Annotated in this window: 30 protein-coding genes and 1 pseudogene; 17 read left to right on the top strand and 14 right to left on the bottom strand. The window is 70.1% G+C overall.

Going from position 1 to position 47,988, the window contains the following annotated elements:
- The 8 genes from A5691_RS06130 to A5691_RS06095 form a co-directional block, all read left to right on the top strand.
- A partial coding sequence (locus A5691_RS06130) for a beta-ketoacyl reductase (RefSeq protein WP_156734768.1) occupies positions 1 to 757 on the top strand: 757 nt, incomplete at its 5' end.
- A complete protein-coding gene (locus A5691_RS06125; protein WP_068266477.1) occupies positions 754 to 7,230 on the top strand; it encodes a type I polyketide synthase in 6,477 nt (2,158 codons plus the stop codon). The genes A5691_RS06130 and A5691_RS06125, both read left to right, overlap by 4 nt.
- On the top strand, positions 7,230 to 12,599 hold the full coding sequence (locus A5691_RS06120; protein WP_068017376.1) for a type I polyketide synthase: 5,370 nt from the start codon (positions 7,230 to 7,232) through the stop codon (positions 12,597 to 12,599). Before A5691_RS06125 ends, A5691_RS06120 begins: the two co-directional genes overlap by 1 nt.
- Complete coding sequence (locus A5691_RS06115) at positions 12,596 to 16,999, top strand: type I polyketide synthase (RefSeq protein ID WP_068017374.1); 4,404 nt, start codon at positions 12,596 to 12,598, stop codon at positions 16,997 to 16,999. The genes A5691_RS06120 and A5691_RS06115 overlap by 4 nt, the downstream gene beginning before the upstream one ends.
- A 9-nt stretch (positions 17,000 to 17,008) precedes the next feature.
- The gene (locus tag A5691_RS06110) at positions 17,009 to 18,010 is read left to right on the top strand and encodes a daunorubicin/doxorubicin resistance ABC transporter ATP-binding protein DrrA (RefSeq protein WP_068017371.1); all 1,002 of its coding nucleotides are present in this window, start codon (positions 17,009 to 17,011) and stop codon (positions 18,008 to 18,010) included.
- Complete coding sequence (locus A5691_RS06105) at positions 18,007 to 18,822, top strand: ABC transporter permease (protein WP_067749897.1); 816 nt, start codon at positions 18,007 to 18,009, stop codon at positions 18,820 to 18,822. Before A5691_RS06110 ends, A5691_RS06105 begins: the two co-directional genes overlap by 4 nt.
- Positions 18,819 to 19,646, top strand: a complete 828-nt coding sequence (locus A5691_RS06100) for an ABC transporter permease (RefSeq protein ID WP_068017368.1) — start codon at positions 18,819 to 18,821, stop codon at positions 19,644 to 19,646. The genes A5691_RS06105 and A5691_RS06100 overlap by 4 nt, the downstream gene beginning before the upstream one ends.
- A gap of 18 nt (positions 19,647 to 19,664) precedes the next feature.
- Entirely contained in the window at positions 19,665 to 20,918 is a 1,254-nt protein-coding gene (locus A5691_RS06095; RefSeq protein ID WP_068017363.1) for an acyltransferase, read from the top strand.
- A gap of 10 nt (positions 20,919 to 20,928) precedes the next feature.
- Here the strand turns inward: A5691_RS06095 and pks2 are convergent, their stop codons facing one another.
- Positions 20,929 to 27,210 (bottom strand): type I polyketide synthase, encoded by a 6,282-nt coding sequence (gene pks2 / locus A5691_RS06090; protein WP_068017360.1) that lies wholly within the window; start codon positions 27,208 to 27,210, stop codon positions 20,929 to 20,931.
- A 284-nt stretch (positions 27,211 to 27,494) separates the two neighbouring features.
- Here pks2 and A5691_RS06085 point away from each other — a divergent pair, with 284 nt between their 5' ends.
- The gene (locus tag A5691_RS06085; protein WP_067749888.1) at positions 27,495 to 28,724 is read left to right on the top strand and encodes a permease; all 1,230 of its coding nucleotides are present in this window, start codon (positions 27,495 to 27,497) and stop codon (positions 28,722 to 28,724) included.
- A gap of 78 nt (positions 28,725 to 28,802) precedes the next feature.
- Positions 28,803 to 29,492 (top strand): flavodoxin, encoded by a 690-nt coding sequence (locus tag A5691_RS06080; RefSeq protein ID WP_067749886.1) that lies wholly within the window; start codon positions 28,803 to 28,805, stop codon positions 29,490 to 29,492.
- 1 nt (position 29,493) lies between these two features.
- Here the strand turns inward: A5691_RS06080 and A5691_RS06075 are convergent, their stop codons facing one another.
- From A5691_RS06075 to A5691_RS06050, 6 genes are all read right to left on the bottom strand, one after another.
- Positions 29,494 to 30,747, bottom strand: a complete 1,254-nt coding sequence (locus A5691_RS06075; RefSeq protein WP_067749884.1) for a trans-acting enoyl reductase family protein — start codon at positions 30,745 to 30,747, stop codon at positions 29,494 to 29,496.
- A 180-nt stretch (positions 30,748 to 30,927) separates the two neighbouring features.
- Positions 30,928 to 31,410, bottom strand: coding sequence for a pantetheine-phosphate adenylyltransferase (coaD, locus tag A5691_RS06070; protein ID WP_067749883.1), 483 nt, complete (start codon positions 31,408 to 31,410; stop codon positions 30,928 to 30,930).
- Between the two features lie 77 nt (positions 31,411 to 31,487).
- Positions 31,488 to 32,042, bottom strand: a complete 555-nt coding sequence (rsmD, locus tag A5691_RS06065) for a 16S rRNA (guanine(966)-N(2))-methyltransferase RsmD (RefSeq protein ID WP_067890721.1) — start codon at positions 32,040 to 32,042, stop codon at positions 31,488 to 31,490.
- A 10-nt stretch (positions 32,043 to 32,052) separates the two neighbouring features.
- Positions 32,053 to 32,676 (bottom strand): vitamin K epoxide reductase family protein, encoded by a 624-nt coding sequence (locus A5691_RS06060; RefSeq protein ID WP_067749879.1) that lies wholly within the window; start codon positions 32,674 to 32,676, stop codon positions 32,053 to 32,055.
- Between the two features lie 7 nt (positions 32,677 to 32,683).
- Complete coding sequence (locus tag A5691_RS06055; RefSeq protein WP_067749877.1) at positions 32,684 to 33,442, bottom strand: DsbA family protein; 759 nt, start codon at positions 33,440 to 33,442, stop codon at positions 32,684 to 32,686.
- 75 nt (positions 33,443 to 33,517) lie between these two features.
- Entirely contained in the window at positions 33,518 to 34,633 is a 1,116-nt protein-coding gene (locus A5691_RS06050) for an alpha/beta hydrolase (protein WP_068017357.1), read from the bottom strand.
- 257 nt (positions 34,634 to 34,890) lie between these two features.
- Here A5691_RS06050 and A5691_RS28280 point away from each other — a divergent pair.
- Together A5691_RS28280 and A5691_RS06045 are read left to right on the top strand one after the other, a co-directional pair.
- Positions 34,891 to 35,066, top strand: a pseudogene (locus tag A5691_RS28280) (oxidoreductase); the annotation flags it as partial.
- Between the two features lie 6 nt (positions 35,067 to 35,072).
- A complete protein-coding gene (locus A5691_RS06045; protein WP_156669945.1) occupies positions 35,073 to 35,918 on the top strand; it encodes an aldo/keto reductase in 846 nt (281 codons plus the stop codon).
- 1 nt (position 35,919) lies between these two features.
- On the opposite strand, the gene A5691_RS06040 is transcribed toward A5691_RS06045, so the two are convergent.
- Genes A5691_RS06040 through A5691_RS06030 form a run of 3 tightly spaced genes read right to left on the bottom strand, consistent with a single transcriptional unit; the run spans position 35,920 to position 40,590 of the window.
- The gene (locus tag A5691_RS06040) at positions 35,920 to 36,633 is read right to left on the bottom strand and encodes an HNH endonuclease family protein (protein ID WP_067749872.1); all 714 of its coding nucleotides are present in this window, start codon (positions 36,631 to 36,633) and stop codon (positions 35,920 to 35,922) included.
- Between the two features lie 46 nt (positions 36,634 to 36,679).
- Positions 36,680 to 38,899, bottom strand: coding sequence for an ATP-dependent DNA helicase RecG (recG, locus tag A5691_RS06035; RefSeq protein ID WP_068017354.1), 2,220 nt, complete (start codon positions 38,897 to 38,899; stop codon positions 36,680 to 36,682).
- A 2-nt stretch (positions 38,900 to 38,901) separates the two neighbouring features.
- Positions 38,902 to 40,590, bottom strand: a complete 1,689-nt coding sequence (locus A5691_RS06030; protein ID WP_068017386.1) for a DAK2 domain-containing protein — start codon at positions 40,588 to 40,590, stop codon at positions 38,902 to 38,904.
- Between the two features lie 261 nt (positions 40,591 to 40,851).
- Between A5691_RS06030 and rpmB the strand changes: the two genes are divergently transcribed.
- Complete coding sequence (rpmB, locus tag A5691_RS06025) at positions 40,852 to 41,046, top strand: 50S ribosomal protein L28 (protein ID WP_067749870.1); 195 nt, start codon at positions 40,852 to 40,854, stop codon at positions 41,044 to 41,046.
- Positions 41,047 to 41,057: 11 nt separating this feature from the next.
- Here the strand turns inward: rpmB and A5691_RS06020 are convergent, their stop codons facing one another.
- On the bottom strand, positions 41,058 to 41,879 hold the full coding sequence (locus A5691_RS06020) for a mycofactocin-coupled SDR family oxidoreductase (RefSeq protein ID WP_068266474.1): 822 nt from the start codon (positions 41,877 to 41,879) through the stop codon (positions 41,058 to 41,060).
- Between the two features lie 2 nt (positions 41,880 to 41,881).
- Entirely contained in the window at positions 41,882 to 42,778 is an 897-nt protein-coding gene (locus A5691_RS06015; protein ID WP_068017383.1) for an SDR family NAD(P)-dependent oxidoreductase, read from the bottom strand.
- A 96-nt stretch (positions 42,779 to 42,874) separates the two neighbouring features.
- Here A5691_RS06015 and A5691_RS06010 point away from each other — a divergent pair, with 96 nt between their 5' ends.
- Genes A5691_RS06010 through A5691_RS05995 form a run of 4 tightly spaced genes read left to right on the top strand, consistent with a single transcriptional unit; the run spans position 42,875 to position 46,585 of the window.
- Entirely contained in the window at positions 42,875 to 43,318 is a 444-nt protein-coding gene (locus A5691_RS06010; RefSeq protein ID WP_067749867.1) for a nuclear transport factor 2 family protein, read from the top strand.
- 46 nt (positions 43,319 to 43,364) lie between these two features.
- The gene (locus A5691_RS06005; RefSeq protein ID WP_068017380.1) at positions 43,365 to 44,519 is read left to right on the top strand and encodes a sulfotransferase; all 1,155 of its coding nucleotides are present in this window, start codon (positions 43,365 to 43,367) and stop codon (positions 44,517 to 44,519) included.
- Positions 44,512 to 45,756, top strand: coding sequence for a hypothetical protein (locus tag A5691_RS06000; protein WP_068017349.1), 1,245 nt, complete (start codon positions 44,512 to 44,514; stop codon positions 45,754 to 45,756). Before A5691_RS06005 ends, A5691_RS06000 begins: the two co-directional genes overlap by 8 nt.
- A 1-nt stretch (position 45,757) precedes the next feature.
- Positions 45,758 to 46,585, top strand: a complete 828-nt coding sequence (locus A5691_RS05995) for an oxidoreductase (RefSeq protein WP_068017346.1) — start codon at positions 45,758 to 45,760, stop codon at positions 46,583 to 46,585.
- A 28-nt stretch (positions 46,586 to 46,613) separates the two neighbouring features.
- On the opposite strand, the gene A5691_RS05990 is transcribed toward A5691_RS05995, so the two are convergent.
- Together A5691_RS05990 and A5691_RS05985 are read right to left on the bottom strand one after the other, a co-directional pair.
- Positions 46,614 to 47,264, bottom strand: coding sequence for a nitroreductase (locus A5691_RS05990; RefSeq protein ID WP_067780133.1), 651 nt, complete (start codon positions 47,262 to 47,264; stop codon positions 46,614 to 46,616).
- Between the two features lie 233 nt (positions 47,265 to 47,497).
- A partial coding sequence (locus A5691_RS05985) for an HNH endonuclease signature motif containing protein (RefSeq protein WP_156675643.1) occupies positions 47,498 to 47,988 on the bottom strand: 491 nt, incomplete at its 5' end.

The following is a 47,988-nucleotide window of genomic DNA, read 5'->3' as shown; positions in this document are numbered from 1 at the left end:
CGCCTCCATCTCCGGCCTCACCGGTTCGCGGTGGCTGGCCCACTACACCGCCACCAGCGGCTACCTGGACGCCCTGGCGTACGCGCGGCACGTGATGGGATTGTCGGCGACGACGGTCAACTGGGGACTGTGGAAATCCCTGTCCGACGCCGAGCACCAATTCGGCCAGGTCAGCATGGGTTCGGGGCTGGTGCCCATGAACGACGAGGTCGCCATCGGCGCTCTGCCGCGGGCCATGAGCCCCGCCGCAGGCGTGCATTCCATTGTGGTAGAAGCGGATTGGCCACTGCTCGCGGCCGCCTACCGCACCCGCGGCGCGCTGCACATCGTCGACGACCTGCTTCCGGTGCCCGGCGAAACCGCCATGCCCGCAAGCGAATTGCGCGTCGGCCTGAGTAAGTGCCCGCCCGAACGCCGCCACGACATGCTGCTGGACCACGTCGGGTTGCTGGCGGCCGGGGTGATGGGGCTACCACCCAGCGAGTCGCTGGATCCCTCGATCGGCTTCTTCCAGCTCGGAATGGACTCCCTGATGAGCGTCACGCTGCAGCGCGCGTTGTCGGACAGTCTCGGTGAATTCCTGCCGGCTTCGGTGATCTTCGACTACCCGACCGTGTACAGCCTCACCGACTACTTGGCGACGATGCTGCCCGAACTCGCCGAACCGGATGCCGAACCCGCCTCCGACGTCTACGACGAACTCACCGAAGCCGAGTTGTTGGAACACCTTTCGGAACGACTCAGAGGAACGCGATGACCACCTCGACACCGGACCGCCGGGCGATCATCACCGAGGCGCTGCACAAGATCGACGATCTGAGCGCCCGGCTGGAGATCGCCGAGAAGGCCGGCACCGAGCCGATCGCGGTGATCGGGATGGGCTGCCGGTTGCCCGGCGGGGTGGACAACCCGGACCAATTCTGGGAATTGCTGCGCGACGGGCGAAGCGGCATCGTGCCGGTGCCGCCCGAGCGCTGGGACGCGGACGCCCTGTACACCGACGACCACACCGTGCCGGGAACCATCTGCAACCGCGAAGGCGGCTTCCTTTCCACTTGGCAGCCGGACGAATTCGACGCCGAGTTTTTCTCCATCACCCCACGCGAGGCGGCGGCGATGGATCCACAACAGCGGCTGTTCCTCGAGGTGGCCTGGGAGGCGCTGGAAGACGCGGGGATTCCGCCGCATACCATCCGCGGCACCCAGACCTCGGTGTACGTCGGTGTGACGGCCTACGACTACATGCTCACGCTCTCCGAGGCGATGCGACCCGAGGAGCTCGACGCCTACGTCCTGACGGGCAACTCCGCCAACTTCGCCGCGGGCCGGATGGCGTATCTGCTCGGCGCACGCGGCCCGGCGATGGTCCTCGACACGGCGTGCTCGTCGTCGCTGGTGGCGATTCACCTGGCCTGCCAGAGCCTGCGCTGGAACGAAAGTGACACGGCCTTGGTCGGCGGCACCAACCTGCTGCTGAGCCCCGGCACCAGCATCGCCTGCTCACGGTGGGGCATGTTGTCGCCCGCGGGGCAGTGCAAGACCTTCGACGCCGACGCCGACGGCTACGTGCGCAGCGAGGGCTGCGGGGTGGTCGTGCTCAAGCGGCTGTCCGACGCGCAACGCGACGGCAATCGCATCCTCGCCGTGGTTCGCGGTTCGGCCGTCAACCAGGACGGCGCCAGCAGCGGCGTCACCGTTCCCAACGGCCCCGCGCAGCAGGCGCTGCTTCGGCAGGCGCTGACCTCGGCCAAGTTGACCCCGGCCGAGATCGACTACATCGAGGCGCACGGGACGGGCACGCCGCTCGGCGACCCGATCGAACTCGATTCCCTGAGCAAGGTTTTCGCCGACCGCGAGGGCCGCGCGCCGCTGGTGCTGGGGGCGGTCAAGACCAATCTCGGTCACCTGGAGGCGGCGGCCGGCATCACCGGGTTCATGAAGACGGTGCTGGCCGTCCGCAACGGTCGCATCCCGCGCAACCTGAACTTCCGCGAGCTCACGCCCCACGCCAGCGAGGACGTGTCGCGGCTGACGATCACCACCGAAGACATGGAGTGGCCGGAGAGCGGGCAGCCCCGCCGGGCCGGCGTGTCGTCGTTCGGCGTGAGCGGGACTAACGCGCATGTCGTGATCGAGCAAGCGCCGGAAGTCATTCCGGACCGCCGTGGCTCAGAGCCGGCGGTGTCGACGTTGGTGGTGTCGGGCAGGACTCCGCAGCGGGTGGCCGCGACGGCCTCGGTGCTGGCCGACTGGCTGGACGGTCCGGGCGCCACGCTGCCGCTGGCCGGCGTGGCGCACACCCTCAACCATCACCGGGCCCGGCACGCCGCGTTCGCCACGGTGGCCGCCGTCGATCGGGACCAGGCGGTCGCGGGGTTGCGCGCGCTGGCGGCCGGTGAGCCGGCCACCGGCCTGGTGGGTTGCCGCGAGGGCGCGGTCGGGCCGGGCACGGTGTTCGTCTACTCCGGGCGCGGGTCGCAATGGGCCGGCATGGGCCGCCGGCTGCTCGCCGACGAGCCGGCCTTCGCCGCGGCGGTCGACGAGTTGGAGCCCGATTTCGTTGCCCAGGCCGGGTTTTCGCTGCGCGAGGTGATCGCCACCGGCAGCGAACTGGTCGGCATCGAACAGATCCAGCTGGGCCTGATCGGCATGCAGCTGGCGCTGACCGCGCTGTGGCGCGCCCACGGCATCACCCCCGACCTGGTCATCGGCCACTCCATGGGCGAAGTCGCCGCCGCCGTGGTGGCCGGTGCGCTCACGCCCGCCCAGGGATTGCGGGTGACCGCGACACGATCGCGGTTGATGGCCCCGCTGTCCGGGCAGGGCACCATGGCCGCGCTCGAGCTCGACGCCGCCGCGACCGAGGCGCTGATCGCCGACCACCCGCAGGTGACGTTGGCGATCTACGGCTCGCCGCGCCAGACCGTCATCGCCGGACCGACCCAGGCGATCGACGACCTCATCAACACGGTCCGCGCGCAGAACCACTTCGCCGGCCGGGTCAATATCGAAGTGGCGCCGCACAACCCGGCGATGGACCCGCTGCAGCCACTGATGCGCGCGCAACTCGCCGATCTGTCCCCGCGCCCACCGACCATCCCGATCATCTCCACCACCTACGCGGACCTGAACAGCCGGCCGGCCTTCGACGCCGACCACTGGGCCACCAACATGCGCAACCCGGTCCGCTTCCAGCAGGCGATCGAAGCCGCGGCGGCCGAGCACCACACCTTCATCGAAGTCAGCGCGCACCCCTTGCTGACCCACGCCATCAGCGAAACCCTCGCCGACCGCGACGGCTACCTGAGCATCGGCACCCTGCAGCGCGATGCCCACGACACCCTGACCTTCCACACCAACCTCAACACCGCCCACGTCACGCGCCCGCCCCATACGCCGCATCCCCCGGGACCGCACCCCCCGCTACCGAAAACGCCGTGGCAGCACACCCGGCACTGGATCTCCCCCACCACCGCCGGCCACCACGCCCCGAACACCCACCCGCTGCTCGGGGCCGGCGTGACCGACCCCACTACCGGCACCCGGATCTGGGAATGCGAGCTCGGCCCCGACCTGCTGTGGCTCGGTGATCACGTCATCGACGATCTCTGCGTCCTGCCGGGTTCGGCCTACGCCGACATCGCGCTGGCCGCGGCGACGGACGCCTTCGGCGGCCCCGAGCACGAACCCTGGATGATCCGCGACCTCAGCCTGGACCACCTGCTGCACGTGGGCGACGGCACCGCGCTGGTGACGACGCTCGCCGGCGACGAGCAGACCTGTCGCGTCGAAATGCGCACGCACAACGCCGCTTCGGGATGGGTCAAACACGCCACCGCCACCCTCACCCGCGAAACCGAACGCGCGCTGCCGTCGCTGCCGGCCGACGAACCCGGCGTGACGGAGCTCGACCCCGACGAGCTGTATGAGCGGCTGCGCGGCGCCGGACAACAGCACGGCCCGGCCTTCCGCGGGATCGTGGGCCTCACCGTCACCCCGTCGGGAGCGGCCCGCGCGGACGTGCGCCTGCCCGCGTCGGCCAGGACCGGATCGCGCAACGTCGTGTTGCATCCGGTCATGATGGACATCGCCGTCCAGGCGCTCGGGGCCACCCGGGCCGCGATCGACCTGGCCGGCGGGCAGAACGCCCGCGAAATCATCGTGTTGCCAGCGCGTTTCGCGGGTGTCCACGTCTACGGCAACGTGGCAGACGGCGTGCGCTCGTTCGGCTCGCTGACCACCACCGGCGACCCCGACCGGCTGGTGGGCCACGTCGTCCTGACGGATCGGGACGGACGACCGCTGCTCGTCGTCGACGAGGTGGAGATGGCGGTGCTTCGATCGGGCCGGGGCACAACGGAACTCGGGAACCGGCTGTTCGCGCTGGAGTGGGAGCTCACCCCACTGGACAAACCGGCCGGCACGCTCGCCGGCGTCCTGCTGATCGGAGACGAGGACGACGCAGACCCGCTGCTCCCCGCGCTGCGGTCGGCGCTGAGCGACGGTGCGGCCGAGGTCGACATGGTTTCCCCGGCCGACCCTGCGGGGCTGCGCGCGGCGATCACCCGAACCCCGTGGGATGCCATCGCCGTGGTCTGTCCGGCACGGGCCGTCGACGAGTCGCTCGCGGACCGCGCCCAACTCGCCCTGGCGCAGGCGCGCACGCTGCTGGTCGCCGGCATCGCGAAGACGGTGACCAGGATGGGCGCCCGGAACAGCCCGCGGCTGTACATCGTCACCCGCGGCGCCCAACAGCTCGGTCCCGCCGATCGGGTCACATTGGCGCAGACGCAACTTCGCGGCATCACCAGGGTGCTGACCTTCGAGCACCCGGAACTCAAGCCGACCCTGATCGACACCGACGCCGACGGCATCGCCTCGGTCGCCGACCTGGCCGCGGAGCTGCTCGCCGGGTCCGACCACGACGAGATCGCGCTGCGCGACTCGCACCGATACGTCAACCGGGTGGTGCCCGCGCCCACCACGGCGACCGGTGACCTCGCCCCCCAGCCGCGCCGCACCGTCGTGGACCTGGACCGCGGGGAAGCTGTCCGGCTGCAGACCGATCAACCCGGACGGCTGGACGCCCTGAACCTCCACGCCGTTAAGCGGATTCCACCCGGGTGCGGCCAGGTGGAAGTCCGCGTCGTCGCCGCGGGCCTCAACTTCAGCGACGTGCTCAAGGCGATGGGCGTCTACCCCGGGCTCGACGGGGCGCCGCCCGTCGTCGGTGGCGAGTGCGTCGGCCTGGTCACCGCCGTCGGCCCCGACGTCGACTCCGTCGAAATCGGCCAGCGCGTGATCGCTTTCGGCCCCGGCACTTTCGCTTCCCACGTGACCACCCTGGCCGACCTCGTCGCGCCCGTCCCCGACGCGCTGCCCGACGGCGAGGCGGCCGCGTTCGGCATCGCCTACCTGACCGCCTGGCATTCCCTGTGCGAGGTCGGGCGGCTGGCCCCCGGCGAACGCGTGCTCATCCACTCCGCCACCGGCGGCGTAGGACTGGCCGCCGTTTCGATCGCCCGGATGCTCGGCGCCCGGATCTACACGACGGCCGGCTCGGACGCCAAACGCGAAATGCTGCGGAGCCTTGGGGTCGAGTACGCCGGCGATTCCCGCAGCGTCGATTTCGCCGACGAGATCCGCGACCTCACCGACGGCTACGGGGTGGACGTCATCCTCAATTCCCTTTCGGGCGAAGCGATTCACCGCGGTGTCAAGCTGCTCGCCCCGGGCGGCCGGTTCATCGAGCTGGGCAAGAAGGACGTGCACGCCGACGCCGGGCTGGGGCTGGCGGCCCTGGCGAAGAGCGCGTCGTTCGCCGTGGTCGACCTGGACCTGAACCTCAAACTGCAACCGGCACGCTACCGTCGCATGCTCGCGGACATCCTGCGGCATGTGGCGGAGGGCCGCCTGCAGGTGCTCCCGGTCACCGAGTTCGGCCTGCAGGACGCCGGCGACGCCTTCGCGCTGATGGCCTCCGGGCGGCACACCGGCAAGATCGTCGTCTCGATCCCGGCCGGCGGCCGCCTCGCCGCGATCGCCGCACCGCCACCGCAACCCCTGGTCAGCCCGGACGGCGGCTACATCATCGTCGGCGGCATGGGTGGCCTCGGCTTCGTCGTCGCGCGCTGGCTGGTCGAGCGCGGCGCGGGACTGGTTGTGCTGAACGGACGTTCGGGCCCCACCGGCGAGGTGGCCGCCACCATCACGGAGCTCAACGCCGCGGGCGGCCGCATCGAGGTGGTTACCGGCGACATCGCCGAGCCGGGCACGGCCGAGCGGCTGGTGCGCGCGGTCGAGGACGCCGGCTTCCGGCCGGCCGGGGTCCTGCACAGCGCCATGGTCCTCGACGACGAGATCGTGTTGAACATGTCGGAGTCGGCCGCCCGGCGCGTATTCACCCCGAAGGTCGCGGGCGGCTGGTTGCTGCATCAGGCCACCGCCCACCTGGACCTCGACTGGTGGCTGGCGTTCTCGTCGGTGGCCTCGCTGCTGGGCGCGCCGGGCCAGGGCTCCTACGCCGCCGCCAACTCGTGGGTCGACGGCCTGGTCGCCCACCGGCGCGCGGCCGGACTGCCCGCGGTCGGAATCAACTGGGGCCCATGGTCGGAGGTGGGCCGCGCCCAATTCTTCGCCGACCTCGGCGTCGCGATGATCACGGTCGAGCAGGGGCTCGAGGCCATGCAGCTGGCGTTGTCGGCCGACCGGGTCCGCACCGGCGTGTTCAGTCTCGACGCCCGGCAGTGGTTCCAATCCTTCCCCGCCGCGGCCGGGTCGTCGTTGTTCGCCAACCTGCAAGACGCGACGGGCGAGCGGCGCGGCGGCGGCGCCATCCGCACCGAACTGGACGCCTTGGACGCCGCCGGGCGCCCCGCCCGCCTCGCCACCGCGATCGCCAACGAGATCCGGGCAGTGCTGCGCTCGACCGAGCCGATCGACCCGGGCCGCCCCATGCAGTCGCTCGGCCTCGACTCGCTGATGGCCCTCGAACTGCGCAACCGGCTCGAATCCAGCCTGGGCACAACGCTGCCGGCCGCCCTTGTGTGGGCGTACCCGACGATCACCGACCTTGCCGGCGCGCTGTGTGAGCGGCTGGGTTACGCGCCGCTCACCGACGGCGACGAACCGTCCGACGGGGACACCGCCCTGTCGGACGAGGAGATGGAATTGCTGTCCGATCTGGTGGCGGCAAGCGAGTTGGAAACCGCAACGGGGGGCAGTGAGTAATGACGAGCATTGCCGAACGCGCAGCGCAGATGTCACCGAAGGCGCGCGAGGTCCTGGCACGTGAGCTTGTCCGCGCGGGAACGGCGTTCCCGACCGACATCGCCGAACCGGTGGCGGTGGTGGGCATCGGTTGCCGGTTGCCCGGCGCCGTCGCCGGGCCGGAGAGCTTCTGGCAACTCCTAGTCGACGGCCGCGACGCCGTCGGCGAGGTACCGGCGGACCGGTGGGACGCCGACGAGTTCTACGACCCCGACCCCCAGGCGCCGGGCCGGATGACGACGAAATGGGGCGGCTTCGTCGACGACGTCTCCGGATTCGACGCCGACTTCTTCGGCATCACCCCCCGCGAAGCGGTCGCGATGGACCCCCAGCAGCGCATGCTCCTCGAGGTAGCCTGGGAAGCGCTCGAACACGCCGGCCTGCCCCCGGATTCGTTGAGCGGCAGCCGAACCGCCGCGCTGATGGGCATCTCGGCATGGGACTACACGATCCTCAACCTCGAGCGGCGCGCCGAGATCGACGCATACATGAGCACCGGGAACCCGCACAGCGCGGCGGTGGGCCGCATCTCCTACCTGTTGGGGCTGCGCGGCCCGGCGGTCGCCGTCGACACGGCGTGTTCGTCGTCGTTGGTGGCGATCCACCTGGCCTGCCAAAGCCTGCGGCTGCGCGAGAGCGACGTCGCCCTCGCGGGCGGGGTGCACCTCTCCCTGTCGCCGTTCACCAGCATCGCGCTGTCAAAATGGTCCGCTTTGTCACCGACGGGCCGCTGCAAGACCTTCGACGCCCTGGCCGACGGGTTCGTGCGCAGCGAGGGCTGCGGGGTGGTGGTGCTCAAGCGGCTGTCCGACGCCACCCGCGACGGCGATCGTGTGCTCGCCGTGGTGCGCGGGTCGGCCATCAACTCCGACGGCCGGTCCAACGGCATGACGGCGCCCAATGCGGCGGCCCAGCGCGACGTGATCACCACCGCGCTGCGGCAGGCCGACGCCACGCCGGACAGCGTCAACTACGTCGAAACCCACGGAACCGGAACGATACTGGGTGACCCCATCGAGTTCGAGGCGCTGGCGGCCACCTACGGACGCGGCGAGGGCGGCTGCGCGCTGGGATCGGTCAAGACCAACCTCGGGCACCTGGAGGCGGCCGCGGGCGTCACCGGATTCATCAAGGCGATCCTGGCGGTGAACCGGGGGCTCATCCCGCCCAACCTGCACTTCACCCGGTGGAACCCGGCGATCGACGCCTCCTCAACGCGGCTGTTCGTGCCGACCGGGCGCACGCCGTGGCCCACGGCGGGCCCGCGCCGGGCGGCGGTGTCGTCGTTCGGCCTGAGCGGAACCAACGCGCATGTGGTGATCGAGCAGGCGCCCGATCAAGCACCGGCGCAGCCGCATCCCGCGCCCGCGTTGTCCACCCTGGTGGTGACGGGGAAGACGCCGCAGCGGCTGGCGTCGATGGCCGCGACGCTGGCCGACTGGCTGGGCGGTCCCGGCGCGGCGACGCCGCTGGCCGATGTCGCGCACACGTTGAGTCATCATCGCGCCCAGCACAACTGGCGCGGAGCCGTCGTCGCCCGCGACACCGCCGCCGCGGTGGCCGGGCTGCGCGACCTGGCCGCCGGCGCGCCGGCGCCGGGCGTGCTCGCTCCCGTCGAGGCCGCCCGGCGCACCGGCACGGTCTTCGTCTACTCCGGCCAGGGCGCGCAGTGGGCCGGCATGGGCCGCCGCCTGCTGGCCGACGAGCCCGCCTTCGCGGCCGCGATCGCCGAACTCGAACCCGACTTCGTTGCCCAGACCGGGTTTTCGCTGCAGCGGACCCTGGCCGACGGTCAGCCGGTGGTCGGCATCCAGAACATTCAGCCCGTGCTGGTGGCCATTCAGCTCGCGCTCACCGCGCTGTGGCGCCACTACGGGATCGAGCCCGACGCGGTGATCGGGCACTCGATGGGCGAGGTCTCGGCCGCCGTGGTGTCCGGCGCGCTCACGCCGGCCGAAGGGCTGCGGGTGATCGCCACCCGGTCGGCGCTGATGGCCCGGTTGTCGGGCCAGGGCGCGATGGCGCTGCTCGAACTGGACGCCGAGGCGACCGGAGCACTGATCACCGACTACCCCCAGGTGACGCTCGCCGTGCACGCCTCACCGCGCCAATCGGTCATCGCCGGGCCGCCCGAACAGGTGGACGCGGTCATCGCGGCCGTCGTCGCCCGAAACCTGCTCGCGCGGCGGATCGAAGTCGACGTCGCCTCGCACCACCCGATCGTCGACCCGATCCTGCCCGAACTACGTTCTGCGCTCGCCGATTTGGAACCTAAGGCGCCGGCCATCCCAATGCTCAGCACGACCACGGAAGGGCCCACGCCGCTGCCCGACGCCGATTACTGGGCCGCCAACCTGCGCAACCCGGTGCGCTTCCACCAGGCCGTCAGCCGGGCCGGCTCCGACCGGCACACCTTCGTCGAGATCAGCCCCCACCCGCTGCTCACCCACGCCATCGCCGACACGCTGGGGGCCGAAGCCCGCCACGTCATCGGCACGCTGCACCGCGACACCGACGACACCACCAGCTTCCACACCCAGCTGGCCGCCGTCGCGCAAACCCCGCCCGGCGCCGACCACGGCCGTCTGGCCGACATCCCGGTGACGCCCTGGCGGCACACCCAATTCTGGGTCGCCGACCGGTCCGCGATGTCGGAGTCGGTCTCCGCCCACCCACTGCTGGGCGCGCACATCGAGGTTCCGTCCAGCCGCGACCACGTGTGGCGGGCCGACACCGGCACCGCGGTCTCCCCCTGGCTCGCCGACCACAAGGTGTTCGGTCAGGCCGTCATGCCCGGCGCGGCGTTCGCCGAAATCGCCTTGGCCGCAGCCAGTGAAGCGCTGGGCGTGCCGGTTGCGGGCATCTCGATCAACCAGCTCGAGGTCGAGCAGATGCTCACCCTCGGCGACCACACCCAGCTCACCACCCAGCTGACCCGCGGAGCAGACGACAAGACCCGCATCGAGATCTACTCGCGATCGTCCGGCGGCTGGGTCAGACACGCCACCGCCAGGGCCGAGCTGCGGACGTCGGACGCCCGCCCCGACCGGCCCGCGCCCCCCGGGCACGGCGACACCGAGATCAAACCGGCCGACCTGTACGGCGTGCTGCGCCACGCCGGCCAGTACCACGGCCCCGCCTTCGCTGCGCTCGCCACCATCCACCGGATGCCCGGCGGGTTCGTCGAATCGGAAATCATCCTCCCGGACGAGGCGCCGCGGCATCCCGCGTTCCGGCTGCACCCCGTCATGCTGGACGCCGCGCTGCAGAGCCTGGCCGCCGCGATGCCGGACGACGAACTCGCCGGGTCCGCCGAAGCCAGTTACCTGCCGGTGTCCTTCGACGCCATCCGGGTCTCGGGCGACCCCGGCCGGCGCGCCCGCTGCCGGGTCCAGCTGACCAACCTCGACGAGGGCGGCGTGGGCAAGCTGGGCAGAATCGTGTTGACCGACGACGCCGGAACGGTCACCGCGGAGATCAACGACATCTACCTGCGCCGCGTCGAGCGGCGCAGCGTGCCACTTCCCCTGTCGCAGAAGGTATTCGACACCACCTGGGTGTCCCGGCCGATCGCGGCCGCCGGCTCCGAAGCCCCCGGCAGCTGGCTGGTGCTCGCCGCCGCCGAAACCCGCGAGGGCGCGGCGGCGTTCGCCACGGGCTGGCGCTCACCGGCGCGCCGGGTGGTCACCGCCGACCTGTCCGACGAGTCCGCCATCCTGTCCGCATTCGCCGACGCGGCCGGCGATCCCGAGCGCCCACCCGTCGGCGTGGTCGTGTTCGTGGCCCCCAACCCCGGCGTCGGCGACGACGGCATAAGCCGGGCGCGGGAAACGGTCTGGGCGGTGTCGACCGTCATCCGCGCGATCGTCGGCGGCTGGCACGGTCGATCGCCGCGGCTCTGGCTGGTCACCCAGGGCGGCCTGGCGGTGCACGAGGAGGCAGGCCAGCCCGGGGTCGGCGCGCTCAAGGGACTGGTGCGGGTGCTGGCCTACGAGCACCCCGAGCTGCGGACCACGCTGGTCGACCTCGACGGCGATCCCGCGACAGCGCTCAACGCCGAACTGTCCGAGGCGGTTTCGGGGCAGGTCGACGACGTGGTCGCGTGGCGCGGCGGGCAGCGCTACACGGAACGCCTCACCCGGGCGGCCATCGGCGAACGCACCACAGGGGACGTCGTCCGGCGGGGAGCGTCCTACATCGTCACCGGTGGACTCGGTGGCCTCGGCCTCGTCATGGCGCGATGGCTGGTGGACAGCGGCGCCGCGCGACTCGTCCTCAACGGGCGCAGCGAACCGTCGGAGCAGCAGCGCGCGGTCCTGGCCGAACTGGAGCGCACCGCCGAGATCGTCGTGGTGACCGGCGACATCGCGACCGAAGGCGTCGCCCAGAAACTGGTGACCGCCGCCGGCGAATCTAACCTGCGCGGCGTCCTGCACGCGGCCGCCGTGCTCGACGACAGCCTGGTGTTCTCGATGACCAGGGAGAGCGTCGAACGGGTGTGGGCGCCCAAAGTCACCGGGGCGCTGCGACTGCATCAGGCCAGCGCCAGTTGCGACTTGGACTGGTGGCTCGGGTTTTCGTCCACCGCCTCGATGCTGGGCGGCCCGGGGCAGGCCTCGTACGCGTGCGCGAGTGCCTGGCTGGACGCCCTGGTCGACTGGCGGCGGGCGGCGGGCCTGCCCGCCGCGGTGATCAACTGGGGCCCGTGGGCAGAGGTCGGGCTCGCCCGCACGCTCGCCGGCGGCGCGCTCGATCCCATCACTCCCGCCGAGGGCGCCGCGGCGATGGAGCCGCTGCTGGCCAGCGGCAGATGCCACACCGGCGTCGGCCGGCTGCGGCCCGACCGGGCGCTCATCGCCTTCCCCGAAATCCGCGAACTCGGCTACTTCACCAACGTGGTCGCCGAACTGGAGGCCGCGGGCGACGGCGGCGACTGGGCGGGCCCCGAGGCGCTGGACGGGCTGGAATCCGGTGCGGCGCAAGCGCTGATGACCGATCGGCTGCGGGCACGCATCGCCGCGGTCATGGGCTACGCGGATCGATCGGCCGTCGACCCGAATGTTCCCCTCATCGAGCTCGGGATGGATTCCCTGATGGCGGTGCGCATCCGGAATTCGGCACGCGCGGACTTCGGGGTCGAGCCGCCGGTGGCACTCCTGTTGCAAGGGGCGTCGCTGCACGACCTCACGGCCGACCTGGTCCGCCAGCTCGGCCTGGCCGGCGATGCACAGGCACTCGAGCAGGAAGACGCGGTTCGCGACCGGGCGCAGCAGCGCGCGGCCGCGCGCCAACAAGCCGCACTGCGGCGGAAGCGAGGACACCAAGCATGAGCACGACCTCGACGGAGTTGCCGCCCAACGCGATCGCGGTGGTCGGCATGGCCGGACGATTCCCCGGCGCCAACGACGTGTCGGCGTTCTGGGACAACCTGCGCCACGGCAAGGAGTCCATCACCACGCTGTCCGAGCAGGAGCTCAAAGCCGCCGGGGTCGGCGACGACGTGCTGGCGAACCCGGCGTATGTGCGGCGCGCACCGATTGTCGACGGGGTCGACGAATTCGACGCCGAATTCTTCGGCTTTCCGCCCCAGCTCGCCCGGATGCTGGACCCGCAGCACCGGTTGTTCCTGCAGTGCGCGTGGCACGCGTTCGAGGACGCCGGCTGCGACCCCGCCCGGTTCGACGGTTCGATCGGCGTGTACGGGACCAGCTCGCCCAGTGGCTATCTCCTGCACAATCTTTCGTCACATCGCGCCCAGGACGCCTTCATGGGGACGGGTCTGAACTTCGAGCAGTTCAACCTGTTCCTGCAGAACGACAAGGACTTTCTCGCCACCCGGGTGTCCCATCAGTTCGATCTGCGCGGCCCGAGCATCACGGTCCAGACCGCGTGCTCGTCCTCGTTGGTCGCGGTCCATCTCGCGTGCCAGAGCCTGCTCAGCGGGGAATGCGACCTGGCCCTCGCGGGTGGGGTGTCGCTGTCGGTCCCCCACCATGTGGGGTACTGGAATTCGCCGGGCTCCATGGTGTCCGCGGTCGGCCATTGCCGGCCCTTCGACGTGCGGGCCGACGGCACCGTCTTCGGCAGCGGCGTGGCCATCGTGGCCCTCAAGCCCCTGCAGGCCGCCCTCGACGCCGGTGACCGCATTCACGCCGTCATCCGCGGATCGGCGATCAACAACGACGGATCGATGAAAATGGGCTACGCGGCACCGAATCCGGCCGCCCAGGCCGACGTGATCGCGGAAGCCCACGCGGTGGCCGGCGTCGACGCGTCGACCGTGAGCTATGTCGAGACACACGGGACCGGCACGCCGCTCGGCGATCCCATCGAGGTCCAGGGTCTGCGCTCCGCGTTCGCCGTGTCGCAGGCGCCCCGGCCCGGCCCCTGCGTGCTCGGGTCGGTCAAGTCGAACATCGGCCACCTGGAGGTGGCGGCCGGCGTGGTGGGCCTGATCAAAACCATTCTGTGCCTGAAGAACAAGGCGATCCCCGGGACGCTGCACTTCACCAGCCCGAACCCGGAGCTGCACCTCGACGAGACCCCGTTCACGGTGCGCAGCACCTACGGGGCGTGGGATTCCGAAGGTGCGCGGCGGGCCGGCGTCAGTTCGTTCGGGGTGGGCGGCACCAACGTCCACGTCGTGGTCGAGGAGGCGCCCCACGTTCCGGACCGCGCCGCGCCACCCGGTCCCCAGGTGCTGCTGCTGTCGGCGCAAACCACGGCGGCGCTTGAGCAGTCGCGCGCCGCACTGGCCGACGCGTTGGCCGGCCCGGACGGTCCCGAGCCGGCCGACGTCGCCCACACCCTCGCCGGACGCCGCAAGCACCGCCTCACCATGGCGGCCGTGGTGCACGACCGCGATCATGCGGCCACCGTGCTGCGGGCCGCCGAACACGACAACGTCTTCGTCGGCGAATCCCTCGCCGGCGGCGAAAACCCCGCGGGGCGGGTGGTGTTCATGTTCCCGGGGCAGGGCGCCCAGCACGTCGGCATGGCCAGGGGCCTCTACGACACGGAGCCCGCGTTCGCCGAACACTTCGACGCCTGCGTCGCGGGATTCGGCGATGAGATGGGCATCGACCTGAAGGCGTTGATATTCGGTGACGCCGCAACCGACCTGGAGCGCATCGACCGCTCCCAGCCCGCCCTGTTCACGGTGGAATACGCGCTGGCGCGGTTGGCCGAACACTACGGGCTGCGTGCCGGGGCGTACATCGGTTACAGCACGGGTGAGTACATCGCGGCCACGCTGGCCGGGGTGTTCGGCCTCGAGACGGCGATCACGCTGGTGGCCTTGCGCGCCCGCCTGATGCACGAGTCCCCGCCCGGTTCGATGGTCGCCGTCGCGCTGGGCCCCGACGACATCGCTCCCTACCTCACCCCGGGCGTCGAGCTTTCCGCGGTCAACGATCCCGGCAACTGCGTCGTCGCCGGGGCAGGCGACGAGATCCGCGCGTTCACCCAGCGGCTCCGCGAGGCGGGCATCACCGCCCGGCGCGTGCGGGCGACACACGCATTCCATTCCAGCGCAATGGATTCGATGGCGGCCGAATTTCAGCAGTTCCTGTCCGGCGTCGAGCTGCGCCGCCCCGACACGCCGCTGCTCAGCAACCTCACCGGGACCTGGATGTCGGACGAGCAGATCACCGACCCGGCCGGCTGGGCCCGCCAGATCAGTTCCACGATCCGGTTCGCCGACGAGCTCGACGTGCTCTTGAGCGATCCGGGCCGCGTGCTCGTCGAGGTCGGTCCCGGCGGCAGCCTGACGGGCTCGGCTTTGCGGCACCCGAAGTGGTCGAGTGGCCACCGCGCGGTTCGCCTGATGCGACATCCGATTCAGAACGTCGACGACCGGGACACCTTCCTGCTCGGGCTCGGCCAACTGTGGGCGGCCGGTGTGCCCGTCGATTGGGAACCGCTGACCGGGCCGACGCCCAGGCTGGTCTCCCTGCCCGGTTACGCCTTTGCCCGCGAACGGCATTGGGTCGACGCGAAACCCCTCGCCTGGCTCGACCGGTCCACCGAGACTCCCGAAGCCCCGGGCGCTGCCGCCAACGGCGCCGATGCGTCCACGAACGGGCATCAATCGCACACCGAGGCGACGCTGCGGCAGATCTGGATGCAATGCCTGGGCCTGAACTCGATCGGCCGCAACGACAACTTCTTCGACCTCGGCGGCGACTCCCTGATCTCGATCGGCATCGCGACCAACGCCGGCAACGCCGGGCTGGATGTCACGCCCCAGGATCTCTACGGCAACCCGACATTGGCCACCCTGGCGGCCCACGTCGACGCCAAATACGCGGCGGGCTCGCTGGCGAAAGCGCCCGACGCCGCGTCCCGTCCGGCCGTTCCTCCGAACGTCGCGCAGTTCCTCGAGAGCGGCGTGCGGCGGGCGGGGCGCTGGCGCGTGCCGTTGATCCTGCGCCTCGATCCGACGGTCAGCCTCGACGACGTCCGGGCGGTGCTGACCGCCGTGACCAACCACCACGACGCGTTGCGGCTACAGCTCGTCGAGCACGCCGGGACCTGGGTCCAGTGCGTCACGGAGGCAGCCGAATTCGATCATCTGTCGTCGCGGACGCTGCCCGGCACCGATGCCGACACGCAGCGGGCGGCGGTGCTCGACGTCGTGGCCGAGCTCACGGCACAGGACGACCTCGCCGCGCCGTTGACCGCCAGCCTCCTCTCTGGCCCCGGCGACGCGCGCTACCTGACGTTGTCGCTGCACGAGGCCGTCGCCGACACCGCCTCCCGCGAGATCCTGGTCGCCGACATCTTCACCGCATTCACGCAACGGCTGGTGGGAGAGGACATCTCGCTGCCGCCGACCACCACCTCGTGGCGGGACTGGTCGCTGCGCGTCGCCGGCCTCGCCACCCACCCCGCGGTCCTCGGTACGAGCGACTTCTGGCTGGAGAGCTCGGGCCGCGCGACGCTGCGGCCGGCGGACCCGGAAGTCACCGACCGGCCCCTGGGCGACGACCTGGCCAAGGTGCCGTCGGCGCTCACCGTCGAGCAGACCTCCGAGGTCGACGATGTGCGGCGCGCGCTCGGCTGGTCGATCGACGAGATCCTGCTCGCGGCGCTCGGCAGGACCATCGCCGAGACGATCGGCACCGGCGTCCTCGCCGTCGACCTGGAGGGGGCGGGCCGTTCGGTGTTGCGGCCGGACGTGGACCTGCGCAGGACCGTCGGCCGGTTCACCACGATCTATCCGGTGCCGCTTCGCTGCGCGACGAGCGACGACACCGGCGCGAGCGAACTGCTGACCGACGTGCGCGACACCCTCAAATCCGTTCCGCACCATGGGATCGGATACGGGCTGCTGCGGCACCTCTACGCGCCCACCGCACGCGCACTCTCGGCCGTGCCGCCCGCCGACGTCCACTTCCGGTACGTCGGCATGATCCCCGAATTGCCGCCCATCGACGCGCCGGTGCAATTCGACTCGGACGCGGCCATGCCGGTGCGCGACACGATCCCGGGCCTGGGCCATGCCATCGAGCTTCGGGTGTACCGCCACTCCGGCGTGCTGCACCTCGACTGGTGGTACGACACCCGCCGGGTGCAGGGCGCGCGCGCCGAAGCGCTGGCGCGGCGCTTCCCATTGGCGCTGCGGGAGCTGATCGGGGACGCCATGTCCGCCGCTTCCGGCGACGGCGACCTCGGCTCGCAGCAGGTGGAGTTGGCATTGGTGGACTTGTCGGCCCTGGATGCGAGCTGAGGGGGGCCGGTGAATCACGCACGCAGAGCGACGGACAAGGCGGTCGTCGTCGACAAGGTCCGCAAGACCTTCGGCGATTTCGTGGCCTTGCACGAGGTCAGCTTCGAAGTCGGCCGGGGCGAGGTGCTCGGTCTGCTCGGCCCGAACGGCGCGGGCAAGACGACGCTCGTCGACATCCTGTCGACCCTGAGCCGGCCGGACAGCGGCCGCGCCGTGGTCGCCGGCTACGACGTCGTCCGGGAACCGGCCGGTGTCCGCCAGGCCATCATGCTCACCGGGCAGCAAGTCGCGATCGACGACATGCTCACCGGCGGCGAGAATCTGGTGATGTTCGGTCGGCTGTTCGGCTTGAGCAAGTCGGCGGCCCGCGCCCGCGCCAAGCAACTCATCGACGAATTCGATCTGGCATACGCCGCCGACCGCCGGGTGAAGACCTACTCCGGCGGCATGCGCCGCCGGATCGACATCGCCTGTGGCCTGGTGGTCCGGCCCCAGGTGGTGTTCCTCGACGAGCCCACCACCGGCCTGGATCCGCGTAGCAGGCAGAGCATTTGGGACCTGGTCGGCAAGTTCAAGGACATGGGCGTCGCCACGCTGTTGACGACGCAGTATCTCGAGGAGGCGGACGCGCTGGCCGACCGGATCGTCGTCATCGACCACGGACGGGTGATCGCCGAGGGGACGGCCGACGAGCTCAAGGAGCGCACCGGCGGCAGCTATTGCGAAATCGTGCCGCGGCGCCTCGCGGATCTGCCGGTGATCGCCGACGTGCTCGGCCCGTTGCTGCCGGAGAAGATCAGGGCCACCCTGACGCCCGATTCGGATCGAATCGCGATCCCCGCCCCGGACGGCGCCAACACGCTCGTCGAGGCCGTCGGGCGATTGGCCGCCGCCAACATCGAGGTGGCTGACGTGGCCCTGCGGCGACCGTCGCTCGACGACGTATTCCTCGCGCTGACAGACGAATCCCCCGCCGCGCGCACCCCCGTCGCTACCCGGGCCGTCGGGTGACCGCCACCGCGACCACCGAGCGGCACCTGTCCACGCTGACGCAGTGGTGGGTCCTCACCGTCCGCTTCATCGCACCGACGCTGCGCAACGGAGAGCTGCTCGTGACCGTCGCGTCGTCGGTCGTTTTCACCGCCGGCTTCTACATCCCGCTGCATCAGATCATGGGCACCGCGACCAAGGGACTGTCCAGCAGCTACGCGCAATACGTGATGCCGCTGATCGCGCTGCAGGCGATCACCTTCGCCGCGATGTCGACGGCGTTTCGTGCCGCGACCGATTCGGTGCAGGGCATCAACCGCCGGTTCCGGTCCATGCCGATGGCCCCGTTCGCCCCGGTGGGAGCCCGCGTCTCGGCCGCGGTGTACCGGTGCACGGTTTCGGTGGCGGTGGCGGTGGTCTGTGGCTACGTGATCGGATTCCGGTTCCACCGGTCGGCGATCTACGTCGTCGCCTTCTGCCTGTTGGTGGTGGCCATCGGGTCGATGCTGTCCTTCGCGGCGGACCTGGTGGGCACCGGGACGCGCAACCCGGAGGCCATGACACCGCTGCTCATCCTGCCGCCGCTGATCTTCGGACTGCTGTCCACCGGAGTCCAACCGGCGCAGCAGTTTCCGCACTGGATCCAGCCGATCGTCCGCAACCAGCCGGTGTCCCAGTTCGTGATCGCCCTGCGCGCCCTGGCCGGGGACGCCGCCCCGTACGGAGGGTCGGTGACGTGGCCGGTGCTGGCGCCGACGCTGGCGTGGTTGTCCGGGTTGACGGCGCTGCTGATACCGGCATCGGCGATCGTTCTGGCCAGGCGGGCGCGATGACCCTGGTCCACGAAGCCACCGATCCGTTCGTCGAACGGCGCCGTCACCACGAGGACTCGCCGCGGGCGCTGGCGACCCAGACGTGGGTCCAGACGCGGCGGATCCTGCTGCGCTGGGCGCGCGACCTGACGGCGGTGATCGAGGCGCTGGTGTTGCCCGTCCTATTCCTGCTGACGCTGAACATCATTCTGGGCAACGTCATTTCGCAGGTCACCGGTCACAGCGCGCTGTACGGCACGGTTCCGCTGAACGCGCTCGCCGCCACGATCAACGGCGCGGCGATCGGGGCGATCGGCCTCATCGGGGAACGCTCCGACGGGCTGCTGCGCCGGCTATGGGTGGTGCCCGTGCACCGCGCGTCCGGTGTGCTCTCGCGCATCGCCGCCGAAATGATTCGGATCATGATCACCACGCTGGTCGTGCTGGGCGTCGGAATGCTGCTGGGTTTCCGCTTCCGGCAGGGTTTCCTCGCCAGCCTGACCTGGTTCGTCGTCCCGCTGATATTCGGGCTGGCGTTCGCGACCCTGATCACGATGGCGGCGTTGTACACCGCGAACAACTTTCTGCTCGAGACGGTCACTCTCCTGCACGTTCTGGCCGTCGTCTTCTCGACCGGCTTCCTGCCGGTGGACCAATTCCCGAAGTGGATACAGCCGGTGGTCGCCCACCAGCCGATGAGCTACGCGATCGAAGCCATGCGTGGCCTGTCGCTGGGCGGCCCGGTGCGGTGGCCGATGATCGCCACGCTGTTGTGGGCGGGCGGCATCACCGCCGTGTGCATCGTGCCGACGCTGGTCGGCTATCGACGGGCCAGCACGAGCTGACAAGGGGGTAGTGGGACAATGTTTCCCGGATCCGTGATCCGAAGGCTGACGCGCAGCGAAGAGGTCTTCGCGGTCAACGAAACCTATTTTGCCTTCACCGCTTTCATCATCGGTCCCGTCGACCTCGACGCGATGGCCGACGCCTTCGACGCGCTGCTCGAGTCCCATCCGGTGTTCACCGGCCGGCTGGAACAGGGCGACGACGGCCGCTACCAGATCGTCGCGGAAGACCTGATGCACCCGGGCATCTGGGTGATCGAGGGTGACGCCGATCCGGCATCGGCCGGCATGCGGCTCGACCAGACGCAAACCTTGCTCAATCTCCGGTTGAAGCGCAGCGGCGAGCGCACCGAACTGACCCTGTACACCCATCACAGCCTCGCGGACGCCCATCATGCGTTCGGTCTGCTCGAGGAGCTGTTCTCCCTCTACACCGATGTCGTGACCACCGGCGCACCGCCCCCGATCACACCGCAGCCCGCGCCAGAATCGCTGGAGCTGTTGCTCGAACAGCGTGGCGTGACAAAGCAGCAGCGCTCCGGGCTGGAGAAGCTGTTCAAGGCGATGTTCGCCTACGACCTGCCGGCGCAGGAGACGCCGCCGGCGATGCCGGATCCGGATGCGATCCAACCCATTCCGATCGCGCGGATCCGGTTCACCGAAGAGGAGACGGCGGAGCTGGTGGAGTTCGGGCTGGCCAATCAGCTCAGCCTCAACTCCGTCGTGGCGGCGGCGATTCTGCTGGCCGAGTGGGAAATGCGCGGCACCCCGCACATTCCGATTCCCTACATCTATCCGGTCGACCTGCGTTACCTGCTGTCACCCCCGGTGAGTCTCACCGGCAGCACGCTGCCGCTGGGCGTGGCCACCTATCTCGCCGAGATCAGGGCCGACACCGAACTGGTGGATCTGGCTCGCGGGATCGTCGAGTCCTTCCGGACCGACCTGTCGGACGGCGTGATCCAGCAATCGGCGATGCATTTCAACCTGCAGTATCAGGGCACCCCGGCCGGGCTCCCTCCGGTGGTGCTGTGCACCGACACCGGCACCATCCCCCCGCTGCGGGTTCCCGAAGAGATCGAGCTCGAGGACTTTCAGAGCGAGCTCTACTTCCCCACCCGCGCGCCCGTCGACCTCTACAGCGTCGGAACCTTCGCCAACCGGCTGTTCATCGAACACCACGCACACCTGCCCGGGCGCGAAAAGACTTTGGACGCAATACATTCGCGGCTGTGCTCGCTGGTCGACGAGGACAGCTGGGTCATGGAGTGAACCGGCGCCGTCACGATGCCGCGACGGCGCCCTCCCCTTCGGCCACCAGCGTCTCGGTCAGGTGCAGGCTCAGCGAACGCGCGGAGTTGTAGGTCGCCACGACCTTGGGGGTGATCCGTATCCCCGTCTCGGCCTCGATGCGGGTCCGCAGCTCGAGGTTGCCCAGCGAGTCCAGGCCGTGATCGGCGAACGCGCGGTCGGGATCGATCGCGCGCCGCAGGATCAGCCCCGTCTGCTCGGTGATCAGGCGCCGCAGCCGGGCCGGCCATTCGTCGGGCGGCAGCGCCCGCAATTCTGCGCGCAGCGTGGCGCCCTCGCCGCCGTGCTGTTCCCCCGCGGCCTGGAAGGCCTCGGCGAAGGGGCTGCGCGCCACCAGCGCGGCCAGCCACGGCGCGCCCGTCGTCGGGACGTAACCGGTGTAGCCGCGGTCGTACCGGAGCAGCGTCTCGAACGCGCGCGCGCCCTCGTCCGGAGCAATCATGGTGGTGCGGCCCCCGGCCGCCAGGAAGGTCGCGCGGCCGATCTCGCCCCACGCCCCCCACGCGATCGTGGTGGCGGGCAGGCCCTGGCCGCGGCGCCAATGGGTGAACGCGTCCAGCCAGCTGGAGGCCGCGGCGTAGGCGCCCTGGCCCGCGGAGCCGAACAGCGCGGCCACCGACGAGAAGCAGCAGAACCAGTCCAGCGGCTGTCCCGTTGTCGCGTGATGTAAATTCCACACGCCGTTGACCTTTGGCGCCCAGTCCTTGTCGATCAGATCGTCGGTGATGTTGGCGAGCACGGCGTCCTCGACCACCGCGGCGGCATGCAGCACCCCGCGCAGCGCTAGTCCGGTGGCCGTGGCCGCGGCCACCACCCGGGCCGCGGTGTCTGACTCGGCGATGTTGCCGCTTTCCACGACGACATCGGTTCCGTTCGCGCGCAGCCGTTCGATTGCCTGGCGCGCCTTGGGAGTGGGATTGGAGCGGGCCGTCAGCACTATCCGCCCGCACCCGGCCTTGGCCATTTCGGAAGCCAGGAACAAGCCCAGGCCGCCCAGGCCGCCGGTGACGATGTAGGCGCCGTCGTCGCGGAACACCGGGGCCTGCTCCGGCGGCAGCACCGCGCGGGTCTGGCCGGTGCGCGGCACGGTGAGCACCAGCTTGCCGGTGTGCTCGGCGCCGCTCATCACGCGGATCGCCGTCGCCGCCTCCGATATCGGGTATTCGGTGCAATTCGGTTGCGGCAGATCACCGTCCGCGATCCGCTGGTAGACCGCCCGCAACAGCTGCTGCACCCGCCGCGGGTGCGTCTTGGTCAGCAGCGCCAAATCGACGGCGTAGAACGTGAGGTTGTGGCGGAAGGGATACAGGCCCAGCCGGGCGTCGTCGTAGATGTCGCGCTTGCCGATCTCCACGAACCGCCCACCGTAGGCGAGCAGGTTGAGCCCGGCGCGCTGGGCGGCACCGGTCAGCGAGTTGAGCACCAGGTCGACGCCGTACCCGTCGGTGTCGCGGCGGATCTCGTCGGCGAACGCCGTGCTGCGTGAGTCGTAGACATGCTCGATGCCCATGTCGCGCAGCATCTCCCGCCGTTCCGGGCTGCCCGCGGTGGCGTAGATCTCCGCCCCCACCATTCGCGCGATCGCTATCGCGGCCTGACCGACGCCGCCGGTGCCGGAGTGGATGAGCACCTTGTCTTCGGCCGAGATCCCCGCCAGTTCGTACAGCCCGTACCACGCGGTGCCGTAGGCCGTCGCCGCGGCTGCGGCCTGGCCGGCGGTCATCCCGGACGGCAGGGTGGTCACCAGTCGGGCGTCACACGTGACGAACGTGCCCCAGCTGCCGTTGGCGAAACCGGAGAAACCGCCGACCCGGTCGCCGACGCGGTGGTCGGTGACGTCCGCGCCGACGCGGGTGACGACGCCGCCCAGGTCGAATCCCAGCTGGTGCGGCTCGCCCTCCAGGTCGGGGTAACGGCCAAGCGCGGCAAGTACTTCGGCGAAGTTGACGCTGGACGCGTCGATCGCGACCTCCACCTCGCCCGGGCCGGGCGTCCTGCGGTCGACGGCGACGAATTCCAGCGTTTGCAGGTCACCGGGATGACGGACCGCCACGCGCATCCCCTCCGTCTCGTGGTTCACCGTGGTGACCCGGCGTTCGTCGGCGCCCAGGGGCGTGCAGCGCAGCCGCGCCGTGTGCCACTGCCCGCCGCGCCACGCGGTCTCGTCCTCGGCCGAACCGCACAGCAATTCGTGGGCGGCACGTTCGACGTCCGCGTCGGCCTCGAGGTCGATCTGGGTGGTCCGCAGCTGCGGGTTCTCCGCGCCGACCACCCGCAGCAGGCCGCGCAGGCCGCCCTGGACCAGGTTCGGCGCGTCCCCGGGCCGCACGATCTGCGCCCGCCGCGTGATGACGTACAGGCGCGGCGGCGTCGCCGACATCTCCGGCAAGTCGCGGATCATGCGCACCACATGGCGGACCTGTTCGCGTCCGTCGAGCAGGCCCCGATCGTCCGGCTCCCCGGCCGGCGGCGGGCACACGATGACCACCCCCTCCAGGCCGCCACGCACCGCGGCGCCGAGCCGCTCAGCGTTGGGGCGGTGCTCGGCCTGCCGTGGCCAGCTCAGGAAATCTGTTTGTGCGCCAAGGGATTTCAATGTATCCGCCAGGGTCGACGCGAGCGGGTCGGCCTCGGCGGTGTCGATCAGCAGCCAGGCGCCGACCGGCCGCTCGGGCACCGGCGGCAGCGTCCGCCGCTGCCAGTCGACGGTCAGCAGCCGCTCGGCCATCAGCTCGTCGGGGCCGCCACCCCGGCCGAGGCCCATGCGCAGGCCCTGCACCGCCAGCAGCACCGTGCCGTCGGAATCCAGCAGATCGAGGTCGACGTCCACCGAGGACGCCGTCGCCGCGACGAGCCGGAGGTGGCAATAGCGGGCGCCGCGCGCCGGACCGTGGCGGCGCAGCCGCGCGACGCCCAACGGCAGCAGGCTGCCGTGGGCGGCCTCCTTGACGGCGGGGTGCGCCAGCACGGTCTGGAAGCAGGCGTCCAGCAGGGCGGGATGCACCCCGTAACTCCCCTGCTCCGCGCGGACCGCGCCGGGGAGCGCGACCTCGGCCACCACGCTGCGGCTCTTGCCTTCGGCGGTGCGCGTCGACACCAGACCGGCGAAGGCCGGACCGTACTCGACGCCGCGCTCGGCGAACGACTGTCGCAGCGCGGCACCGTCTTCCAGCTGCGGGTGGGTGGCCAGCAGGGCGGCGACGTCGCGTCGCTGCGGCTGCTCGTCGGCGACCGCGTGCAACACCGCCGCGGCGCTGCGGATCCGTTCCCCGTCGCGATCGGTCTCCACCACGAACTCGGCAACGCCCGCGTCCAGGATCGAAGCCACCGCGCTCACCGGCGTCTCGTCGTCCAGCAGCAGCATCTCCTCGAAGCGGACGTCGCGCACCTCCGCGTCCGGCCCCAGCACCGCCGCCGCGGCAGCCAGCGCCATCTCGCAGAAGCCCGCCCCCGGGAAAACCCCGACCCCGTTCACCCGATGGTCGGCCAGCCAGGGCAACGCCGCGGTGCCCACCCCGCCCTGCCACGCGTGGCGTTCCGGTTCCTCCGGCAGCCGCACGTGGGCACCCAACAGCGGATGCACGTCGAGCGTGAACTGCCCGCGCCCCGGCGCGCCCGCCCCGCCGGCGTCGACGAGCAGCCGCTGGTGGGTCCACGTCGGCAGCGGCGCGTCCACCAGCCGACCGCCCGGGTACAGCGCGGAGAAGTCGATGGCGGCGCCGGCGCTGAACAGATCCGCCAGGAAGCCCAACAGCCCGTGCGGCATCGGCTGCTCGCGGCGCATGGCCGGCAGCGCGGCGATGCCAACGTCGGAGGCGCCCGCGTTCTGTTCGACCGCCCGGGTCAGCAGCGGATGCGGCGACGGTTCACCGAAGACGCGATGGCCGTCGTCGAGGGCGGCCTGCACCGCGGCGGCGAACTTCACCGACTGGCGCAGGTTGTCCACCCAGTATCCGGCGTCGAACGCCGGCCGGGCGCGTGGATCGTCCAGCGTCGCAGAGTAATACGGCACTTCAGCCGCCGCCGGCGTCAGATCGGCGAGTTGGGCGGCCAAGTCGGCGAGGATCGGATCGACCTGGGACGAGTGCGAGGCGACGTCCACGGCCACCTCGCGGGCCATCACCTCGCGGCCCTCCCACTCCGCGACCAGATCGCGCACCGCCTGCGTCGCCCCGCCGATCACGGTGGAGTTGGGCGACGCGACCACCGAGACCACCACGTCGCCGACGCCGCGGGCGGCCAGTTCGTCGCGCACCTGCTGGGCGGGCAGCTCCACCGAGGCCATCGCGCCCGCGCCGGCGATCCGGCACATCAACGCCGAGCGCCGGCAGATCACCCTGACCCCGTCGGGCAGCGACAGCGCGCCGGCCACCACGGCCGCCGCGATCTCGCCCATCGAGTGGCCGATCACCGCCCCCGGCCGCACACCGTAGGCGCGCATCGCGGTCGCCAGCGCCACCTGGAAGGCGAACAGTGTCGGCTGCACCCGGTCGATGCCGGTGACCGTCTTCGGCGCCGACATCGCCTCGGTCACCGAGAAACCCGACTCCGCCGCGATCAACGGCTCGGCCGCGGCGACGGCGGCGGCGAACGCCGGCTCCTTGGCCAGCAGCTCGGCGCCCATCGCGGCCCACTGCGAGCCCTGGCCGGAGAAGATCCACACCGGCCCGCGATCGTCATGACCGGCCGCCGGCGCGAAAGGGGTTTCGCCGTCGGCGATTTCGCGCAGCCCGGCGATCAGCCCGTCGATGCTGTCCGCCGTCACCGCGGTGCGCACGGTCCGGTGCGCGCGTCGCCGCGCCAGGGTGTAGGCCAGGTCGGCGGCGGACACGGTTTCCCGGTGGTCGCACACCCACTCGGCCAGCCGCCGCGCCGTGTGGCGCAGCTCGTCGGCGGAGGTGGACGACAGCGGGAACAGTAGCGACCGTGCGCTTTCCGCGCCGAACCCGTCGACGTCGGGGTCGGGCGCCTGTTCGAGGACGGCGTGCACGTTGGTGCCCGACATCCCGAACGACGTCACCCCGGCCCGCCGCGGGCCTTCGCCCTTGTCCGGCCACGGCGTAACCTCCTGCGGCACAAACAATCCCGTTTCGATGCGGGCAAGTTCGTCGGGCAGGCGGGTGAAGTGGGCCATCGGCGGCACCACACCGCTCCGCAGCCCGAGCACCGCCTTGACCAATCCGACCGCGCCCGCCGCGGCCTCGGTGTGCCCGACGTTGCTCTTGGCCGATCCGAGCGCGACACGATTGCCACCGGCTCCGTAAACCTCGGTGAGACTGGCGAATTCGAGCGGGTCGCCCTTCGGGGTTCCGGTGCCGTGGGCTTCGACCATGCCGACGGTGGCCGGGTCGACTCCGGCCGCGTCCAACGCCGCCCGGTACACCGCGGCCTGCGCATCGGCGGACGGCGTCGTGATCGTCTCGGAACGACCGTCCTGATTGACCGCCGTGCCGCGGACCACCGCCAGGATCCGGTCGCCGTCGCGCACCGCGTCGGGCAGGCGCTTGAGCAGCACCACCGCACACCCGTCGGAACGGACGAACCCGTCGGCCGCGACGTCGAACGTGTGGCAGCGTCCGGTGGGCGAAAGCATGCCCTGCGCGGACGCCGACGCCGACACCCGCGGATCCAGCACCAGCATGGCGCCGCCGGCCAGCGCGAGATCACTCTCGCCGGTGTTCAGGCTCGAGCACGCCAGGTGGACGGCGAGCAGGCCGGACGAGCACGAGGTGTCGAGCGTGATCGCCGGGCCCACCAGGCCCAACCCGTAGGCGATCCGGCCGGAGGCCATGCTGAACGGGGTGCAGGTGTAGCCGTAAGCGTCCTCCATCACACCCGCGTCGCCGCTGATCAGCGTGTAGTCCTGCTGGCACATCCCCACGAACACCCCGGTCCGCGAGCCGCTCAACGACGGCGGCGCGATGCCCGCGTGCTCGATCGCCTCCCACGACGTCTCGAGCAGCAAGCGGTGCTGCGGATCGATCGCGGTCGCTTCGCGTTCGCCGAAGCCGAAGAAGGCGGCGTCGAAACCGCCGGCGTCGTCGATGAAGCCGCCCCAACGTGACACCGACCGGCCGTGCACCCCGCGCTCGGGGTCGTAGTGGTCCTCGACGTCCCACCGGTCGGGCGGGATCTCGGTCACCAGGTCGTCGCCCCGCAGCAACGCTTGCCAGAACGCGTCGGGCGAGTCGATCCCGCCCGGAAGCCGGCATCCCATTCCGATGACCGCAATGGGGGTGACCCGTGGTTCCATCGCCGCTCAACCTCGTCTCAGGCCAACCGGCGATGCTGCGAGTATCACCGGCATCAGTGCAATTGAGAGGGCGCAGCGCAGCGTCGCTCGCGCCCCCCAACCCGAGCGGGTTTCGACGCGGAACCCAACGAAGCGCCAAGCTTAGACGCTCGAAGCAATCGGGGTGGGTCGAATAGGGGATTTCGGCCGGTGCCGCCCCGTCGCGAGCCGGTGACCTGGTGTTTTCGGCCGCACCCGGGGGCCGGTCGCCCGGTTGCGAAATACCCCCTTGGGGTATAGCGTGCATGGGAGTATCCGAGCCACGAAGCGGGGATCAAGTGACACACACGGCGCTGGGGGCGGTCGGGCACGCGTTGGCGGTTGCCGGGTCGATGACGTGGGAAATTCTGTGGGCGCTGATCCTGGGCTTCGCCCTGTCGGCGGTGGTGCAGGCGGTGGTACGGCGCTCGACCATCGTCTCGCTGTTGGGCGACGACCGGCCGCGCACGCTGGCCGTGGCCGCGGGGCTGGGTGCGGCCTCGTCGTCCTGCTCCTACGCCGCGGTCGCCTTGGCCCGCTCGCTGTTTCGCAAAGGCGCCAGCTTCACCGCCGCCATGGCCTTCGAGATCGGGTCGACCAACCTGGTCGTCGAGTTGGGCATCATCCTGGCCCTGCTGATGGGCTGGCAGTTCACCGCCGCGGAGTTCGTCGGCGGGCCGCTGATGATCGTGGTGCTGGCGGTGTTGTTCCGGTTGTTCGTGCGGTCACGCCTGATCGACGCCGCCCGCGCGCAGGCCGAGCGGGGCATCGCCGGATCGATGGAGGGCCACGCCGCCATGGACATGTCGATCCAGCGGCAGGGTTCGTTCTGGCGACGGCTCTTCTCCGGAGAGGGCTTCACCTCGGTTTCGCACGTGTTCGTGATGGAGTGGCTGGCGATCCTGCGGGATCTGGTTCTGGGCCTGTTGATCGCCGGCGCGATCGCGGCGTGGGTGCCCGCAGCGTTCTGGCGCGGCTTCTTTCTGGCCGACGACCCGGGCCTGTCGGCGCTATGGGGACCGATCGTGGGACCGGTCGTGGCGATCGTCTCCTTCGTCTGCTCGATCGGCAATGTGCCGCTGGCCGCGGTCCTGTGGAACGGCGGCATCAGCTTCGGCGGGGTCATCGCGTTCATCTACGCCGACCTGCTCATCCTGCCGATCCTGAACATCTACCGTAAGTACTACGGCACCAAGATGATGCTGACCCTGCTGGGCACGTTCTACGCCTCGATGGTGGCGGCCGGCTATCTGGTCGAATTGCTCTTCGGCGCAACCAAACTCATTCCCACCCAGCGGAACGCGACCGTCATGGAGGCGGCCATCTCGTGGAACTACACGACGTGGCTCAACATCGCCTTCCTGGCCGTCGCGGCGGTGCTGGCCATCCGGTTCGTCACCTCCGGCGGCATGCCCATGCTGCGGATGATGGGCGGTTCCCCCGATGCCGAGCATGAGCACGACTGCCACCACGACCACGGCCAGCAACCTCACTAGCCCGATTGCCCAGAACCGCATCCACCGGCGATGATGCTCCGAAGCGATCGGCAACGGTCGAGAAGGAGTGGCTGAAAGATGACGGACATGTCGGCCGATCACGGCCCCCGGCCCCGCGTCCTGCTCCTCTACTACACGTTCACCGGGCAGGTGCTCGCCGTGCTCGAAACCGCGGGTGAGGTGTTCAGCGAACGGGGGTGGGAGGTGCACCGCGCCGCGATCACCTTCACCGATCAACGGTATTCGCAGCGGTTCAGCGTCTTTCCGTTGCGGCACGCGGCGCTCGACCTCCTGAGCGTGCTGCCCGCCCAGCTGCGGCGGGCGACGGGTGAGATCGAAACCCCGGACGAGGTGCGAAACGCCGCCTACGACCTGATCTGCATCGGTTCCTCGACATGGTGGTTCACCATGAACATGCCGATGCGAACCTTCCTGAAGTCAGACGAGGCGCGAAAGCTGCTCGCCGGCAAGCCCTTCGCGGCGTTCGCCGTCTGCCGTCGCTATTGGCGCGGCAATTTCGCGGCGGTCCGCAGGCTGGGCGAGAAGCAGGGCGGTCGCTACCTGGGCGGGGTCCATTTCGAGTACCTGGGCGGCCAGATCGCCTCCGGACTCTCGCTGATGAGCTACCTGCGGTCGGGCCGATACCGGGATCGGTATTTCGGGTTGCGCATTCCGGCGACCAATATCCAGCCGCACCAGCTGGAGCAGACCCGGATCTTCGCCCGCTCGCTCGCCGATCGACTGGCCGCCCGCAGCGCGGCGTCCTGACTCAGTTCAGCCGGATGGTGTGCATGGACACCCCGGCGGCCGGCAGCCGCGCCAGCAGCGCATCGCCCATCGCCGCCGCCGGGGTGAGCACTCCCGTCAGGTCGCTGAGTCGATCACGGTCGAGCGCCAGCGCAAGACCGCTCTCGCCGAGGAGGACTCCGGTCGCGTCGTACGCGTCGCGCTGCTGCGCGAAGGTGCCCAGGTAGCGGGCGCCGGAGGCCGTCGTCGTGTAGGTCTCGACCACGTAGTGGCCGCGCTCCCGCATCGCCTCGCCGGGCCCGGTGCCCGGCTTCGCGAGGGGCGCCAGCCACCGCCGCGGCACCCGCCTGAAGTGCCTGGTGCCGACCGCCCACCCGGCCGCCAGCGCGCCCGCGACGGCCGCGGAAGCGACCGGCGCCGCGAACGACCTGCCGAGGCTCATGGTCTCCGAGTAACGGAATCGCCTGCCGTAGGCCCAGTGCTGTAATGCGTTGCTGCGCCGAACTATTCGCGTGTTGTGGGGCCCCCAGACGAGCGGGCCCAGCCAGAAGCCGGCGAGCTCGGGCGCGATCCGGCCGCCCGCGCGCCACGGGAAGTCCCGTTGCCTGCCGAGATCGGGTTCGGCCCTTCGGTCTGTGGTCAGTGTGTACGGGTCGTTCATCAGGCGACGGGCTTGCGGGTCGCCGGACGCCGTGCGCATGGATTCGAATTCCGAGGCGACCGTGCCCCCGGAACCGCCGCCCTGGAAGAAGGAGCGAAACACGAAGGTGGTGTCGCAGAGTTCCCCGGCGCCGTCGCGGGCCGCCCGCCGATACAGCTGATAGACGTTGAGATCCGAAGGCATGGAGGCGAATCCGCACGAGACCACGATCCGCGCGCCGGTTTCGACGGCCTGCTGGTGGTATCGGTCGATGCTGTCGCGGACGAACATCACCTCCCCGGTGAGGTCGGCGTAGTCCGTCCCGGCCTTGACGCAGGCCGCCACCACCGGCAGTCCGTAATTGGTGTACGGACCGACCGTCGTCAGCACCACCCGGGCGCGGGCCGCCATGGCGTCCAGTGTCGACGGGTCCGACACGTCCGCCACGATCAGCGGCCAATCCCGTGCGGCCGGGCCGAGCGCGCCGCGGGTCGCCGCCAGCCGGTCCCGGGAGCGCCCGGCCAGCGCGACGCGGGCCGCACCGGCCGCGCCGGCCAGGTAGCGGGCCGTCAACCCGCCGGAAAATCCCGTGGCGCCGTACACGACGATGTCGAAGTCGCGCTCGGTTGGGCTCATCGCCGGATCTCCTCACCCGCTCCTCGGCGAAGAGCGGTTCAGCGACCGTATCTCGTCACCCGACGGGCGTGGGTCGCGTCCGGGAAAATCGGATCCGGTGTGAGCCGACGGGTCCCGGGACCCGCCTGGCGCAAGGCATTTCATCGCGTGCGTCCGAACCGTCCGGTGCGCCGGGGCCTTTCAGGAGCGGCCGGCGAGCTTTTCGCGCAGGCGGCGGTTGACCGGTTCGGGCAGTAGCTCCGACACGTCGCCCCCGAATGTCGCGACCTCCTTGGCCAACGACGACGAGACGAACGAATACCGTGGTGTCGTCGCGACGAAAAAGGTGTCCACCCCGGCGATGTGCTTGTTCATCTGCGCCATCTGCAGCTCGTATTCGAAGTCGGTGCCGGTGCGCAGGCCCTTCACGATCGCGGTCATCCCCCGCGACCTGACGAAGTCGACCACCAGACCCTGTCCGGCCTCGACGCGCAGGTTGGGCAGATGGGTGGTCGACTCGTTGATCATGGCGATCCGCTCGTCGAGGTCGAACATGCCCTTCTTCGCGGGGTTGGTCAGGATCGCCACCACCACCTCGTCGAACTGGGCCGAGGCGCGTTCGAAGACGTCGATGTGCCCCAACGTCACCGGGTCGAACGAGCCCGGGCATACCGCGCCACTCATGACGCGCGCCGGCGACGATGCAGAACAACGAGATGAGAAGGAGCGGCGCACATGACGAAAGACGCTACACGCCGGCCTCACGGCCGCTCGGCCATCTCCAACCGGGTGTCGCCGTACACACGTGGCGGCCGCACGGACCAGCCGGCCGGCCAGGTCAACGGCGTACCGCTGGCCGCGCGCTCCACCACCGCCACGGTTCCGGAGTGCGCCCAACCGTGGGCGACCAGGGCGGCCAACACGGCCTCCACCTCGGCGGCCGCCACGTCGTAGGGCGGGTCCGCCAGGACGAGGTCGACGGGGTTCGCGGCTCCGGCGGCCAGGACGGCGGCGACCGCGCCGCGGCGCACCGTCGCGCCCGCCAAACCCAGGGCGTCGATATTGCGCGCGATGACGGCCGCGCTGCGCTGATCGGACTCCACGAACAGAGCCGAGGCCGCCCCCCGCGACAGCGCCTCCAATCCCAATGCGCCCGAACCGGCGTAGAGATCCAGCACCGCCGCGTCCGTCAGGTCTTTTCGCGCGGTCAGGATGTTGAAGAGCGATTCACGCACCCGGTCGGTGGTCGGCCTGGTCCCGCGCGGCGGGACGGCGATGCGCCGGCCGCCGGCCACGCCGCCGATGATGCGGGTCACGTGCCCACGCCTACAGCAGCGTCGACCAGTAGTCCCAGAACCGCGCCATGATCAGCAGGAACACCGCGGTGAACCACAGCGCGACGATGGACCACCGCCACTGGTACAGCACCCAGCCCACACCGCGTCCGCGGCGCTGCAGCGCCGGGCGCCACACGATCGACGCGACGACGACCAGCAGCGTGACGGTGGCCGCCCAGACGACCATGCAGTACGGGCACAACGCGCCGATCGTGTAGAGGCTCTCGTAGATCAACCAGTGCACGAACGCCGCGCCGGCGAGCAGCCCGATCGTCAACCCGATCCAATACCATTGCGGCAACGACACTTTCGTCACCGCCAGCAGCCCGGTGACGACCACCACGGTGAAGGCCACCAGGCCGAGCAGCGGGTTGGGAAAACCCAGCACCGACGCCTGCGGGGTGACCATCACCGAGCCGCACGACAGGATCGGGTTGAAATTGCACGACGGCACATACGCCGGGTTGAGCAGGAGGTCGATCTTCTCCACGGTCAGCGTTGCGGAGGCGGCCAGGCCGATCACGCCGGCGATCAGCACCCACCACGCGCTGGCCGCCGGTACGCGCGCTTCCTGAGGCGATTCCGCTGTCAGGTCGGCGGTTTGGGTCGACACCGGGTGATCAGGCGGCCGGAGGGGCGGTGGCGCCGTCGATGCCCGGCACGTCGCCCACGATGCTCTTGATCTTGGCCACCAGAGCGTCCGGTGTGGACGGGTCGTAGTCGTCGCCGTTGATCTTGATGGTCGGCGTGGCGTTGATCTTCGCGGCCGACGCCTCGCCGGTGACCTTGGCGATGTACTTGCCGCTGTTGATGCAGTCGGGCACCTTGCCCACGACGCCGGCCTCGCGGGCGAGCTCGATCAGCCGGGCGTTGTCGGGGAAGCTGGTGCCGCGTTCGCTGGGCTGCAGGTCGGTGGTGTACAGCGCGGTGTGGAATCGGCGGAACGCGTCGATCGACTCGTCGGCCACGCACAGGGCCGCGGCCCCCGCCCGCGACGAGTAGTTCTGGTTCCTGGCGTTGTCCAGGATCGACACCATGGAGTAGTCGGCCGCGATGGCGCCGACGTCGATCAGCCTGGACACCGTCGGACCGAAGGTCCGCTCGAAGTTGCCGCAGGCCGGGCAAAGGAAGTCCTCGTAGAACGTCACCACGGCCTTGGGGTTGTTGGTCCCGGGCTGGGTGACCAGCTTGCTGGAGGTCACCCGCACGGTGTCGCCCGCGCCGATGGCGGCGGTCTTCTTGTGGTGCGTGACCACGATGTAGGAGACCAGCGCGACCAGGAAGATGACGACGACGGCGGTCCCGCCGATCTGCACGAGTCGGCCCGATTTACCGTCGGCCGCCTTCATGTCAAAGCGCGGTTTGGATTTGTCGGCCACAGTTGCGCGATCCTTCGGTAATCGGGTGGTCGTTCGTGGGCGCCTCTAGATTACCGGCGCCGACGGCGCAACAGATCAGACCCGGCTCAGGTGGGCCCGCAGAGCCGAGATCAACTCCGTGGTCGCGGCGGCGCTGCCGCCGCCGAGCTGGAACAAGTTGACGAAGCCGTGCGTCAGCGACCCCATGCACCGCAGATCGACCGCGGTCCCGGCCACCCGCAGCGCCTCCGCGTAGCTCTCGCCCTCGTCGCGCAGCGGATCGAACCCGGCGACCGCGATCAGGGCCGGTGCCAGCCCGGCCAGCGACTCGGCCAGCAGCGGGGATACCCGGGGATCCGCCCGGTCGACGCCCGAGCCGCGCAGGTACTGGGACTCGAACCAGTCGATGTCGCGTTTGGTCAGCAGGAAGCGGCGGGCGAACAGGCCCAGGGAACGGGTCTGCGAGGTGAAATCGGTCCGCGGGTAGATCAGCCACTGCAACACCGGGGCGGGGGCACCCTCGTCGCGCGCCTGTTGGCAGACGACGGCCGCCAGGTTGCCGCCCGCGCTGTCCCCGCCGACCGCGACCCGGCCGGGCGCGGCGCCGAGTTCCTCGGCGTGGTCGTACGCCCATCTGAAAGCCGCGTAGGCGTCCTCGACTGCCGCCGGGGCCGGGTGCTCGGGGGCCAGCCGGTAGTCGATGGACAACACGTGGATGCCGGCGTCGCGGCACGTCAACCGGCACAGCGCGTCATAGGAGTCCAGGTCGCCGATCGACCACCCACCGCCGTGGTAGAAGACCAGCATCGGCGCGGAGGCGCCGTTGGCGGGACGGTAGTGCCGCGCCGGGATCTCACCCGCGGGTCCGGGCAGCGTCAGGTCACGGACGTCGACGTGGATCTGCGGCCCGGGAAGCTCCAGCAACATCTGCCGTAACTGAGCGCGGGACGCGGCCGCGTCGTCGTCGACCACCAGGCCGTCGATGCCGACGGCGCGCAGGCCGGAGAGCATCAGCTGAAGCGTGGCGTCCAGCGTGTTGCCGTCGATGGTCACCGAGCGGCCGCCGAACAGCGCGCGCTTGGCGGGGGTCGGGATCCACGGGATGACCTTGACACCGATCGTGGAGACGGCGCCCTGCATGCGACTGGTCAGGCGCATGGGCGCGTGTTTGACGCCGAGATGGAGGTCCGGCGCGGGCACGCTCTTGGTCATGGGCACTCCCTGTACATAACGTGGCGACGCTCGACGACGGACGATTTTTCGTTCCGCACCGTCTCGGACTCTTCCGGTGTTCGGCGGCCACCGAGCGGGTGCGGTCGGTGGCCGCGCTGCGCGTCCGGGTACCGGCTGGACGGGTGGCCCGCTCCGGTGAGCCGTGTGCCAACTCTACGTGGTGACGAATATCCCAAAAAGAAGACGGGGGTCCAGACCACCGCGGCCCGGCCCGGTGTCGCTGAGGTGGTATTTTCCAGCTCGGTAATATCGTGATCCCCAAGCCGGTAATCGCCTCACGGATTGCGAGCAGCTTCGACGTGTTCGATTTCGAACTCAGCGCCTGGAATTCAGCGCCGATGGAATGGCGTCGATCTCCTCGCTTGATGGCGCCCGGTTGGGCCCACGAAACTTCAATTCCACAGGCAGGTGAATGACATTGGCTGGCGAGTCGGGCGCTGCCGTGCCCTCGATAGCTCTTAATGACGAAAACACGATGCCGGTGCTGGGCTTGGGCGTCGCTGACCTGTCCGAGGACGAGACGGAACGGGCGGTCTCCGCGGCGCTGGAGATGGGCTGCCGCCTGGTCGACACCGCGTCGGCCTACGGCAACGAGGCCGCCGTCGGCCGTGCCATCGCGGCCTCCGGGATCCCCCGCGCCGAGCTGTTCGTCACCACCAAGCTGGCCGCCGCCGACCATGGGTTCCTGCGGGCCGAGGAGGCCTGCAAGGAAAGCCTGGAGCGGCTCGGCCTGGAGTACGTCGACCTGTACCTGATCCATTGGCCGGTGCCGTCGCGCGGTGAGTACGTGAACTCGTTCGGCGGGCTGATCCAGTGCCGCGGGAACGGGCTGGCGCGCTCGATCGGTGTCTCGAACTTCACGGAGCAGCACGTCACCGACGTCATCGACCTGACCTTCGTCACCCCGGCGGTCAACCAGGTCGAGCTGCACCCGCTGCTGAACCAGGCCGACGTCCGCAAGACCAACGCGGAGCACAACGTTGTCACCCAGGCCTACACACCGCTGGCGCTCGGCAAGCTCACGGACAACCCGACGGTGACCTCGGTCGCCGGCGAGTACGGCAAGACGCCGGCTCAGGTGCTGCTCCGGTGGAACCTGCAGCTGGGCAACGCGGTGGTCTTCCGGTCCGCCAACCCCGAGCACATCGCCGGCAACCTCGACGTGTTCGACTTCGAGTTGGCCGCCGACCACATGGACGCGATCAACGGGCTCAACGACGGCACCCGGCTGCGCCCGGATCCCAACACCTTCGAGGGCGCCTGAGCTAACCCGCCGGGCAGGTGGCCGCCGCCTGGCGGAGCACACCGGTCGACGCCTGGTCCACCGGCAGCGCGTAGCCGCGCAGCACGGCGATGAACTGCATTGCGTACTGGCAGGCGAACGCCGCGTTCGGCGGCATCCACTGCGCCGGCGAGGCGTCGCCCTTGTCCTGATTGGCCTGCCCGTCGACGGCCAGCAGGTTGGCCGGATCGTTGGCGAACCGCAGCCGCTCCCCGTCCGGCCAGTTGTAGGCGCCCATGTCCCAGGCGTAGGCCAGCGGGACGATGTGATCGATCTGCACCGCCTCGCCGACCTTGGCGCCCCGCTGGAAGGCGATCGTCTTGTTGGTGTACGGGTCGTGCAGGGTGCCGGTGGCCACCGCGTCCGGACACCGCTTGGTCGACACGTAGGTCTTGTCCACGAGGTCGCGGTTGAGGATGTCGTCGCGGGTGTCGCAGCCGTTGTGGCCCAGCGGGGCGTCGTTGTCGTCGTCCCACGCGTCGCCGAACGCCGCCCTGCGGTAGTCGTACCGGTGCGCCCGCAGCGGCAGCACCGCGATACCCGCGAGCACGTCGGCGCCCGGTTGCACGGTCGGAACGTCGGCGCGCGCGGCGTATTCGTCCGCGTGCCTGGCCGTCGAGGATCCGACCGTCTGGTAGGCCACCAGCAGGGCGAGCGCAGCGGCCGCGGACAACCACAGCAGCACTTTGCGGTTCACAAGCGCCGCTCCTCCTCATCGCTTCGCTCTGCATCGTCGCCGGCGGTCACGACTTGTCCAGGTATTCGATCCGGTCGGTGGTGACGAAAGGCGCTGCCAGCAAGGCCAATTCGGGGCTGGCCGGATTTTCGTCGTAGCTTCGGACGCAGAAGTCCCGCGCGGCCTCGATGACGTCGCGGTGGTCGGCCAGCGAGAGCAGGCGCAGGTTGATCGCGCGGCCGGACTGATTGCGGCCCAAGACGTCTCCTTCCCGGCGCTCCTTGAGGTCGAGGTCGGCGAGCGCAAACCCGTCCTGGGTCGCGGCCACGGCCGAGAGCCGCCGGCCCGCGGGCGACCCCGGCGAGACCCAGGTGGCGAGCAGGCACAGACTCGGGTGCCGGCCGCGGCCGATGCGGCCGCGCAGCTGATGCAGCTGGCTGATGCCGAACCGGTCGGCATCCATCACCAGCATCACCGTGGCGTTGGGGACGTCCACGCCCACTTCGATCACCGTGGTGCACACCAGCACATCGGTCTCACCGGCGCGAAACGCCGCCATCGCGGCGTCCTTCTCCTCGGCGGACAGCCGGCCGTGCATCAGCCCGAGGCGCAGGTTCGCCAGCTCGCGCGCAGGTAGCCGCGCGTAGAGTCCCTCGGCCGTCTCCGACGGTCTCGCGTCCTGCTCCTGCTTCTCCGGCTCGTCGGTCTCGTCGATCCGGGGCGCCACCACATAGGCCTGCCGGCCGGCGGCGACCTCCTCGGTGATGCGCCGCCAGGCGCGGTCGAGCCACGCGGGCTTGTCCCTGACGAAGATCACGTTGCTGGTGATCGGCTGGCGTCCGCGCGGAAGTTCGCGCAGCGTCGAGGTTTCCAGGTCGCCGTAGACGGTCAATGCGACCGTGCGCGGTATCGGCGTCGCCGTCATCACCAGCAGGTGCGGGGTCACACCGGGACGGGCCTTGGCCCGCAACTGGTCTCGCTGTTCGACCCCGAACCGGTGTTGCTCGTCGACAACCACCATGCCCAGGTTGTGGAATTCCACCGCGTCCTGCAACAGCGCATGAGTGCCCACGACGATCCCGGCCTGACCGCTCGCCACCTCGTCGCGGACTTGCTTCTTCTGCGCCGCGGTCATCGAACCGGTGAGCAGGGCTACCCGCGTTGCGTTGTCCGCGCCACCGAGCTGGCCAGCCATCGCCAGCGGGCCCAGCACGTCATTGATGGACCTAAGATGTTGGGCCGCAAGGACTTCCGTCGGCGCCAGCAGCGCACACTGGTAACCGGCGTCCACCAGTTGCAGCATCGCCAGCACCGCGATGATCGTCTTGCCCGAGCCGACCTCGCCCTGCAGCAGGCGGTTCATCGGCCGGGTTGCCGAGAGTTCCCCGGCGAACACGTCGAGCACCTCGCGCTGCCCGGCGGTCAGCTCGAACGGCAAGCGCCCCAGCAGTTCCGCGGACAGGCCGTCGGGGCGCGGCGGCGCCGGGGGTCCCGATTCCGACAGCTCGCTGTGCCGCCGGGTGACCAGCGCCCACTGCAGCCCCACGGCCTCGTCGAACGTCAGCCGCTCCCGCGCCCGCCGCCGCGCCAACTGGTCTTCCGCCAGGTGGATGTCGCGCAACGCGCGGTCCTCGGAAACCAGGCCGTGGCGGCTGCACAGGTCCGCGGGCAGCGGGTCGTCGACCGGGTCCAGGACGTCGAGTACCTGGCGCACGCACCTGAAGATGTCCCAGCTCTGCACCTTCGTGGTCGCCGGATAGATCGGGAAGAAGGCGCGCTCGAACGCCGCCATCTGCACCTCGCCGGTGGTGGCCTGGGAGGCGATCGCGATGTTCTTCAACGAGCTGGTGCCACGGTTCTTGCCGTCCGGGGAATCGAGGATGAGGAAGGCCGGGTGCGTCAGTTGCATGACGTTCTTGAAGAACCCGACCTCCCCGGACAGCATCACCTTGGTGCCCTCGGTCAGGTCCTTCTTCAGATAGTTCGCGTTGAAGAACGTGGCGGTCACCTTGTTGCGGCCGGCGCCGAGGGTGATCCGGTGGCAGACCTTCTTCGGGGTCTTCTTCATCGGCCAGGTCTTGGTCTCGGTGATCGTGTCGACGATGGTGATGTGCTCGCCAGCCGGTGGGCGCTGGTCGTCGGCGTCCCACCGGGTCGCGCCCTCGGTGTAGCTGCGCGGGTAGTGGCGCAACAGATCGTCGACGGTGCGGATGCCCAACTCCTCGTCGAGCTGATCGGCGGCCTTGGCGCCCACCACGAAGTCCAGCCGGTCGGCCAGCGACGCCACGGCTACTCGACCCCGATCAACAGCGCGTCACCGCGGTGGCCGGTGCGGTAGGTGACCAGCTCGGTGCCCGGGTGATGGTCGTGCATGTGCTTTTGCAGGATGCCGCTCACGGCCGCGACGTCCTCTTCCGATTCGATGGCGGCGCCGACCAGCACCGTCACCAGGTCCCCGCCGGACGCCAGCAACAGATCCAGCAGGCCGATGGCCGCCCCGATCGCGTCGGCCGCCACGATCAGCACCTCGTCGCCCGCGATGCCCAGCCCGTCGCCGGGCTGGCAGCGGCCGGCCCAGGTCAACGCGCTTTCGGTCGCGATGCGCACGGACGCATGCCGGGCGGCACCGGCGGCGCGGGCCATGGTGTAGCCGTCGTCCACCGCCTGCCGGCCGGTTTCGTGCACGGCCAGCGCTGCCAGCCCCTGCACCATCGACGCCGTCGGGATCGGCACGACGTCGATCCCCCAGCCGATCGCCGCGGTGCATCCGGCCACCAGCTCCTCGGCGGGCACGTATCCGTTGGGCAGCACCATCACCTGCGCGGCGCCGGTGTCGATGACCGCGCGCATCAGCTGGTGCGCACTGATGTTCTCCTGGTCGCCGGCGGCCGGATCGCGCCGCAGCACGCACGCGCCCTCCCCACCGAACAGCTCGGCGGCACCCTCGCCGTCGACGACGGCCAGCACCGCCCGCTCCCGCGTCCAGCCGCCGACCGGCAGTCCGGCGGCGCCCGAGCTCAGCGCCGAAATCACGATGCGGCTCAGCCGCCCCGCCGCGAGCCCCGCCTCGACCGCGGCGCCGGCGTCGTCGGTATGCACATGGACCGAGTACGTGCGCTCGGCCGACGACGTCGCGGCCGCGATGCCCACGGAATCGCCCAGCTCCCCGAGCCGGTCCCGCAGCGCGTCCGCGGCGGCCGCATCGCAGCCGTCCAAGCGGTACATCACCTCGAATTGCGGCGCGGGGCGTTCGGCGGCGGCGTCCGGTTGCGGCGCCCGCGGTGACAGCTCGTACACGGTTCGGGCGGGCGCCTGACCGGTGACGGTGGTGCGCAGGGCGTCGAGCAGGACGAGCAGGCCCCGGCCGCCGGCGTCCACGGCGCCGGCGTCGGCGAGCACGTCGAGCTGTTCGGTCGTCTTCTCCAGCGCGACGACCGCGGCGTCGCCGGCGGCGATGATCGCCGGGGTGAGGCCGTCCCCGGCCTGGGCGCACTCCCCGACGGCGTCGGCCGCTGACCGCAGCACGGAGACGATGGTCCCCGGGATCTCCTCCCCGCCCATCGAGGCGATGACCAGGTCCACGCCGCGCCGCAACGACGCCCCCAGCAGGGCGGCATCGATGTGCGGCAGCTCACCGCCGGAATCGGCGGCCGCGACGGCGGTGACGTCGGCGATTCCGCGCAGAATCTGCGACAGGATCACCCCGGAATTTCCGCGCGCGCCGTTCAGGGCGCCGGCCGACATCGCGGCGGCGGCCCGGGCGACGCAGGCCGAGCCGCCCTCGGAATTCACGCCGGCGTTCGCCTCGGCCAGCGCCGAACGCATCGTGAACAGCATGTTGGCGCCGGTATCGGAGTCGGCGACCGGAAAGACGTTGAGCCGGTTGATCTCGTCGATGTGGGTGATGAGGTCACTGACGGCGGTGTGCGCCCAATCCCGTAGGGCGATCGCGTCGAGCAGACGTTCCGACGTTCCCAGTGTCAGCCACCTCCTCCACAACCCGCCCCCCGGTGGGCGCCAGCGTAGCCCGGCGACTCGGGCGACGGCCGCCCGTGACCACCACCCCGCGGGCGGGTCGATCCGACCCATTGAGCCTAGCCAGACGGGGCGACAGTGGTGGCGATCGTTTTGGTGGTTGCCACTGGAGTCGGTATCCTGGTTGGGCCCGGGTCAGCCGGGCTTTCCCGGCCCCGTGTCAGACCGCCGAGCCGGACCCCCGAGATTTGAGGAGCTTGAACAATGGCCGCTGTGTGCGACATCTGCGGGAAAGGCCCCGGCTTCGGCAAGTCGGTGTCGCACTCCCACCGCCGCACCAGCCGCCGGTGGGACCCCAACGTCCAGACCGTGCACGTTGTCACCCGCCCGGGCGGCAACAAGCAGCGCCTCAACGCCTGCACGTCGTGCATCAAGGCCGGCAAGGTCGTTCGGGGCTAGCCCGTTCGCGGCTACATCACCACGTGCCCGGCGTCGACGGGTATCGACACGCCCGTCACGTAGCGGGCGCGAGGACCGACCAGCCACAGCACCGCTTCGGTCACGTCCTGCGCTTCGACCAGCGGCACGTCGGGCAGCAACATCTGCGAGACGGCCGGGTTCGGGTTCTCCAGCATCCGGTTGACGACGAAGTCATTGAGGATCATTGGCGTCATGACGCCGGCCGGATGCACGGAGTTGACCCGAATCTTGTGCGGCGCGTGCGCGTTGGCCGCCGACCGCATCAACCCCACCACCCCGTGCTTGGACGCGGCGTAGGCGAACATCGCGGCGCTGCCGTCGCCGCCCTTGCCGGTCAGCCCCTGCGACGAGCTGACCAGCACGATCGACCCGCCCTGGCCCTTGCGGATGATCGAGGGCACGGTCGCCAGCAACGTGTGCCACACGCCCTTGAGGTTGGTGTCGACGATCGTGTTGAACACCGGTTCCGAGTGGGCTTCGCGGTCACCGATGGCGACCACCCCGGCGTTGGCGACGACGATGTCCACCTCCCCGACGTCGTCGATAGCGCTTTGCACCGCGGCATCCAATTGCGCCAGGTCGCGGACGTCGGCGACGACCGGCGCCACCCTGCGGCCCGCGGCCTCGACCAGCCGGGCGGTCTCGTCGAGGTCCGATTTGGTGCCCAGCGGGTAGGGAATCGCGTCGATGTCGGTGCAGATGTCCACGGCGATGATGTCGGCGCCCTGCTCGGCGAAGGCGACCGCGTGGCTGCGGCCCTGGCCGCGCGCCGCACCGGTGATGACGGCGACCTTGTTGTCGAGTTCGCCCATGGCTACACCTCCAACTTCGTGCCGGTCTCTTGCTCGGCGAAGGCCACCAGGCGGGCGGCCGCGTCGTAATCGCACGCCACCGGCGACCGGCCGATCAGCACCGGGCCGCCGCGCAGCCCGAATCTCCCGGTGACCCCGACGTAGCTGCCGGGCGGCAACGGTTCGCTGATGCAGTACAGCGTGGGGGCCGCGCCCTCGTCGATGTCGTTGGCCAGCCGGTCGGCCACCACCTTGACCACCTTGTGGGCGGCCGCCATCAGCGGCGAGTCGCCGAGCTGCGACAGGTTCGACGCCACCCAGCCCGGATGGGTGAGCTGGGTGACCACCGGCGACCCGGCCGCACGCAGCCTGCGGTCCAGCTCGAGGCCCCAGAGCATGACCGTGAGCTTGGACTGCGCGTAGGCGCCCAGCCGGGTCCATTTGTGCCGGCGCAGGTGCAGGTCGTCCAGGTGCAGCGTCGCCGACCGGTGCGCGTCGGAGCCGACGTTGATGATCTGCGAGCGCACCCTGGGCAGGAGCAGGTTGGTCAGGGCGAACGGGCCGAGCAGGTTGGTGGCCAGCGTCTTCTCGAATCCGTCGACCGTTTCGGTGCGGCGTTCGGTCAGGGCGCCGGCGTTGTTGATCAGGATGTCGACGTCGTCGATCGAACTGGCGAAGGCGCGCACCGAGGCCTTGTCGGCGAGGTCGACCCTGGCCACCGCGGTCGAGCCGCCCATCGCAGAGATTTCAGTGGCGCGTTGCTCGCCCAGCTCGGTGTTGCGCACCGCCATGATCACGTGGGCGCCGGCTTTGGCCAAGGCGCGGGCGGTCCCGAGCCCGACGCCGTTGGTGGCTCCGGTCACGACGATTCGTTTGCCGGTCAGGTTGCCGAGCCGGCTCGGCGTCCAAGGTAGGGTCACGGCGATCAAGAGTAATGGTCGGTTCTATGTAAATTGGACCGGTTCTGCCACCATTGTTCGCGGAAGCGGAGGACATGGGTTCGACGGGTGGTCCACATGAGTGACAGCGCAACAGAAATCACCAACCTGATCTACACCTACGCCGAGCTTCTCGACGGTGGCGACCTGGACGGGGTCGCCCGGCTCTTCGAGCACGGCCGCATCTGCGGCGTGGAGGACGGGCCGCCGGAGACGGTGTTCGCCGGCGCCGCCCGGGTGCGCGAGATGTATGAGATGGCCACGCGCATCTACGAAGACGGCACCCCCAAGACCAAACACAACACCACCAACGTGCAGCTGCACATCGACGAGGCGGCGGGAACCGCCCGCAGCACGTCCTACTACTGCGTCACCCAGGCCACTGCCGAACTGCCGCTGCAGGTGATCGTGACGGGGCACTATAAGGACACGTTCAAGAGGGTGGACGGCGCCTGGCGGTTCGACAGCCGCACCATGTTCGTCGACCAGGTCGGCGACGTCAGCCGGCATTTGAAGTTCTGAGCGCGTGGACGCCCCGTTCGACCGTGCTTTCGACCCAGCCTCGGTCATGGCCGACGCCCAGCGCAAGGAGGCGCTCACCGACTGGGGCCCGGGCGAATTCGAAGGCCCGCTGCGGGTGTTGCTCGACGACTACGGGGCCGCCGATCTGAACCCGATCGGCGTGCACATCCTGCGCTCGGGCATCGTGCACAGCTTGCGCATGCGACTGCGCGCCCAGGAGTGGATGCGCCGTCACCCGGAGATCCTCGGCGAGCGCGTCGCCCCGCCGATCGTCGTCGTCGGGATGATGCGGAGCGGCACCACGCTGCTGCAGCGCCTGCTGGCCGCCGACCCGCGCTTCGTCTGCGCCTACGGCTGGGAGGTCGTCGAGGTCGCGCCCCGGCTGGACTATGAATTCACCGGGGTCGATCCGCGGATCGCGATCAGCGAAGGGCGCGAGGCGAAGTCGCGCGAGCTGGCGCCGGAACTGTTCGCCATCCATCCGATGTACGCGCGGGAGGCCGAGGAGGAGATCGTCTTCCTGGCCGACGCGTTCCTGTCCCATGTCCCCGAATCCGGTGCGCACCTACCCCGTTACCGATCCTGGCTCGACGCGCAGGACTTCACCCCCGCCTACGAGTATCTGCACCGCATGCTGCAGTTCGTGCAGTGGCAGAAGCGCCGGCGCGGGCTCGACGGCCGGCGTTGGGTGCTCAAATCGCCGGCCCACCTTGGCTATTTGGATTCACTGCGTGCGCGGTTCCCCGGTCTGCACATCGTGCACATGCATCGCGATCCGCGAACCACGATCGCTTCGGGGGCCAGCCTGAACGCCACCCTGCACGCGATGCACGCCGACGCCGTCGATGCGCACCGGGTCGGCGCGCAATGGCTGGAGCGGATGGGCTGGGCCAACGATCGGGCGATGGCTTCCCGCGACGGCTGGTCCGATGACGGTGACCGCGTCACCGACATCGGCTTCGACGACGCGGTCGCCGACCCGATCGGCCAGGTGGCACGCGTTTACGACGCCGTCGGGATTCCGCTCACGGCCGAGGCCGAGGACGCGATGCGGCGCTGGCTCGACGGGCGTCCCCGCGAGGCGGCGCGCCCGCCCTATGGCTTACCGGACTACGGCCTGCGCCCAGAGCAGGTCGACGAGCGATTCACGTTGTATAACAAGCGCTTTGGGCAATATATCGGAGGAGCAGCGCATGCCTGATGACCCCGTCGCGACAGCCTCGCAGCACGAACAGGAGTTGGCCGCACTCGAGCTGATCGAGCACCCGGTCGTGAAGGCCGCCTATCGATCGGTGGCCGAGACCTGGCTGGGCCGGGCCAAGGCGTCGCAGGCGATGCGGGAGCGGTTCGACGACGCGTTCGCCGAGGTGATGTTCTCGGCGGCGGTGTGGTCGTCCAACCAGGACAAGCTGCGGCCCAAGGTCAGCTGCATCACCCGGCTGGCGCACCCCGTCGACGGCCGGCGCATCCCCGGATCACGCTGGGGCATCGACAATCCCGACAGCGTGTACCGGGTGATCCCGATCTCCGGCGACGAGCGCTACGAAATCCGCGGCCGGGTGGGCGAGCACCGGATGACCGAGAACTATTTCACGCTGTGGGACGCGCGCATGGGCACCGTCGACGTGCTCAACGGCCGCACCATGCGGGTCGATTCCGACGGCAGCTTCACCATCACCGTGGACTCCGACCCCGCGGGCGGGCGGCCCAACCACGTGCAAACCACCCCCGAGGCGCACGAGTTCTACATCCGCGACGTGCTGCTGGACTGGGGCCGGGACGACCCCAATCACCTCGAGGTGCAACGCCTTGGCGGGCCGCCGGCCGCACCGGCGCGCACGCTCGACGAGCAGGCCGAGGCCACCGCGGCGATGATGGAGTACTTCGCCAACTTCACCGGCAAGCTCAGCCACGGCGTGTACAAGATGCCAGCCAACCATTTCAACCTGGCCTGGTCGGCCGACAAGGTCGGCGCGATGCGCAACCAGGTCTACGTCATGGGTCGCTTCGACCTCGCACCCGACGAGGCGTTCGTGGTGGACCTCAACGACGGTGGGGCCGAATACTTCACGGTGCCGCTCAGCAACATCTGGGGCACGACGCTGGACATCCTCGACCGCACCGGCAGCCTCAACAAGGCGCAATCGCTGGCCAACGAGGACGGGAGCTACACCTACGTGATCGCGCCGACCGACCCCGGAGTGGCCAACTGGATCGACTCCGACGGCCTGCTCGAGGGCATTCTGACCTTGCGCATGGCCGAATTCGGTGAGCCGGGTCCCCGCGAAGACCTCGGCGCACGCGGCCGGGTGGTCAAGCTGGACCGGCTCGACGCCGAGGTGCCACAACTGCCATCGGTGAGCCCGCAGGAGCGTGCGGCGCAACTCGCCGACCGGCGCACCGCGTATCTGCGGCGCCTGCCGGAAGGGTCGGCCTGAGATGGCGCGCTGGCTGATCACCGGATGCTCGACCGGCTTCGGTCGCGAAATCGCCCGGGCCGCTTTGGAAGCGGGCCACAGCGCGGTGGTGACCGCGCGCCGCGCCGACTCGGTGCGCGACTTCGCCGACGAGTTCGGTGACCGGGCGAGGGCCGTCACGCTCGACGTGACGGACCCCGAGCAGATCGCGGCGGCGGTGTCGGCGGCCGACACGGCGTTCGGCGGCATCGACGTCCTGGTCAACAACGCCGGCCACGGCTACCTGTCCGCCGTCGAGGAGGGCGAGGACGCCGAGGTTCGACAGCTGTTCGAGGTCAACTACTTCGGCGCGGTCAACATGATCAAGGCGGTGCTGCCGGCGATGCGCGCCCGTCGCTCCGGGCACATCATCAACATGTCCTCGATGACCGGCCTGGTCGCCAATCCACCGAACGCCTATTACTCGTCGACGAAGTTCGCGCTGGAGGCGATCACCGAGGCGCTCGCCACCGAGGTGCGGCCGCTGGGGATCAAGGTGACCGCCATCGAGCCGGGCGCCTTCCGCACCGACTGGGCGACGCGATCGATGAAGGAGTCGGGTACCCCGATCGCCGATTACGTCGACGTGGCGGCGCGCAAGGACCTGATCAAGCAGTTCGCCGATCATCTTCCCGGTGATCCGAGGAAGGTCGCCGAGGCCGTGCTGATGGTGACCACGCTCGACGAGCCGCCGCTGCGGCTGCTGCTGGGCCGTGACGTGCTCAAGGCCATGCGCGACAAGCTCGCCGCGCTGTCATCGTCGATCGAAGAGTGGAAATCCGTCACCAAGGACGTGAACTTCGCGGATTAGCGGCGACTTTGGGTGTCACCAGGGGTCCTCACTCGTCGAGGAACACGGCGTGCTCGTCCACCGCGTCGCGCCCGATGCGCAACCTGTTGGCGGGGAAATCGGGGTCGGAGTAGCCGATGGACAGGCCGCACAGGATGTTCAGCTCCGGCGGAATGTTCAGCTGCTCGCGCACCACGTCGGGGTACCCGGCGATCGCCACCTGCACGCAGCTTCCCAACCCGCGCGCGGTCAGGGCGAGCAGCAAGGTCTGCAGGAACATACCCACTCCCATGCTGTCGGCGTAGCCGAGGTCGCGATGCATGCACACGATGGCACCCAGCGGGGCGCGGAAGAACTCCCAGTTGCGCAACACGGCGATACGCCGCGCCTCGCTGTCGTGGCGGGCGATGCCCATCGAGCCGTACACGTGTGCGCCGGTGTCGCTGCGGAAATGGGCGAACTCGGCAGGCAGCTGCGGTACCCGGGGCGGTTCGGCGCGGGCCTTTTCCAGCATCGCGGTCACCAACCGGTCGCGGGCGGCGCCGGCGACGAAAACCAGGTGCCATGGCTGCACATTGGAGTTCGACGGCGCGCGCATGGCCAGCTCCAGAGATTCCCGCACCAGGTGGCGCGGCACCGGGTCGGGCAGGAACAGCCGCGTCGAATGCCGCTCCCGGATGGTGTCTTCCAAGTCGTACATAGCTTCATGGTGTCAGGCCCGCGGCGATCGTGAGCGCGGCGAAGCCGGGCGAAACGGGTCGCCGCCATTGGACCCCGCGGCGATCGTGAGCGCGGCGAAGCCGGGCGAAACGAGTCGACGCCACCAGGCCCGCGGCGATCGTGAGCGCGGCGAAGCCGGGCGCAGCGGGTCGCCGCCATTGGACGCAGCGGTGATCGTGAGCGCGGCGAAGCCGGGCGAAACGGGTCGTTACGTCAAACGGGGTCGTCGTCGTCGGTGTCGCGGAGGAAGCGTTCGGGGTGATGGTAGGTGTTGGTGCGGGGTTGGCCGCGGTCGAGGTGGGGTGGGGGGATCCATTCGGTTTCGCCGCAGGCGTTGGTGCGGGTGGTCCAGCCTTGTTCGGCGAGGCGGTTGTCGGGCCCGCAGGCCAGCGTGAGGTCGTCGATGTCGGTGCGCCGGGTGTTTTGCCAGCCGCGGACATGGTGGACCTGGCTGTGGTAGGCCGGGGCGTCACATCCCGGCCTGGTACATCCGCGATCCTTGGCGTAGAGCATGATTCGCTGCGCCGGGGAAGCCAGCCGTTTGGTGTGGTGCAGCGCCAGGGGCCGCCCGTTGTCGAAGATCGCCAGATAGTGGTGGGCGTGGCCGGCCCAGCGGATCACATCGGACATGGGCACCAGCGTGCCGCCGGCAGTCAGGGCCTTACCGGCGGCGGCCTCCAACTCCTGCAACGTGGTGCTCACCA

The organism is Mycobacterium sp. E183, from assembly GCF_001667735.1.
In the GTDB taxonomy this organism is placed as follows: Bacteria; Actinomycetota; Actinomycetes; order Mycobacteriales; family Mycobacteriaceae; genus Mycobacterium.
This window is presented reverse-complemented; position numbering and strand designations above follow the sequence as displayed.

What these genes read in the sequence shown, in the direction of transcription:
- A5691_RS06020 (WP_068266474.1), bottom strand. Translation starts at nt 41,879, where the DNA reads ATGGGCGAACTCGACAACAAGGTCGCCGTCATCACCGGTGCGGCGCGC.
- rpmB (WP_067749870.1), top strand. Translation starts at nt 40,852, where the DNA reads ATGGCCGCTGTGTGCGACATCTGCGGGAAAGGCCCCGGCTTCGGCAAG.
- A5691_RS06115 (WP_068017374.1), top strand. Translation starts at nt 12,596, where the DNA reads ATGAGCACGACCTCGACGGAGTTGCCGCCCAACGCGATCGCGGTGGTC.
- A5691_RS06050 (WP_068017357.1), bottom strand. Translation starts at nt 34,633, where the DNA reads ATGACCAAGAGCGTGCCCGCGCCGGACCTCCATCTCGGCGTCAAACAC.
- A5691_RS06010 (WP_067749867.1), top strand. Translation starts at nt 42,875, where the DNA reads ATGAGTGACAGCGCAACAGAAATCACCAACCTGATCTACACCTACGCC.
- A5691_RS06075 (WP_067749884.1), bottom strand. Translation starts at nt 30,747, where the DNA reads ATGAGCCCAACCGAGCGCGACTTCGACATCGTCGTGTACGGCGCCACG.
- A5691_RS05995 (WP_068017346.1), top strand. Translation starts at nt 45,758, where the DNA reads ATGGCGCGCTGGCTGATCACCGGATGCTCGACCGGCTTCGGTCGCGAA.
- A5691_RS05990 (WP_067780133.1), bottom strand. Translation starts at nt 47,264, where the DNA reads ATGTACGACTTGGAAGACACCATCCGGGAGCGGCATTCGACGCGGCTG.
- A5691_RS06125 (WP_068266477.1), top strand. Translation starts at nt 754, where the DNA reads ATGACCACCTCGACACCGGACCGCCGGGCGATCATCACCGAGGCGCTG.
- A5691_RS06005 (WP_068017380.1), top strand. Translation starts at nt 43,365, where the DNA reads ATGGCCGACGCCCAGCGCAAGGAGGCGCTCACCGACTGGGGCCCGGGC.
- A5691_RS06085 (WP_067749888.1), top strand. Translation starts at nt 27,495, where the DNA reads ATGGGAGTATCCGAGCCACGAAGCGGGGATCAAGTGACACACACGGCG.
- coaD (WP_067749883.1), bottom strand. Translation starts at nt 31,410, where the DNA reads ATGAGTGGCGCGGTATGCCCGGGCTCGTTCGACCCGGTGACGTTGGGG.
- A5691_RS06080 (WP_067749886.1), top strand. Translation starts at nt 28,803, where the DNA reads ATGACGGACATGTCGGCCGATCACGGCCCCCGGCCCCGCGTCCTGCTC.
- A5691_RS06100 (WP_068017368.1), top strand. Translation starts at nt 18,819, where the DNA reads ATGACCCTGGTCCACGAAGCCACCGATCCGTTCGTCGAACGGCGCCGT.
- A5691_RS06120 (WP_068017376.1), top strand. Translation starts at nt 7,230, where the DNA reads ATGACGAGCATTGCCGAACGCGCAGCGCAGATGTCACCGAAGGCGCGC.
- A5691_RS06000 (WP_068017349.1), top strand. Translation starts at nt 44,512, where the DNA reads ATGCCTGATGACCCCGTCGCGACAGCCTCGCAGCACGAACAGGAGTTG.
- pks2 (WP_068017360.1), bottom strand. Translation starts at nt 27,210, where the DNA reads ATGGAACCACGGGTCACCCCCATTGCGGTCATCGGAATGGGATGCCGG.
- A5691_RS06095 (WP_068017363.1), top strand. Translation starts at nt 19,665, where the DNA reads ATGTTTCCCGGATCCGTGATCCGAAGGCTGACGCGCAGCGAAGAGGTC.